The organism is Aminobacter aminovorans (genome assembly GCF_900445235.1).
GTDB lineage: Bacteria > Pseudomonadota > Alphaproteobacteria > Rhizobiales > Rhizobiaceae > Aminobacter > Aminobacter aminovorans.
This window is the reverse complement of the sequence record NZ_UFSM01000003.1, coordinates 115,344-173,014: the sequence shown is the minus strand read 5'-3', so window position 1 is coordinate 173,014 and position 57,671 is coordinate 115,344. Positions and strand designations below refer to the sequence as shown.

Genomic DNA, 57,671 nt, shown 5'->3' with positions numbered 1-57,671 from the left:
ACGCCCTGCGTCGGCTGGGTGAAGGTCACCGCCACCGCCGGGTTGTTGTCGATGTCGACGCCGTCGGCGCCGAACACGTCGTTGGCAAACGCATTGATCGTGAACGCCTGGTTCTCAGCACCCTGCGTGGCAACGTCGTTGTTGGCCGTCGGGCCATCGTCGTTGACGGTGATGGTCAGCGTGTCGGGAGCAGAGACGTCGCCGTCGCTGTCTTCGACGCGAACCTGGAAGTTGTCGCCGGGCTTCTGGTCGGCGGCACCGCGGTCGCTGTCGCCATCGACGCCGCTGAGGGCGTTGTCGTCATGGCTGAGCAGGTTGTTGCTGAGGGTGTAGCTCCAGCTGTAGGCGCCGGCAGTGTTGGTCACCGTCAGCACGCCATTGGCGCCCTGGACGGTGCCGCCGCCGGTGACGTTCTGCCAGATGCCGTCCTTGTCCTGGATCTCGAGCTTGGCCAGGCCGTCGCTGCCGGTGCCGACAGTGAAGGTGCCGGTCGTGGTCTCGGAGTTGTCGGTGTTGGCAGCCGGGTCGGCAACCTCGCCGGAACCGTTGGCAAGACCCTTCTCGTCGACGGTGCCGTCGGTCACGCTGACCGTCGGGGTCGAATCCGCGGCAAGGGTCAGCGACACGGTTGCGGTCGAGACGTCGCCGTCGCCGTCCTTGATGGTGTAGGTGAAGCTGTCGGCGGTCGAGCTGCTGCCGGCGCCGGCATTCGGCGTGTAGGTGAACAGGCCGGTGGCCGCATTATAGGTGACGACGCCCTGCGTCGGCTGGGTGAAGGTCACCGCCACCGCCGGGTTGTTGTCGATGTCGACGCCGTCGGCGCCGAACACGTCGTTGGCAAACGCATTGATCGTGAACGCCTGGTTCTCAGCACCCTGCGTGGCAACGTCGTTGTTGGCCGTCGGGCCATCGTCATTGACGGTGATGGTCAGCGTGTCGGGTGCGGAGACGTCGCCGTCGCTGTCTTCGACGCGAACCTGGAAGTTGTCGCCGGGCTTCTGGTCGGCGGCACCGCGGTCGCTGTCGCCATCGACGCCGCTGAGGGCGTTGTCGTCATGGCTGAGCAGGTTGTTGCTGAGGGTGTAGCTCCAGCTGTAGGCGCCGGCAGTGTTGGTCACCGTCAGCACGCCATTGGCGCCCTGGACGGTGCCGCCGCCGGTGACGTTCTGCCAGATGCCGTCCTTGTCCTGGATCTCGAGCTTGGCCAGGCCGTCGCTGCCGGTGCCGACAGTGAAGGTGCCGGTCGTGGTCTCGGAGTTGTCGGTGTTGGCAGCCGGGTCGGCAACCTCGCCGGAACCGTTGGCAAGACCCTTCTCGTCGACGGTGCCGTCGGTCACGCTGACCGTCGGGGTCGAATCCGCGGCAAGGGTCAGCGACACGGTTGCGGTCGAGACGTCGCCGTCGCCGTCCTTGATGGTGTAGGTGAAGCTGTCGGCGGTCGAGCTGCTGCCGGCGCCGGCATTCGGCGTGTAGGTGAACAGGCCGGTGGCCGCATTATAGGTGACGACGCCCTGCGTCGGCTGGGTGAAGGTCACCGCCACCGCCGGGTTGTTGTCGATGTCGACGCCGTCGGCGCCGAACACGTCGTTGGCAAACGCATTGATCGTGAACGCCTGGTTCTCAGCACCCTGCGTGGCAACGTCGTTGTTGGCCGTCGGGCCATCGTCATTGACGGTGATGGTCAGCGTGTCGGGTGCGGAGACGTCGCCGTCGCTGTCTTCGACGCGAACCTGGAAGTTGTCGCCGGGCTTCTGGTCGGCTGCACCGCGGTCGCTGTCGCCATCGACGCCGGTGAGGGCGTTGTCGTCATGGCTCAGCAGGTTGTTGGCAAGGGTGTAGCTCCAGCTGTAGGTGCCTGCATTGTTGGTCACCGTCAGCACGCCATTGGCGCCCTGGACGGTGCCGCCGCCGGTCACGTTCTGCCAGACGCCGTCCTTGTCCTGGATCTCGAGCTTGGCCAGGCCGTCGCTGCCGGTGCCGACAGTGAAGGTGCCGGTCGTGGTCTCGGAGTTGTCGGTGTTGGCAGCCGGGTCGGCAACCTCGCCGGAACCGTTGGCAAGACCCTTCTCGTCGACGGTGCCGTCGGTCACGCTGACCGTCGGGGTCGAATCCGCGGCAAGGGTCAGCGACACGGTTGCGGTCGAGACGTCGCCGTCGCCGTCCTTGATGGTGTAGGTGAAGCTGTCGGCGGTCGAGCTGCTGCCGGCGCCGGCATTCGGCGTGTAGGTGAACAGGCCGGTGGCCGCATTATAGGTGACGACGCCCTGCGTCGGCTGGGTGAAGGTCACCGCCACCGCCGGGTTGTTGTCGATGTCGACGCCGTCGGCGCCGAACACGTCGTTGGCAAACGCATTGATCGTGAACGCCTGGTTCTCAGCACCCTGCGTGGCAACGTCGTTGTTGGCCGTCGGGCCATCGTCATTGACGGTGATGGTCAGCGTGTCGGGTGCGGAGACGTCGCCGTCGCTGTCTTCGACGCGAACCTGGAAGTTGTCGCCGGGCTTCTGGTCGGCTGCACCGCGGTCGCTGTCGCCATCGACGCCGCTGAGGGCGTTGTCGTCATGGCTGAGCAGGTTGTTGCTGAGGGTGTAGCTCCAGCTGTAGGCGCCGGCAGTGTTGGTCACCGTCAGCACGCCATTGGCGCCCTGGACGGTGCCGCCGCCGGTGACGTTCTGCCAGATGCCGTCCTTGTCCTGGATCTCGAGCTTGGCCAGGCCGTCGCTGCCGGTGCCGACAGTGAAGGTGCCGGTCGTGGTCTCGGAGTTGTCGGTGTTGGCAGCCGGGTCGGCAACCTCGCCGGAACCGTTGGCAAGACCCTTCTCGTCGACGGTGCCGTCGGTCACGCTGACCGTCGGGGTCGAATCCGCGGCAAGGGTCAGCGACACGGTTGCGGTCGAGACGTCGCCGTCGCCGTCCTTGATGGTGTAGGTGAAGCTGTCGGCGGTCGAGCTGCTGCCGGCGCCGGCATTCGGCGTGTAGGTGAACAGGCCGGTGGCCGCATTATAGGTGACGACGCCCTGCGTCGGCTGGGTGAAGGTCACCGCCACCGCCGGGTTGTTGTCGATGTCGACGCCGTCGGCGCCGAACACGTCGTTGGCAAACGCATTGATCGTGAACGCCTGGTTCTCAGCACCCTGCGTGGCAACGTCGTTGTTGGCCGTCGGGCCATCGTCATTGACGGTGATGGTCAGCGTGTCGGGTGCGGAGACGTCGCCGTCGCTGTCTTCGACGCGAACCTGGAAGTTGTCGCCGGGCTTCTGGTCGGCTGCACCGCGGTCGCTGTCGCCATCGACGCCGGTGAGGGCGTTGTCGTCATGGCTCAGCAGGTTGTTGGCAAGGGTGTAGCTCCAGCTGTAGGTGCCTGCATTGTTGGTCACCGTCAGCACGCCATTGGCGCCCTGGACGGTGCCGCCGCCGGTCACGTTCTGCCAGACGCCGTCCTTGTCCTGGATCTCGAGCTTGGCCAGGCCATCGCTGCCGGTGGCAACGGTGAAGGTGCCGGTCGTGGTCTCGGAGTTGTCGGTATTGGGAGCCGGGTTGGCAACCTCGCCGGAACCGTTGGCAAGGCCCTTCTCGTCGACGATGCCGTCGGTCACGGTGACCGTCGGGGTCGAATCTGCTGCCAGGGTCAGCGACACGGTTGCGGTCGAGACGTCGCCGTCGCCATCCTTGATGGTGTAGGTGAAGCTGTCAGCGGTCGAGCTGCTGCCGGCGCCGGCATTCGGCGTGTAGGTGAACAGGCCGGTGGCCGCATTGTAGGTGACGACACCCTGCGCCGGCTGGGTGAAGGTCACCGCCACCGCCGGGTTGTTGTCGATGTCGACGCCGTCGGCGCCGAACACGTCGTTGGCAAACGCATTGATCGTGAACGCCTGGTTCTCAGCACCCTGCGTGGCAACGTCGTTGTTGGCCGTCGGGCCATCGTCATTGACGGTGATGGTCAGCGTGTCGGGTGCGGAGACGTCGCCGTCGCTGTCTTCGACGCGAACCTGGAAGTTGTCGCCGGGCTTCTGGTCGGCTGCACCGCGGTCGCTGTCGCCATCGACGCCGCTGAGGGCGTTGTCGTCATGGCTGAGCAGGTTGTTGCTGAGGGTGTAGCTCCAGCTGTAGGCGCCGGCAGTGTTGGTCACCGTCAGCACGCCATTGGCGCCCTGGACGGTGCCGCCGCCGGTGACGTTCTGCCAGATGCCGTCCTTGTCCTGGATCTCGAGCTTGGCCAGGCCATCGCTGCCGGTGGCAACGGTGAAGGTGCCGGTCGTGGTCTCGGAGTTGTCGGTATTGGGAGCCGGGTTGGCAACCTCGCCGGAACCGTTGGCAAGGCCCTTCTCGTCGACGATGCCGTCGGTCACGGTGACCGTCGGGGTCGAATCTGCTGCCAGGGTCAGCGACACGGTTGCGGTCGAGACGTCGCCGTCGCCATCCTTGATGGTGTAGGTGAAGCTGTCAGCGGTCGAGCTGCTGCCGGCGCCGGCATTCGGCGTGTAGGTGAACAGGCCGGTGGCCGCATTGTAGGTGACGACACCCTGCGCCGGCTGGGTGAAGGTCACCGCCACCGCCGGGTTGTTGTCGATGTCGACGCCGTCGGCGCCGAACACGTCGTTGGCAAACGCATTGATCGTGAACGCCTGGTTCTCAGCACCCTGCGTGGCAACGTCGTTGTTGGCCGTCGGGCCATCGTCATTGACGGTGATGGTCAGCGTGTCGGGTGCGGAGACGTCGCCGTCGCTGTCTTCGACGCGAACCTGGAAGTTGTCGCCGGGCTTCTGGTCGGCGGCACCGCGGTCGCTGTCGCCATCGACGCCGCTGAGGGCGTTGTCGTCATGGCTGAGCAGGTTGTTGCTGAGGGTGTAGCTCCAGCTGTAGGCGCCGGCAGTGTTGGTCACCGTCAGCACGCCATTGGCGCCCTGGACGGTGCCGCCGCCGGTGACGTTCTGCCAGATGCCGTCCTTGTCCTGGATCTCGAGCTTGGCCAGGCCGTCGCTGCCGGTGCCGACAGTGAAGGTGCCGGTCGTGGTCTCGGAGTTGTCGGTGTTGGCAGCCGGGTTGGCAACCTCGCCGGAACCGTTGGCAAGGCCCTTCTCGTCGACGATGCCGTCGGTCACGGTGACCGTCGGGGTCGAATCCGCGGCAAGGGTCAGCGACACGGTTGCGGTCGAGACGTCGCCGTCGCCGTCCTTGATGGTGTAGGTGAAGCTGTCGGCGGTCGAGCTGCTGCCGGCGCCGGCATTCGGCGTGTAGGTGAACAGGCCGGTGGCCGCATTATAGGTGACGACGCCCTGCGTCGGCTGGGTGAAGGTCACCGCCACCGCCGGGTTGTTGTCGATGTCGACGCCGTCGGCGCCGAACACGTCGTTGGCAAACGCATTGATCGTGAACGCCTGGTTCTCAGCACCCTGCGTGGCAACGTCGTTGTTGGCCGTCGGGCCATCGTCGTTGATTGCGATTGACAGGGTTCCAGGCGCAGAGCTGCCGTCGGTGTCGGTAACCGAGATCGCATAATCGGCGAATAGTTGATCGGCGGAGCCACGGTCGCTGTCGCCATCGACGCCGCTGAGGGCGTTGTCGGGATGTGTGGCTAGGTTGTCGGTCAGGGTGAAGCGGTACTGGACCGTACCGCCGGCCTGGGTTCCGGTGAAGCCGTTGATGATCAGCGTGCCGTAGGCGGGGCCGCCGGCGATGGTGATGGGCGTGCTGCCCGAGGCGGCAAGCTGGGCGTAGCTGATCACTGTTCCGGCGATCGTCAGCGACTGCAGCCCGTCAGGCGAAGTGAAGTTGAAATTGCCGGTGGTCGTTTCCGACGTGTCCGAATTGTCGTTCGGGTTGGGCAACGCCTCGCCGGAGCCGGCAGGTTCCCCGGAGCGAGGCGGCAGGCCCTTTTCGTCGACGACGGCGTCGCCGCCTTCAGCGCTCGGGGTCAGCCCACCAATTGTCACGCCGTCGTCAGCACCATTGATGGTGATGATCAGCGTTGCCGGCGAGCTATCGCCGTCGCCATCGGTCAAGGTGTAGTCGAACGACTCCGCAAGCGTCTCGTTGGCGGAAAGCCCCTGCACGGCGGCATAGCCCGCAGGGTTCTGTGCCTGCGTGTAGAGCGTGTAGGTATAGCTGCCGTCGACGCCGACGGTGAGCTGGCCATAGGTGCCGGCGACAACAGTTCCCGCAGCGCCATCCCATGCGATCGAACCAAAGCCGTCCGTGCCGGTGGCGTCTGCTCCCGGTCCATCCGTGACCACGTTGCCGCTGGCCGAAACGGGACCGTCCTCGGTGACCGAGTTCTGGTCGTTCTGGGCAACGGGACCGTCGTCCTGGAAGTCGATGGCAAGTGCCACATCGGAAACCGCCGAAGTCGAATCGCCGTCGAAGTCAGTGATCGTCGCCTTGACGTGAAGCTCCGCTGCGATTGTCGCGATGTCATCGAAGGCGGCCGCGCTCGAGCCGTCAATTGCATGTGCAATCGGCTTGTATTGAGCAATCCAGACGGTGCCATCAACGTCGACATAGACTTTGAAAACGGTTTCGCCGCCGGCAGTGCCGACCAGGACACCATTTCCGTCGGTGGAGAGCATGATCGCCGTGCCGTCGAGGCTCTTCAGCCCGGAATCGACATTGCTGAGCGCGTTGCCGTTGGCGTCGGTAATCGCATAGGCAAAGGTGGCGTCATCGTCCGCACCGACTGAAACATTCTGGAACAGCGTCAGTACGGATGCCGACGACTTGGCATAACCGAAGGCGCCATCGATCAGCGCCGGGTGAGGCACCAGAGCGACGTCGTTGGCCGGATTAGGATCGCTGCCGGTATTGACGCCGGCAGACTCGTCATGACTGACACGGAAGACCTCGGTCACCGTGGTCGTGATAGTGACCTTCGCCTCGATCCCGTAGATTTTGAACGGATTGCCGCCCGTGAGCGTCGTGTCCGTCCCGCCAGCGGTCGAGTCGAAGGTGAAGCCGTTGTAGTTGCCAACCCTAAGCTGGTCGAAGGGCGTGTTGCCGGTGACCTCGATGGTGGCACCGTCGGGCACACTGCCGAAGGCGTAGCCGACCTGGACTCCCCCCTCGAAGACGGGGGTGCCCACGATCGAGACACCGTTGATCTTGACGGTGACAGCCTCGAATGCACCGCCATCCTTGGCGCCGATGAACAGGACGGCGGACTCGATTCCCTTCGCTTCGGCAACATCGATACTGAAGGTGACCGAACTGACGTCGTACGAGCCGCCATCGGTGACAATCGGCGGGTTGGGATTGTTGGGCGTGATGGACAGGTTGTTGACGAAATCCATCGTCAGGATTTCGGGACCAGTTGTCTTCGGATGGGTTTCATAGCCGTCGATGATCTGGCCGTCGCCGACGCCGATCTTGGTGCCCGTGGTGTTGACGGAATTGTCGCCTTCGTTGACGTCGATACCCGTCAGCTTGATGTCATGGTTGCCGGTGCCATCCATGCCGCGAACGTCGGTATTTCCCGCCTGCAGCGTGTAGACAATCGTTTCCGTCGTCGTGGTCGTCGTCGAATCGGCGTCGCGGGCGATGATCGTCGGGATATCGTCGAGCACCTGGACCTGGAACGAGCCTGCGCCCAGACCAATGGTGTCTCCGTCGCCATCCATGGCCACGACAAACGACGACAGGTCGATGCCGCTGTCGGTGAGCAGGTTTTCGGCGTCGTCACCCGGTTGTCCGGTCAGGGCAGGGTGATCGATCTGGTCGATCAAGGTAAAGACATAGGAGCCATCGCCGCCCACCACGAGCGTGAAGACAGCCCGGTCGGTACCCGCGTCAAATCCCGCGCCGCCTCCGACATTGACATAGCCCGTCAAGGTCGTTCCGTCGGAAACGATGACGACATCGCCGCCTTTTGAATTGAAGCCGGAGTCCACCGGAATAGCCTGGGTGAGGAGGCTGAATGCTTTTGTCGGGTGAGGCCCATCCTGGCCGAAATCGACAAGCGACAGCAGCGCACCCGCATTGCCCGTTGCGACGGCCAGGTTGGTCCCGGTCACTTCGCCTGTTTTGCCGGCGTCTGCATTGCCTGTGGATTGGCTATTGCCAAGCCCGTCTTCGTCGACAGTTGCGACGAGCTGGGCCTTGCCGGCGAGCTTCGGACCGTCGTCGTCGAAGACGAAGCCGGAGCCCTGGCTGTCGGCCAGCGGCACGGTCGCCGTCTGGGTGATGCTGTCACCGTCGCCGTCGGTGCGTGTGACCTCATATTGCAGCTCGATCTTGTTGCCCTGGGTCAGCGCCAGGATCTGGCCGGAATCGAACTGGTTGGAATCCTGGCCATGGTCGAGCGCTTCATAAAGCGTCGTCTGCAGCTGCTCGGAGCCGGGCGCGCCAACGATGGCGATCTTGAGCACCATGTTGTTGTCGGTGTCGCGGCCGATGATCTCGCCGCCTTCGAGGAACAGCGTGATCGCGCCGCCGTCGGTTGCCGACAGGTTGGTGGCAAGGCCTGCGTCCGGAATGCCGGTGAAGCTCAGCGTGCTGGTGACCTTACCCGGGCCGTCCGAGCCGAAGTCGCCGCCGATGGTGAAGAGCTGCGTCAGGCCGCCGGTCACATTGCTCGAAACCTGCGCCAGAACGCCCGCGGCATCATCGGTGTTGGTGTTGGTGCCGCTCTCGACCTCGCCAGTGTTGTAGCGGTCGGCGCCGACGGTTTCGTCGAGTTCAACGGCAAGCTGGGCAGCCGCACCCTCATTGGCGGCAACCGTCAGGCTGGGACCGTCGTCGTCGAAGACGAAGCCGGAGCCCTGGCTGTCGGCCAGCGGCACGGTCGCCGTCTGGGTGATGCTGTCACCGTCGCCGTCGGTGCGTGTGACCTCATATTGCAGCTCGATCTTGTTGCCCTGGGTCAGCGCCAGGATCTGGCTGGAATCGAACTGGTTGGAATCCTGGCCATGGTCGAGCGCTTCATAAAGCGTCGTCTGCAGCTGCTCGGAGCCGGGCGCGCCAACGATGGCGATCTTGAGCACCATGTTGTTGTCGGTGTCGCGGCCGATGATCTCGTCGCCTTCGAGGAACAGCGTGATCGCGCCGCCGTCGGTTGCCGACAGGTTGGTGGCAAGGCCTGCGTCCGGAATGCCGGTGAAGCTCAGCGTGCTGGTGACCTTACCCGGGCCGTCCGAGCCGAAGTCGCCGCCGATGGTGAAGAGCTGCGTCAGGCCGCCGGTCACATTGCTCGAAACCTGCGCCAGAACGCCCGCGGCATCATCGGTGTTGGTGTTGGTGCCGCTCTCGACCTCGCCAGTGTTGTAGCGGTCGGCGCCGACGGTTTCGTCGAGTTCAACGGCAAGCTGGGCAGCCGCACCCTCATTGGCGGCAACCGTCAGGCTGGGACCGTCGTCGTCGAAGACGAAGCCGGAGCCCTGGCTGTCGGCCAGCGGCACGGTCGCCGTCTGGGTGATGCTGTCACCGTCGCCGTCGGTGCGTGTGACCTCATATTGCAGCTCGATCTTGTTGCCCTGGGTCAGCGCCAGGATCTGGCCGGAATCGAACTGGTTGGAATCCTGGCCATGGTCGAGCGCTTCATAAAGCGTCGTCTGCAGCTGCTCGGAGCCGGGCGCGCCAACGATGGCGATCTTGAGCACCATGTTGTTGTCGGTGTCGCGGCCGATGATCTCGCCGCCTTCCAGAAACAGCGTGATCGCGCCGCCGTCGGTTGCCGACAGGTTGGTGGCGAGGCCTGCATCCGGAATGCCGGTGAACGAGAACGAACCGATAGTTTGGCCTGCGCCGTCAGCGCCGTAGACACCGCCGACGGAAAACAGCGAAGCAAGGCCGCCGACCAGTGCTGTAGCGTTCTGCGCCAGTGCGGGCGCTGCATCATCTGTGTTGGTGTTGGTGCCGCTCTCGACTTCGCCGGTGTTGTAGCGGTCCGGGCCGACGGATTCGTCCAGCTCGATGACGAGGCCGCCGGACGTTTCCGTGTTTGCCTGAACGCTGAGCGTCGGGCCGTCATCCAGGACATCAATGTTGAGCGTGGCCGAAGCTGGATCGCCGTCAGTATCGGTAACCACCACGTTGAAGCTGTCGAAGATGCCTTCGGCGGTACCGGTCGACGTTTTGTCGAGGTGGTCCAGGGTGTTGTCGTTGAGGACGTAAGTCCAGCTATATCCGCTTTGCGGGTCACCGGTAACGGTCAGTGTGCCGTAGGTGCCTGTGACCTGGCCGCCATTTGTGACGTCGATGCCATTGATAACCAGGCTGCCGATGTCATTGCCGGATGAAATGTTGAACGAGCCGGACGCCTGCTCGACATCGCTGCCGGGATTGGATCCGTCAGAGAGCGCCTCTTCATCGACAAAGAACCCGGTGCCGACATCGATCGTCGGTTCGGTATCCCGTTCTTCAAGGCCGGCATAGAGTTCGCGGTACTCGTATTGCGGGAATTGCAGCGCCGTCGGCGGCAGCAGGGCCGAAAGGTCGAAGCCATTGCCGATACCACCAATAGGGGCCTCAAAATTGCCGCCGGAGCTGTTGGCCGAACCAGGTCCGACCGAAATCGATCCGTCGGGGCCAAATGCGACATCGACGCCGCCAGCTTCAAGCGCTGCGATCAAGGCGACACGCGGGAGCTCGACGTCGCCGAGCATGAAGGTCGGCACGTTGGAGGCGGCATCCTTGACGACGATCTCGGTGCCGTCGGCCTGCTCGAGGATCAGGTTCTTGCCGTCGACCTTGATGTTGTCGACGGAGATATTGGCAGGCAGATGGACGACATTCGAGGCGTCGGCCGCGTATTCAGCTGGATTGGCCTGGGCCGGTGGCGCTGCATTCGGCTGGGCAGCCTGGATGGGCTGGCCGGAGCCGGCATCGACGGGAACAGGATCGGCCTTCGTTGCAGGCTCGGTCGCCTGCGCGAGAAGCTGTGCTTCCGACAATGGCACCGCCCGTTCGAGCAGCGCGTCGCTACCAGTTGCAGATGCCGACAGATTTCCCTGGTCAACGGAGGTTGCCATAGCCCATCCCCAAATTTCTTGCTGGCCGTAGCAGAGCAGCGAGATTTGAGTGATTGCAACGGGGGCGTGCGCAAAGCTGCATATCCCCATATGCAGGCCAACATGAAAACTTGACGGGTGGTTAATTTAGCGAAGTCAGATACGCCGGAAGGACATTGCCGAACAGATTTTCGCGAAGTGTCGAGAGTATCGAACAAGGTCTCCCGTCAATGTCAGGAATCGTGTTCACAACTATCCGTTGACGACGAAGGAGAGCAGCAGATCCGGCGACTTGACCGGCGCGCGGACGATGTTGAGCTGGCCGCGATAGCGCCGCTCGGCTGTAGCGATGACGAAGCCGCTGGCAATCGGCACGCCGTAGTTGGCGTCGAGCCTTGTGAAGATGTCGGCGACATTCAGGTCGAGGGACAACCTGAGGTCGCGGCGTGCTTCTTCACCAAATCCGACCGGCAAATGCCGTTTGACCAGGTTCTGGAAGGCGGGGTTGAAGGTCAGGATCTTTTTTGTCGACGACAATGCGAATGCCGGTGCCGGGCAGGCACCCAGGATCGCATTGATGGTGCGCAACGAGGCCAGCTTGGCCAGCGCTGCGCTTTGATCGGTCATCCAGCGCAGGCAAGCGACACGAATGGCCGAGGTAAGGTTGCCGGTTTCGTTGTTGGAACGTTCGATCTCGTCGACTATTTCGCCAAGCGTCAGGCGCTTGTCTTCAGCGAGTTGTTTCAGCGTTGCCCAAAAAACGCGCTCGAGCTTGATGCCGCGTCGCGTGCCCTGGCGTACGACAACGCGAAAGTCCGATTTCAGATCGTCGGCGGAATAGATGTGGAGTGCGGGTCCACCAGGCGCCGCTCCACTATCGTTCATGGAGCGCCTCGTCGCGCGCCTTGTTGATGGGTTTCAGCAGGTAGCTCAGGATCGTCTTGCGCCCGGTGATGATCTCCACCGTGCTGATCATGCCGGGAATGATGGAGTAGGACTTGCCGTCCCGTTCCAGCACAGAGCGGTCGGTCGAGACCCGGACCTGATAGTAGGGTTCCCCGGTATTCTGGTCGACGAGGCTGTCGGCGGTGATGTTCTGCACCTTGCCGTCGAGACCGCCGAAGATCGAAAAATCATAGGCCGAGACCTTGATCAGTGCCTTTTGGTCCGGGCGGATGAAGGCGACGTCGCGCGGCGAGACGCGTGCCTCGACGAGCAACGTCTCGGACGTCGGCACGATGCCGGCCACGACAGCGCCGGGCTGGACGAAGGCGCCCAGCGTGTTGACGTCTAGCGTGTTGACAATGCCGTCCACAGGCGAGCGGATGTCGGTGCGGGCAACCCTGTCTGTGGCGCCACGAATCGTCTCTTCCACGACCGAGAGTTCGGCCAGCGCCTGGGTCAGTTCATCAAGTGCCTCCTGCTGCAATTGCAGGCCGAACTCGTCGACCTGAAGCTTCGCTTCGACGATTGCAGCACCTGTCCGTTTGATCGTCTCATCGGCGAGATTGAGCTGGCCTCGCATCTCCGTCTGTTCGCGGTCGACACGGATCTGTTCTGTCTTTGCCATCAGGTTGCGCTTGACCATGGAGGTGACGAGCTCGGCCTCCCTGTCACTGACACCAAGACTGTCCGTCAAGCGCTGGACATTGACCTTGGCCTCATTGAGTTCCTTTTCGCGCTGGTCCAGCCGCGACTTCAGCACGTTGAGCTTGGTCTCGAAGTTCTGCCGGCGCGCCACGAGCAATTTCTGTTCGTTTTCGCAGATCTCGGGAGCGACCTCCACGAGGCTCTCAGGGCAAGCAAGAGGCTCGCCGATCCGGCCTTCCTGCTCCTGCTTGAGCCGGGCAATGCGGGCGCTGAGCGTTCGCGCCTTGGCTTGCTGCTCGCCGAGGCTGGAGGTGCTGACAGTGTTGTCGAGCCGGACGATCAGGTCGTTCTTCTTGACCACCTGGCCAATCTTGACAGCGATTTCCTGGACCACGCCGGCCTCGCTTGCCTGCACGATCTGGGTCTTGGATGCAGGAATGACCTTGCCTTCGCCACGCGCGATCTCGTCGATCTCGGCGAATGACGCCCACACCACAAACGCCACAAACAGGGCTGCGATGATCAGCACTGAAGCTGATGCAAACAGTGGCGGCCTGTCTTCCCTGGATATCATTAGAACTCCATTATATTGAACAAGGTCAATATAATCACTCCTCACGCCGACGAAATCTCAACCGCTGGGCTTCTGCAGCGCCTGGATGACTTTTTCTTTGGGCCCGTCCGCAACCACACGCCCTTGTTCGACCACGATCAGGCGGTCGACGATTTCAAGCATACTGTAGCGGTGGGTCGATATGATCAGTGTGGTCTTGTCGTCGAAGGCGACCTTGAGCTGCTTGATGAGCTGGCGCTCGGACGCCAGGTCCATCGAGCCCGACGGCTCGTCAAGGAAGACGATCTTCGGCTTGGTCAGCAGGAGCCGCGCGATCGCCACAGCTTGTCTCTGCCCGCCGGAAAGATTGGTGCCGCGCTCGCCGACATTCATGTCGTAGCCGCGCGGATGGCGCGAAACGAATTCGTCGACACCGGCAGCCTTGGCAGCGAGGATGATTTCCTCGTCTGTCGCCTCCGGGCGCGCCATCAGGAGGTTTTCCTTGATCGTGCCTGAAAACAGGTCGCCGGCCTGGGCGACGATGCCGACGGCGGCGCGAACTTCCGAGGGGTGGTATTGGCGCACATCGATGCCGTCGAGCAGCAACTCGCCGGTCGTTGGCAAATAGAGTCGCCCGACCAGCCGGCCGAATGTCGTCTTGCCGGACCCGATACGGCCGATGATGCCGATGCGCTCGCCCGGATTGATCGACAGGTTGACCCCTGTCAGTACCTCCGCCTCGGTGCCGGGATAGACGAAGCCGACATTGCGAAGCGTCAGCGCGCCGACCCGGATCGGGCGGTTGACGAAGCCTACTGTGTCGGGCCGGTCCTCGGGCTGCTGCATGATGGAATTCAACACCCGCAGCGACAGCATTGCCTGACGGAAGCGGGAGATCGTCATCGCCAATTGGCCGAGCGGCGCAACCGCGCGGCCCGAGAGCATGACCGCAGCGATGATGGCGCCGGTGGAAATCGATCCGCTGTCAAATGCGTAGGCACCTGCCACCACCAGCGCAACAGTCACCAATTGCTGCACGAATTGGGTCATGTTGGCTGCGGCGGCGGAAAGCTGCTTGATCTTTTCTGACGTATTGGCCGCATTCTTGGAATGTTCGCGCCACTTCCGTAGCAGGTAGGCTTCGGCGCGCAGCGACTTGATCGTCTCGACCGTCGATATCGACTCGACCAGCAGCGCCTGACGTTGCGAGGACTCGTTCATGGAAGCGGCAACCCGCTTGCCAATGCGCTGCTGGGCAACAAGCCCGATGACGACCGCAGCTACGAAGGCGATGATCGGAACAATTACCAGCCAGCCCGATATGGCGTAGATCACCAGCAGGAAGATGAAGACGAAGGCGGTATCGATGAAGGTGCTGACGGTGTTGGAGGTGAAGAACTCCCGGACGAACTCGTATTGGGTGACACGATTGGCATATTCACCGGTGGATGCGGGGCGTGCGCTGAGAGAGGTGTTCAGCACCTTCTCGAACAGCATGTAGGAGATGCGCAGGTCGGCCTTGCGCCCGGCATGGTCAATAAGGGCCGCGCGCGCCGTCTTGAGCAACAGATCAAACAGGATTGCGGTCGACACACCGATTGCCAGCACCCAAAGCGATGAGATCGCCTTGTTGGGCAGGATGCGGTCATAGACGTTCATGGTGAAGATGGGGGAAGCGATGGCCAGAAGGTTGATGAAAATCGCCGCCAGCGCCACCCTCGAATAGGACCGCCAGAACATGCCCAGAGTCCCGAACAGCCAATGTGGGCGTTCGATCTTGGCCGCATTGCCGACATTCATGCCTTCGGCGGTATTGGCGTAGGTGATGGAGAAGCCGACGCCGCCTGATATCGGAATGGATGTCAGTTCGGCACGCGATATCGACGTGCGGCCGTCTTCCTGCGGTCCGGTCAGGAATTCTGCGCCGTCGCCTTGTTCGACCAGTATCGCGATCGGCAGGCGATTGGGGCGAAAGATGATGGCCGGCAGGTCGAAGCGGCCGCGCATGAAGTCGCGATGCGCGAACTCGGTCGTCTCGAGGCCGATTCGCTCGGCAAGGTGCCTGATTTCCTGGACCTCGATCCGCGTTTCTGAAATGGGAACGCCGGAGAACAGAACGGTTTCGGCACTCGGCCGCCCTAAATAAGCGGCGACTGCCGAAAAGCATGATTTGAATGCTTCTGCCGGGGTCTGGATGTGCGCCTGCTGGTTCATGACGGACGGGTGCTGCCGTCGGCAGACGCCCTACTTCTTTCTGACCGGGGCCAGGAGATCGAAAGGCATGTCGTTCGCCTGCTGTGATGGTGTCCGCGCATAGGTCTCGGTGTCGGCGGTCGCCGGTACGTTGAACTCGGTTCGGGCATAGGCCTCGGCCTGCTTTGCCGGTGCAAGGTTCATCGTCTTCAACAACTGTCCGGTTGCCGCCAGCAGACGATATTCTGCGAAAAGCGACGCGAATGCAGCAGTGTTGGAGAGCGTGGCGGTGTTGAAGCGCGTGTTCTGAGCGTCGAGCACGTCGAGCAGCGAGCGCTGGCCGACCTTGAACTGCTCACGATAAGAGGTGACCAGCCTGTCGTTGGCGATGGACTGCTGGCGCAGCGTCTTGGCCAGATCTGCCTGGCGGAAGCGGCGGTCCCATGAAATCCGCACAGCCTCCTCGATCTCGCGCTGCACCTGGTGCAGGGCGAGCCGCTGTTCGCTGACGCGCCGGATCTGCTCCTGCTCGTTGGCCTTGTCTATGCCGCCCCGATAGAGGTTCCAGCGCAGCACCAGCCGAGCCTGCAGGTCGTTGGTCTCGTCCTCGGCGCCGTCAATGTCATTGCCGATCCGGGCACGACCTTCGGCAACAACTTCGGGGCCGTATTTGGCGCGGGCCGCATCGACGAGCGAAGCCGCCGCGTCGATATCGCTGCTGGCCATATGGACGCGTGGATTGTTGCGGCGCGCAAGGCCGAGCGCATCGTCGAGCGATCGGGGCAGGGCCTTGGCGACGGAGCCTGGCTTGGACGGGTCGGTCAGCGGTTTGCCGACGGTCTTGAAGAACCGGATCTTTGCCGCTTCAAGCTCTTCCGAGGCTTCCTGCACGCGAGCCTTGGCGGCGTAGAGGCGCTCCTCGGCCTGCTGGCGGTCGGCGTCGGTGAGTGCGCCACCCTGGATGCCTTCGCGAATGTCGCCGAGGATCGACTGGTGGAAACCGAGGTTGCGCTTGGCGTCGCCGACGATCTGAGCCTGCAGCAGGTACTCGAGGTAATCCTGGACGACCGACAGGCCGATGAACTCGGAGCGTTCGAGAACGCGGAAGGAGGCGCCGTCGACGCGGGATGCCTGGCGGGTAAGTTCGGCGCGCCGCGCGCCATTGTCGAAGAGCTTCTGAGTGACGACCACGCCTGCTTCCGACGGGTACAACTCGTCATCTTCAATGCCGCTCAGGCGCCGCGACGGGTTGTCGAGGCGGCGCACGCCAGTCGATGCTTCGAGGTCGACGCTTGGGAGATAGAGGCCTTTTGCCTGCCTGAGCTCGAATTCGATTGCTTCGCGGTTTTCGATGGCCTGGCCGATTTCCGGATTGGATTCGACGGCGACGGCCATTGCTTCCTTGAGCGTCAACGCGTTTGCACCCGTGCCCGACAGCATGGTCGCGGCAAGCATTATGGTGAGCCGCGCCGCAAGTTGCCCAAAACGCTTCGGCATAAAGTATCTCCCACTCCCATCCCGACGCAGAGCGTTCGAGACCCCAATCGTACCCAACTGAATGCAATTATCCAGAAGAGAACTGAAATCGACAGTGTTTTGGTTACTTTGGCATCGATTCAATCGTATTTGAGCCTTTTGCGGCAGCTGTGATGCAAAAATGCTACATTTCCTGCGCCTAAAATACATTTGTCGGGTTAACGCTGCGGTTGTGTTCTCCTCGCGCGGCCAAGCAATATATGCTCGCATTCAGCTGGGATTGCGGTGGCGGCCTGATGCCGAATCGCAGTCAGGCCGTGGAGTCTGTCTTTTTCTGCTTGGACCAGATTATTGCTGTAAAGGGCCCTCACCGGGCGCTATCGCAGCAAAATTGTTGCCGGCGGAGGCGATTTGCCCCGATCCCGGACGCGCACCGTGAATCCATGCACGGTCGGTGCTGAACGAGTAGAGAGGGACATAGCTTTTAAGTGCCTCGTCGCGCAGGACCTGGTTGCTCAGATTGTCGAGGATGAAGGTTCCACTCTGGGTGGCAACCGACAGCACCGCATGGAAGACACCCCGACTCGCGTCCTGGAGAACCACCAGCGACATGCTTTGTGCCGGAACACCGGCCTTGATCAGCGCCGACATCTTGAGAATGGCAAAATCTTCACAGTCGCCGGCACCGCGCGACAGTATTTCGGCCGGCTTCGCCCAGTAATCGAGATTGCCATAGACGCCTTGGTCCTTGCGATAGGCGATCATCGTGTTGACGGCACGGTTCACGACGGCGAGCTTGTCGAGGAATTTTCTGTCGCGGCTGTTCGCTGCCAGTCCGAAAAGTGCTTCGCCATTCTTGCCGCATGAGGTTTCGGTGCAGCCGCCGATGTCACGATAGACCTTGGCCCATCGGCCTGCCACCGGGAAGTTGCGCATCGGAATTGCGACGGAACCGAAAACACCCGGGATGATGGCCGCTGTCTTCATCGGGTCGATGCCTGCCGGCGTGTCCACTTGACCAACTGCGGTCCGCGCAACGAGCCCGTAGCCGTCGAAGTCCGGTCCAAACTGGAAGGGCTTGGCGGCAACGACTGCCGGAGGCTCCGCCATCATCAACCCACCAAGAAGCTGCGGCATGCGCGGCTCAATCGAGGCGGTTGCTTCAGTGGCGCGACCCTGACTTGCCGTGGCGCCTTGCACAGCCACGGCAAGGAATGCCGCGGCTGCAAAGCTCTTGGTCAGGTATATTGCAATATTGGCTGTCGTTGCTTTCATCTCGCCCACCTATTTTGATGAACGATAGCAACTGCGTATCAAATTATCGGAAAGGAACTAGGGTAATTCTCTAATAATATTAAAGCAATATTTTAGATCAAATTTTATGGAAGTTTTTCACTTGCGGCATAGGTGACTGGCGCTCTGCCGCGATCCATGGCCTTCTTGTTCGAACAAGGAGCCAGGCAATTTGGTCGAAACGGCGCTCATCTGGCGCGGGGTAGGATGCGACGCATGAAGGCGGTGCGTCCCGCGATAATAAAGATCGCAGCCGCGGCAGCCATCGGCGCCGTCGCGTCCGTGGTCGCGTCGGTGCCAAGTCTGCCACGGCAGCCTGTTTTCCGCGACGCGGCGCCGGCTGAAGCGGAACTCCATCCGGCTCGGGTCCTCGAAAGTGGATCGGGACAGACGGTTGGCCAGACGGAGCCTGCCACCTCGCGCATGATCGCGCCTGACATTGTTACGCCGCCCGAGGTCCCGGGGCTTGGGCTGGAACGGATCGAGGCGCGGCCGCCGATCGGGGAACTCGGGCTTGCCGCGCCTCCGAAGCAGGTCAAGCCCGACGATTGGGAGGGCACCGTGTTGTACCGTCCGGTCGTGACCTCATCTGCTTCGTTCGAGGCGATGGGTTATACCATCTTCGTCGCCGGCACCGAGCCGGTCCGACCAGATCAGTCCTGCGACTTCGCAGGGGTGGCATGGCGCTGCGGTGAGCGTGCCAGGCTCGCCTTCCGTTACTGGTTGCGAGGCCGCGCGCCGCTGTGCCAGGTATTTCCGCCGGCAGAGAGGCAGCCGATAGCGGCGGCATGCAGGCTTGGCAAACAGGATGTCGGAGCCTGGCTGGTTGCCAATGGTTGGGCCTATGCGCGCCCAGGCGGCGGCTACGAGAAGGCCGAGGCCGTGGCGCGCAAGGCAAAAATGGGCGTGTTCGGGCCACCAGATTGAGCCTGCCAGGCCATTCAAACCAGCGGTCGGGGCTGTTATTATGCCGATACGACACGACTTTCGACCGGTTGCGTCAAACTGTTCGAAATCGCACAAGGAATGTTTCATTCTCCACAGGTAGATCGATTCGACCATGGGAGCGGAGGGATCTGGCGTGGACACTTCTGGTACGGGGAATTCAACTGGCAGTTCTGCGGAGCTGGTACGCTATGCCGGTCTTGGCACGGCCGCTTGCGTCGTCGTTGCAGCGGGAGCGGCGGCAGTCCTGTTCCAGGGCCAGGCCGACGGTTCATTCTGGCGCGGTGTCATCGGTGCCGGTGTCGTTGCGGGTGTGATCGCCGCACCACTACTTACGATCATCGCCAATGAACGGCGCAAGTTCGGTGCGCTGAAATCCGAGGTCAGCCGCCTGTCATCCGTCGATGCTTTGACCTCATGCCTGAACGGCAGCGTGTTCGCCAGCCTGATCGACGCCTTTCGCAACTCGCCCTCCAGTCGGCAAGGCGCCTTGCTGGTTGTCGACATCGACGACTTCAGGGCGATCAATGCCAGGTTCGGCCATGCCTGGGGCGACGAAGTGCTCAAGATCGTTGCCGGCGCAATCAAGTCTTCCGTGCGTGGCGGTGATCTCGTCGGCCGTATCGGGGGCGAGGAATTCGGCGTCTTCCTGCCCGGTGCCAGCAAGGAAAATGCCGAACGCGTTGCCGAGCGCATTCGTGGCTCGATCTCCGATACCGTGCTCGAGCCGGGTGGCCGCAACTGCCCGCTGACGGTCAGCGTTGGAGCAGTCCTGTTCGACGATCAGTTCGAGTTCGATGAGATGTTCCGCAAGGCCGATGGCCGTCTCACCGAAGCAAAGGCGCGTGGCCGCAACCGTGTCGAATTTACCGATATGTCAGAGGACAGCGACGACAAGCCCACTCTCAATGCGTGAAGTAGGTACTACAAGCTAGCGCATCTATTCTCTTATGCAAATCGTCGGCATTTTACCGATTCCGGCAATAAATCCTGAAATGTCAGTATGCCCTAATATACCCGCAACCTTTCTGGCGGGGGTCAGGCATGCGGAATTTCTTCCGGTCGGAACATGGCAATTTCGCGGTCATCACTGCCCTTGCCATGGTGCCGATCATGACCGGCGTAGCCGGCGTGGTCGACTTCGTCAGTATCAACAACAAGGCCGGCAAGCTGCAAAATTCCCTAGACATATCGGCACTGGCAATCGGGACGAAATACTATTCCGGCATGTCTGGTGACGAACTGACAAGCCTTGGACGTGACTTCTTCGATTCAAATCTCGCCCGGGCCCGCGACGAGGCCAGCGAACTTATCTACAACCATCAGCTTACGGAGTTCGATGCGTCTGCGACAACCTCGGGTGATATCAGCCATATCGAGGTTATCTCGACGATCGAGCAGAAGGGCATGATCGGAAATATCGACTGGCGAACCACCAGACGCGCCGTGGTCGAAGTAGCGCCGGGACAGCCAGCGTGTGTACTGGCTCTTGATCCGACTGCATCAGCCGCGGTGAAGCTTCAGGGCTCGACCCAGGTTGTGCTTGATGGCTGCGTCATAGCCTCGAACTTTAGCGCTAACGATTCAGTGTCCAGAGGCGGATCAGCGCAGGTGGCAGCCGAGTGCGTGACCACTGTCGGTGGTACCGAAGGGCTTACCGGCTACAACACCGACCTTGAATGCGGCATTCCGCGAGTGAACCAATACGCTTCGCTTGATCCGCTGATGAGCGTTGTTCCGCCATCGTATACCGCTTGCAAGTCAGTACCTGGGGGCAAAACCAAGACACTTTCCCCCGGCACGTTCTTCAACAAGACAATCTCAGGCGACGTAACCCTCGATCCTGGAGTCTACATCCTGCGCGGCGGCCAGATAAAGCTCGGTGGTAATGGCTCGCTCACTGGCAGCGGGGTAACAATTTTTCTCATGGAGGGCGCGGAGTTCACCTCAAACGCCAACGAGGTTATCAATCTCTCGCCGCCATCCGAAGGGCCCTACGCTGGCATCACGATCTACCAGGAGCGGACCAACACCGATGCCGTGGTGATCAACGGTGGATCTGGTTCGAATGTGACCGGCTTCATCTATGCGCCGAGCGCGCATGTCTTTTATGCCGCCAATTCCGACATGTCAGGTTCAGGTCAGTGTATTCGTGTTGTCGGCAATACCGTCGAGATGACCGGCAATTCGTCGGTCGCGTCGAACTGCGAGGCCGAGCTTGGTGGCAAGAAGATGTATGCCGGCCGCAGTATAACGCTAGTGCGTTGATGGTGTGGGGCCTCGGTCTCAAGACATTTCACGCTGCAACACGAGTTGGCTGGCGCGTATATCACGGGACTCTAATGTGGCGGCGGGCTTGGTTCGAATTCTGTACCGAGAGAGGGAGAAAAACCGATGGTTCATAACAACAAGCTTCTTGTCAGCGCGGTCTCCGCGCTTGCCATTAGCGCAATGCCGATCAAGCTCGACCCAGTCGGCGGTTTTGCCAAGATATCCGCCTTTGCCAAGAGCGAAAATGGCGGTGGCAACGGTGGCGGGGGCAATGGTGGCGGCGGCGATAGGGGCAATGGTGGCGGCGGCGATAGGGGCAATGGTGGTGGTAAGAGCAGCAACTCGTCCAACGGTAAGTCTGCATCGGCCGCCGGCAAGACCAAATCAGGCGGAGGAGTACAGACAGCATCGGTTGGCGGGTTGATGAAGTCGATCTTCGGTGGCGGCCAGACAAAGAAGTCGGCGGTTGCGGGCACCAAGCGCACCGCGCCGAAGAGTGCCAAGGCCAAGCAGAATCCAAGCGCTCTCAAGCTAGAGGTTCTGCCTGCTTCCGTGGAGGTTCCCGGCGCAAAGCCAGCCAAGGAAAAGAACCTTAACGCACGTCTGGCGGGTCTGAACTCGCTCAAGCGCAATTACCACGCCTATCTGAATTCGCAGTCGCCGAAAATGGCCCTGATTAGGGATTATGTTCTGAATTCAGCCAAGGCCGAACTGGCAGTCGAAGCGGCAGCAGCCGCAGCTGAAAAGGCAGCCCAACTGCAAATTGCTTTGGACGCGGCTGCGGCCGCCATTGTGCCTTTCGATGGCAGCACGCCGATCGCAGATCCGACGGCAGATGCACTTCAGGCACGCTTGAATGAACTTAATGCGCTGGAGCCCCCAGTTGACCCGACCGAACTGGCCGCATTCGAGGCAGAAAAGGAAACGCTCTCTGATGCGCTTGCGGCCGCGGATGAATTGGCCAAGGCAGAAGAAGAACTCGCAGATGCACAGATGACGGCCGATATCGCGGCCGAAGGCACTGGCGAGGACGACCTTAAAGCGGCACTGCTCGCGGCTGCCAACCCCAATCGCATCGCTGAGTATGGCGACGACTATCTGAACGACGAGGTCATGGATTGGGCTAAGGATGTTCTTGGCGTTGGCGACGCCTATGGTAAGATTGACGAGGTCAAGACGGCTCTACCGACAGAGACAGCGGAGTAACTTCCGTGCCTGAACAGGAGGTTATGACGGAGCTAGCTCCGACACCTCTTCTGGTGCCGGTAGACTGACCGCAGGCAACGGTTGATTGCTGGCCGGGGTGATTTTCCAACCGCCGCCCCGTCATTGCGGCGGCGGTCTGGTTCTGCCTGCTGTGGATCCTGCGACTTCGGCCCTGAGGTGGCCGGCGAGACGGATCTGATCGTTGCCTTCAATTTGCCCGGCTCAGAAAATCTGGGGAACTGGAGGTACCAAACGCACGGCCTTGCCGAGATCGCTCACGAATGCCCCGACTGTTGCGGAGGCTGATCCCATCGCAACTCCTCGCGCGATGGTCTGCACGATTTCACTGCCGACGACGACACCGTCGGCGATGGCTCCAAACCTTTGCACGTCATCTGGGGACTTGATGCCGAAGCCGACACAGACGGGCAATGCGGAAAAGGCACGGATGCGCCTGACGAGTTGACGTACCTTTTCCGGATCGGGTGTGGCGAGGCCGGTAGTACCATGGGTCGAGACGCAATAGACGAAGCCGCTCGCCTGACCCAGCTGGTGCTTAAGCCGGTCATCGCTCGCATTCGACGATACGAGGCGGATGAAGTTGATGCCGGCCTTGAGTGCGGGGATGCAGAGCTCGGCGTCCATCTCCGGCGGCAGGTCGACGACGATCAGGCCATCGATGCCGGAGGCGACTGCCTCTTCCAGGAAGCGGTCGACGCCATAGATGTAGATCGGGTTGTAATAGCCCATCATGACGATCGGCGTGTCGTTGTCGTCCTTGCGGAATTCGCGCGCCATCTCAAGTGTCCTGGCCAGCGTCTGACCGGCCTTCAGCGCGCGCAGGCCGGCCGCCTGGATCGCCGGGCCGTCGGCCATCGGATCGGAAAACGGCATGCCGAGCTCGATGATGTCGCTGCCGGCCTTGGGCAACGCCTTCATGATCGACAGCGAGGTCTCGTAGTCGGGGTCGCCGCCCATGAAGTAGGTCACCAGTGCCGGGCGTCCCTCGGCCTTCAGCTTCGCCATGCGGCGATCGATGCGGGTGGTCGTCATGATCAGATCTCCATGCCCAGCATCTTGGCCACCGTATGCACGTCCTTGTCGCCGCGGCCCGACAGGTTGACGATCATCACCTTGTCCTTGCCCATCGTTGGCGCAACCTTGACCGCATGCGCAATGGCATGGGCGGATTCGAGTGCCGAGATGATGCCTTCGACCTTGGTGGTCAGCTGGAACGCATCGAGCGCCTCGTCGTCGAGGATCGGCACATAGTCGACCCGGCCGCTGTCGCGCAGCCACGAATGCTCGGGGCCGACGCCGGGATAGTCGAGACCGGCCGAGATCGAGTGACCGTCGAGGATCTGGCCATCGTCGTTCTGCAAGAGGTAGGTGCGGTTGCCATGCAGCACGCCGGGCCTGCCGGCGCTCATCGAGGCGCAATGCTCGATGCCGTCGAGGCCGCGTCCGCCGGCTTCGATGCCGACGATCTTGACGCTGCGGTCGTCGAGGAACGGATGGAACAGGCCGATCGCGTTCGAGCCGCCGCCGACGGCGGCGACGATCATGTCGGGCAGGCGGCCTTCCTGTTCCAGGATCTGGGCGCGGGCCTCGGTGCCGATCACCGACTGGAAGTCACGGACCAACTCCGGATAGGGGTGCGGGCCAGCGGCGGTGCCGATCAGGTAATAGGTGTCGTGCACGTTGGTGACCCAGTCGCGCAGCGCCTCGTTCATCGCATCCTTCAACGTGCCGTGACCGGCACTGACCGGACGCACTTCGGCACCCAAAAGCTTCATGCGGAAGACGTTGGGCTTCTGCCGCTCGACATCGGTGGCGCCCATATAGACGAAGCAGGGGAAGCCGAAGCGGGCGGCAACGGTTGCCGACGCCACGCCATGCTGGCCGGCACCGGTCTCGGCGATGATGCGGGTCTTGCCCATGCGCTTGGCAAGCAGGATCTGGCCGAGGCAGTTGTTGATCTTGTGCGAGCCGGTGTGGTTGAGGTCCTCGCGCTTGAAATAGATCTTGGCGCCGCCGCCGAGGCCCTTCGCTGCGGAAACGTCACGAAGATGGCGGGTCAGGCCTTCGGCGTAATAGAGCTTGGACGGCCGGCCGGCATAATGGGTCGACAGGTCACTCAACTCGGCCTTGAAGGACGGATCGTTCTTGGCCTCGTCCCAGTGGCGCTGCAGTTCGAGGATCAGCGGCATCAGCGTCTCGGCGACGAAGCGGCCGCCGAAAATGCCGAACATCCCCTGCTCGTCGGGACCGGTACGGAAGGAATTGGGCTCTGCCGGCTGGTTCATGGATATTCCCTGGTTTCGTGGCACATTGTCACCTTGCAACAAGGGAACAGGTCAAACCGTATCGGTGTCCTTGCCCGGCGCTGAGAGGTCAATGATTACAGTTGGTTATGGTGAAATGAGCGGATAATGTGCTGCTGTGCCTGTCCCCTCAGTGCAGATGGACAACCAGTGTCGCCATGCCTATCCTCTTCTCCAGGATGGTGCCCGACCTGACTTACGCTTCAAATCGGCTCGCCAGCGTGCCGGGCCTTTGGTTCGGCAGCGCGCCCGAAGCTGTGGCCGCCCTGTCAACGCGCTACCGTCCGCATCGGCTCTTGCTTGCCGACACCAAGGCAGGCCTTGATTTCCGCCATCACGCAATCGTCTGCGAGGGCGCTTCCCTCAACCTTCTCCGCTATGGTCCCGAACTCGTCATCGATGCCGGTACGTTCGACACCTTTTACATGCTGGAGTTTCCGCTCAGCGGCGGCGTCGACATCCAGTATGGCGACCGACGCGTATCCTCACGTCTGGGCAGCGGTCTCGTGCTGTCGCCGGGCAGTCATATCAGGTCGACCTGGCGCGCCGACACCACGCAAGTCATGCTGCGGCTGGAGCGGAACTTCGTCGAGCAGGCCTGGCAGCGTCACACAAATGAGGCCAGGCGGCGCACGCCGATCTTCCAGGCCGAGCTCGACCTTGAGGCTTCGGCCGGCCGGCGTATCGCCAGGCTGATCGGAATGATGGTCGAAGAAAAGATCGAGGCTGGTTGTGCTGCAGCGCTCTCGCCGATGCCGCTGGTGAATGCGGTACTCGAGACCTTGTTCGAACATGTTCCAGTAAAAGCGGTCGCCACCGTCGAATCCGTGGCAGCCGGGCCGGTACCGGCCCATGTCAGGGACTTTCGCAGGTTGCTGGACGCGCCTTCGTACCTGCCGTTGACGGTTGCGGAGCTGGCAGCGGAACTGGACGTCTCGACGCGAACGCTGACCACCGGCATGCGACGCTTCACGGGCTACTCTCCACATGACTATCTGACGATGCGTCGCATGGAACATGCCCGCAAGTTGTTGGATCAGGGCGGCATTTCCATCATGCAGGTCGCAGAGCGGGTTGGTTATGCAAATGCCGGACGGTTTGCCGCATCCTTCCGCGCCTATTGCGGCGTCAATCCATCACGGTTGTCCGAACACGACAGCCGTTGATCCGTACATTTGCGGAAGCACCTGTCCGTTCTGGGAAGCAAAACGGCTCCTGACCTCAGGACCTCGTTGACAAGCCGCCTGTCTGAGCCTGCACCTGACGCAAGGGATGGAGGTGCAGATTGGGCGACAATACGCTTTTGGTGGTGGACGTGGGTTCGTCGGCGTTGAAAGCCGTGCTGTTTGGCGCGCGCGGGCAGATGATCGCATCGACTGCCCGGCCGATCGCGACGCGCTCCACCGCCGAGGGATTGCATGAGCAGGACCCCGACGATTGGTGGTCTGCGCTGCGTGCCGCGGTAGGGGACCTTGCCTGCAGCCATTCGATTTCTGCCATCGCATTTTCCGGCTCGATGCAGAATCTCATCGCCTTGCGCAGCGACGGCAGTCCAACTGGCTCGGCAGTGCTTTATTCCGACCGCCGCCTCGAAGGAAGCGAGATCGATCGGCTCGGCGCGCGTCTGCCTGCGGACTATGCGCAACGAACCGGAAACCGGCTCGACCCGGCCCATACGATCCTCAAGCTGATGGCGCGCCAGCGCTTTGCGCCGCATGCGGCCAACCAGCCGGTGTTGTGGACCTTCGGCGCCAAGGATGCACTGACGTTCCGGTTGACAGGCAATGCCGCCATCGATGCGACGACGGCATCGACCACCGGGCTGATGAACTTCGCTCAGCGCTCCTGGGATGCCGATCTTCTTGCCGTGGCGGGTGTCGACGAAATCGCGCTGCCGCGCATCCAGCCGGCCACTGCCGTCGTCGGCCATGTGACGCCGGCAGCGGCTGGGCAGACAGGGCTGCCGGTCGGCATCCCGGTGTTCAACGGATCGGGCGATGCCGGTGCAGCGACATGGGGCGCCTCGGCCGATACCCGAGGCATGGCATATTGCTACCTCGGCACGACCGGATGGGTCGCAACCACACTCGACCATGCGCAAGCGGCACCGCCGCGCGACACCTATTCGCTGGCGGATGCGATGCGGCCGGACCGCGTGATCATCATATCGCCGTTCCTGACCGCGGGATCCGCCCTCGACTGGCTGGCGAGGACGACAGGCCGGCCGATCGAACAATTGCTCGACGATACTGCGCTCGCCAGCCCCGGCGCTGCCCTGTTTCTGCCCTATCTCGGCGGCGAGCGCGCGCCGTTTGAAGACAGTCAGGTGCGCGGAGCCTTGCTCGGGCTCAGCCACACGAGCAGTGCAGGTGAGCTTGCTCTCGCAGTGATGGAGGGCGTTGCGTTTGCCGTGCGGCACAATCTTGAGGCTGCCGGTTTGCCGCGCACGACCCTGACGGTGATCGGCGGCGCGGCCCGTCACGCCCAACAGCGGCAAATTCTCGCTGATGCCCTTGGTCGCGACATCGCCATACCCGGTGACAGCGAAACCATGACGGCAACGGGTGTCCTGAGGATGGTCGCCGCTTCCGCCGGCATCACGCTTTGCACCGCCGCGCCGGCAACCGTCATAAAACCGAGGTCCGAACGCGCAGCCTGCCACGAGCAACGATACGCCGCCTATCTCGCCGCGTCTTCATTCGCGCGGCAACTGTCGCACTCTCTGGGCTGAACCCGACACATCTTTTAGAGCGCTCAATCGACAAGGAGGAAGTCATGAGAACGCTTACGACACTACTGGCCGCCGGCATCTTTCAGTTCGCAGCATCCGCGCATGCGGAAGACATAGCGGTGCTGACGCCATATCTCAGTTCGGTCGCCACCAACGAAATGATCGAGACCTTCAAGACCGAGTCGGCCGCGAAGGGTTGGACGGTCAATGTCGTCGACACCCGCGGCGACTTCCAGCAATTGGCAAGCCGTGTCGAGGATGTCGCCAATGCCGGGGTAAAGGCCATCGTCCTGGTCAGCGTCGATCCCAACCAGATCGGCGACCAGGTTGCCGCTGCCGCCGACAAAGGCATCCCGGTTATCGTCCTGGACGGCGCGCTGGCAAAGGGCGTCGCAATCAACATCACGACCGACAATTTCGCGCTCGGCAGCCTGCTCTCGGATTATCTGTTCAAGGCTATGGGCGACAAGGGCAACATCGTGAAGTTCTTCCACTCGGCGCATCCCGGTGTGCGCCAGCGTGAGCTGGCGCTCGACAAGGCACTCGGCGAACATCCCGGCATCAAGGTGATCGCCGAACATTATGTGCAGGTTCCCGGCCCGATCGACAACGCTCGTCAGGCCATGGAGACTTTTGTCCGCCAGTATGGCGACGAGATCAACGGCGTGTGGGCGGCCTGGGACGAGCCGGCGATCGGTGCCTTGCTGGTCATCCAGAGCGACAAGCCCGATTCCAAGGCCCTGATCGCCGGCATCGACGGCAACCCGCAGGCAATCGACCTGATCAAGCAATGCAGCAATCTGGTGGCCACGGTGCGGCAGGACTTCCCCGGCATTGCCAAGACGGCAGTGAAGGAGATTGCAGCCGTGATCGAAGGCAAGAAGCCGGAGAAATCCGAAATCTTCGTCAGCGCCAATGTGATCGACCGAGCCAGCCTCGGTGTGAGCTGCAACTAGCAGGCGGCGTCATGCTGGAAGTCGAGGGGGTGATAAAACGGTTCGGCGGGGTGGTGGCGCTCGACGGTGTCTCGCTGCGCGCTGTCGCAGGTCGGGTCCATGCCCTGCTCGGCGAAAATGGCGCTGGAAAGTCGACGCTGCTCAAATGTCTTTCGGGCGTCCATCGGCCGGATGGCGGCCGCATGGCGCTCTCAGGCCAGGGCTTTGCCCCTAAGAACCCGACTGAGTCCGAACAGGCGGGGCTCCGCTTCGTGCACCAGGAGCTGAACCTGGTGCCGGGCTTCACCGCCTATGAGAACGCTTTTGTCGGCCGTCCCTATCCGCGCCGCGGTGGCGTGATTGACTGGGCGACGATGCGGTCCCGCTTCAAGGCGGTGCGGGATCGGCATGGCCTCGACCTCGATATCGACGTTCCGGTGGCGCGTCTGTCCGTCGCCAAGTGCCAGATTGTCGAAATCCTGCGTGCCCTGATGGACGAGGCCCGGGTGCTCGTCCTCGACGAGCCGACCGCATCGCTGAGTGAAAGGGAAGCCGCTACCCTGCACGGCATCATCCGGCAGCTGGCGAGCCACGGCTGTGCGGTGATCCTCGTATCGCACCGCCTCGACGAGGTGTTTGCCATTGCCGACGACTACACCGTCCTGCGCAATGGCTGCACGGTCGGCTCCGGCCAGGTCTGCGACACCGACCGCACTGGTGTCGTTGCATTGATGGCCGGCGGTGAATTCGACCAGGAGCGTGTCACCGCGCCCTTGCTGCATGCGCCCTTGCTGCACCCGCCCTTGATGCAATTGTCCGGCTTCAGCCCGTCGCCTGTGCGCGACGGGCTCGACCTGACCGTCCACGCCGGCGAGATCGTCGGTCTTTACGGCGTGGTCGGCAGCGGCCGTTCCAGCCTGCTGAAATCGATCTGGGGCGCAAATCCGCTTGCCCGAGGCGAGCTGACGCTCGACGGCAAGCTGCTGCCCCCCACCGGCATCTCCAAGCGCATCCGCGAAGGTGTCGCTTATGTGCCGGAAGACCGCCGCGGTCGCGGGCTGATCATGCAGCATTCCATCCTCGACAATGTGCTTCTGCCCCGCCTGCCGCTTTACCGCGCGATGCGTCGCGTGCCCGTCGTTTCCTGGCAATTGGCGCGGCGTGGCGTGCGAAAGCTCCTGGGCGACCGCAGCGTCAAATATGGCCGGCTTGGCGATCGCATCTCGACCCTGTCCGGCGGAAATCAGCAGAAGATCATGATCGGACGTTGGGTCGGTCCCTCCTGCCGCCTCTTTCTGCTCGACGAGCCCACCCGTGGTGTCGACGTGCGATCGAAGGCCGAGATCCATGCGCTATGCCGTCGGCTCGCCGGCGACGGAACGGCAGTGCTGTTCGTCACCAGCGACATCGAGGAACTCGTCATGCTGGCACAGCGGATCCTGGTGATGGCGTATGGACGAATCACGCTCGATGCGGCCAATCGCGATCTGTCCCGCCAGGATATCGTCCATGCCGCTTTCGAAACGACAAAGGAGCTGACATGACCCTGGTTTCGCGCTTCGGCACGCTTCTGGGGCTTGGCGTAATCGTCGCCGTGTTCTCGGTGCTGTCCCCACACGGCTTTGCGCAAGGCTCGAACCTGATCAACATCACCCAGCAGATGTCCTTGCTGGCAATTGTCGCCCTGGGCGCTGCGTTCGTGATGTCGCTGTCGGAATTCGACCTTTCGATCGGAGCGGTCGTATCCATGGCCGGTATTGTTTCCGTCACCCTGTTCGGATCGGGCTGGGGCATCCTTGCCACCGTCATCATAACGCTCGCCGCAGGCTTTGCGGTGGGCTGCATAAGCGGCTTCTTCGTTGCGATCTGGCGCGTTCCGAGCTTCATCATGACGCTCGCCATGGGGACGATCGTCGGGGGCATGACGTTCTGGGTGAGCGGCGGCGCCACGCTGTTCAGCAACATCCCCGTTGGCTTCCGCGACATCGGCCGCGGCTATGTCGGCGGCATTCCGGTGCTGACGCTCTGGGCGGTGGCAGGCACGCTGTTTGTCGCCTTCATCCTCGATTGGACAGAGCTTGGAAGGCGCGTCCTTGCCATTGGCGGCAACCGCGAGGCCGCACGCCTCGCAGGCGTCGGCGTGGTCCCGGCGACGGTCTGGGCTTTTGGTCTTTGCACGCTCATGGCCGCGTTGGCGGGCCTGCTGCTGACGGCCAGGCTTGGCAGCGCCCACCCGACTGGCGGAAACGGCTTTCTGCTTCAGGCCTATGCCGCCGCCTATCTCGGCATGACCGCCTTTCGTGACGGGCAGCCAAACGCCGCGGGCACGCTGTTAGGCGCGGCGATCATCGCGGTTGTCGCCAACGGTCTGACCATTCTCGGCGTCCCCAATTACCTGCAGGACATTTTCACCGGCCTGATCATCATTGCGTCGGTGATGGTCCGCAATTTTGGGAGAGCAGCGGATTGAGCGCCACGCATTTCGCATATGATCGCGTCGCGCAGTCACTCGCAGCCGAGCTGACGAACAGCCTGTGGCGCGCCGGCGACGAGCTGCCTTCGGAGATGGACCTTGCGGCCCATTTCAATGTCACCCGCCGCACTGTCCGCAAGGCTCTGGCCATCGTCGAGAAAGATGGTCTGATCACGAAAGGCAAGGGGCGGCGAACTCGTTTTCGGGGCAAGACCATCGACTGGTCACACGACATGGTGACTGGCCTTCCGGCAGCTGCGCGACGAGCCGGTCTCAGATTGTCGACACGGGTATTGGAGATCGGCGAGGTGCCGGCCGGGCTCAGCGAGGCGCGCGCCCTCGGTCTGCCGCTTGGTACCCCAGTCACCGAACTCTGGCGGCTTAGGCTTCTCGACGGCAAGGCCATGGTCCAGCAGCGGTCGGTGCTCCCAATCGACATCCTGGCGTCGATCGCGCCGGCTGACCTCATCAGGCATTCGCTCTACGATCTGGTTCGTCGCGTCAGCGATGTCGGTCAGCTGTTCGTCACCGAGGAGCATTTTTCGCCGTCGCAGGCGAGTGCAAGAGAAGCCAGCTTCGCGATCGTCGAGGAGAGCCGCCCTGTGATGCGTGTGACGCGCATCGTGGCATGCGCGAAAAGACCGGCCGAATACTCCAATTCAATCCTGCTTGGACCGCTCTTTCGCTTCTGACGCCTGCCAGGCCAAAGGGCATGGCGAGCTTCGAGATGCAGTTCGAAGTTCCTAGTTTCGATCATGCTGCAACCTTCGTTCCAGAGACCGACTGTAGCGCGAAATGAAGAAACAGAACGCGACATAGATCAGGGCGACGAAGATGTAGCCCTCAAGCGCGAAGCTGCGCCATTGTGGGTCGCCCAGCGCCTGCTTGGTGGCAAGCAGCAGGTCGGTGAGACCGACGATGCCGACAAGCGAAGTGTCCTTGAACAGGCCGATGAACAGGTTGGCGATTGCCGGGATGGCATGGCGCAGCGCCTGCGGCACGACGACGAGGAGCGACGTTTGCCAGTAGGTCAGGCCGAGCGCTTCGGCTGCCTGTTCCTGGCCTTCGGGAATGGCCTGAAGGCCGCCGCGAATGGCTTCCGCGAGATAGGCGGCGCTGAACAGCGTGATGGCGGCCAGAGCGCGCAACAGGGCGTCGACCTGGACCTTGCCGGGCAGGAACAGCGGAATCATGAACGAGGCCATGAACAGCACGGTGACGAGCGGGACGCCGCGCACCATCTCGATGAAGGCGACGCAGATCGACTTGACGACACGCAAGCGCGACCGCCGGCCAAGCGCCAGCACGACAGCGAGCGGGAATGCGCCGACCATGCCGCCGAGCGCGAGGAAGACGGTCAGCGGCAGGCCACCCCACAGGTCGGTGGGCACATATTCGAGGCCAAGCGCGCCGCCGCGCATGAGCACGATGATGGCGGTGACGCCGATGGCCCAACCGGCGACGACGGTGTGCCAGCCAAAGCGCAGCGAGCAACTGGCAAGCACCAGCATGATGGCGAGCGCCAAGGCAGCGAGCGGGCGCCACTGCTCGGCATAGGGGTAGCGGCCAAACAGGATCAGCCGGTACTTTTCGTGGACGAACGACCAGCAGGCGCCGCCATTGGCGCGGCAGATTTCCGGGGTGGCGGCGACCCATGTCGCATCGATGAAGGCCCAGCGCAGCAGCGGCGGGACATACATGACGAACGCGGCGACCATCGCCAGCGTCAGCAGCGAGTTGCCGACGGAGCCGAACAGGCGCTGCCGCAGTTTCGGGACGGCTGCGCTCATTTCATTCCCACCAGCGCGACACGCGCATTGTACCAGTTCATGAACGCCGAGATCGACAGGCTCATGGCCAGGTAGACCGCCATCAGGATGGCGATGACCTCGATGGCCTGGCCGGTCTGGTTGATGATCGTATTGCCGATCGACATCAGGTCGGGATAGCCGATGGCGATGGCCAGCGAGGTGTTCTTGGCCAGGTTGAGATACTGGCTGGCGAGCGGCGGCACGGCGACCTTCATCGCCTGCGGCATGATCACCAGGCGCAGCGTGTGGGCGCGGCTGAGGCCAAGCGAGGCGGCTGCCTCCGACTGGCTGCGGCTGACCGACATGATGCCGGCGCGCAGGATCTCGGCGATGAAGGCGGCGTTGTAGAGCGACAGGCCAATCAGCAGCGCGGTCAATTCAGGCGTCACCAGCCCGCCGCCGGAAAAGCCGAAGCGTGTCGGCTCCGGCACGTCGAAAGGCGTTGAGGCGGCGAGGAACAGCAGTGCGGCTATCGCCGGGCCGAGCAGCAGCACGGCGCGCGGCCACAACAAGGCGGGCGCACCGGTCAGGTCCGCGCGGCGGCGCGACCAGGAGACGTAGGCAAGGGCGGCAGCGGCGCCGGCGATCAACGCGCCAAAGAGAAGGCCCGCGCCGGAATGCAGGATCGGAAAATGCAGGCCGCTTTTGGCGAGATACAGTCCCGGCAGAAGCTGCGGCGCAGCGGATGCGGCCGGCAGCATCTGGGTCAGCACCGCATACCAGACATAAAGCTGGAGCAGCAGCGGCACATTGCGGACGAGCTCGACATAGGTGGTGGCCAGCGGCTTGACGAGCGGATTGCGCGACAGCGAGGCTACACCGACGATGGTGCCGACGATGGTCGACAAGACGATGCCGAGGATAGCCACGACCAGCGTGTTGAGCAGGCCGACGAGCAGAGCCTTGGCGAAGGTGGAGCTGGCGCTGTAGGGGATGAAGCTCTGGCCGATTTCAAAACCGGAGGCCTGCCAGAGGAAGCCGAAGCCGGTGCGGATCGAACGCTCTTCGAGGTTGCCGATCAGGTTGACGGCAAGGAATGCGATGATGCCCGCGACGAGCGCGAGCACCATGGCCTGGGTGGCGACAGCGCGAAAGGCCGGATCGCTCCAGCCTCCCGCCAAACGCATTGAATGAGATGCGCCCGTCATCGGCTCATCGCACGGGCAGGGCGTACATCTGGCCGCCCTGCGTCCACAGGGCGTTGGCGTTGCGCTCCATGCGCAGCGGCGTCTTCGGGCCGACATTGCGTTCGAAGATCTCGCCGTAATTGCCGCCACGCTTGATGGCGCGATAGGCCCAGCCGGCGTCGAGACCGAGCTTTTCGCCCATGTCGCCAGAGGTGCCGAGCAGGCGCTGGATGGTCGGGTCCTGGCTGTCCTTCATCTGGTCGACATTGCCCTGGGTGATGCCCTTTTCCTCGGCCTCGATCAGCGCCATCAGCGTCCACTTGGCAACCGTGTACCATTCGAGGTCGTTGCGGCCGACGACGGGACCAAGCGGTTCCTTGGAGATCATTTCGGGCAGGATTACCCATTCGTCGGGGTTGGGCGCGTCGGACGCGCGAACCGACGACAGGTAGGACATGTCGGCGGAGAACGCCTGGCAGCGGCCGGAGAAGAAGGCGGCGCGCGCCTCGTTCTGGGATTCGAAGACGACTGGGGTGAACTTCTTGCCGTTGGCACGGAAGTAGTCGGCGAGGTTGAGCTCGCTGGTGGTGCCAGTGGCGGTGCAGATGGAGGCGCCGTCGAGGTCGCGCGCGCCCTTGAGGTCAAGCGACTTGGGCACCAGGAAGCCCTGGCCGTCATAGAAATAGACCCCGGCATAGAGCAGGCCGAGCGAAGCGTCGCGGGTCAGCGTCCAGGTGGCGACGGTTGTCAGCATGTCGACTTCACCCGACTGCAGGGCGGTGAAGCGCTGCTGGGGGCTGAGCGGCACGAACTTTTCCTTGGCGGCGTCGCCAAGCACCGCCGCCGAGACGGCGCGACAGAAATCGGTGGTCAGGCCGGTCCACTGGCCCGAGCTGTCGGCGATCGAGAAGCCGCCGATGCCGGTGGAAACACCGCACACGACTTCACCGCGCTGGCGGATGGCGTCGATGGTGGCGCCTGCCTGTGCCGGCGCGCTCGCGCCGGCAGCAGCCGCCAGAAGCATGGCAGCAGCCAGCCTGTTGTTGAGCAGGTTGTTCATTGGATATCCCTCCCTTGGTGCTCCGGCTTGCCCTTGGCCACTGTGGCCAAGGGTTGCGGAGAGTTGCCGCCGCCCCCCTTGGACGGCGTGCTCCGGTTCGACCGGTATGAGACGGCGCGCTTCGACCGGGCGCGCCGGACTTTCAGGTGACGGCACGGCGCCTGTTGAAGCGCTCTTCACGCCAGCTGCCAGATGTCATCACGTCGTTGAAGGCATCGGCGGCGCGGTAGACGTCGGCGAAGCTGAGATAGGCCGGCGCAAAGCCGAAACGCATCATGTCGGGCGCGCGGAAATCGCCGACGATGCCGCGCGCCATCAGTGCCTGTACGACCGCGTAGCCATTTTTGAAGGTGATCGAGACCTGGCTGCCGCGGATGGCGTGGTCGCGCGGGGTGACGATGGTGGCGCCGTGGTCGCGACAGGTTTGCTCGACCAGGTCGATGAACAGGTCCGACATCGCTAGGCTCTTGGCGCGAATGTCGACCATGGCGACGTCTTCGATGGCGGCAAGACCGGTATTGAGCGCGCGCAGTGACAGGATCGGCTGGGTGCCGCACAACAGACGCCGCGCGCCACTGTCCGGGCGATAGCCGACCTCGAAGGCAAACGGCGCGGCATGGCCCCACCAGCCCGAAAGCGGCTGGCGCAGCGTCGCCTGGTGGCGTTTGGCGGCATAGATGAAGGCAGGCGCACCAGGACCGCAGTTCAGGTACTTGTAGGTGCAGCCGATGGCCAGATCGACATCGCAGGCGTCAAGCTCAACGGCGATGACGCCGGCGCTGTGGCAAAGATCCCAGACCGCAATGGCGCCGGCGGCGTGGATGCGGCTGGTGAGGGCGGCCATGTCGCGCAGCTCGCCGGACTTGTAGTCGACATGGTTGACCAGGACGACGGCGGTGCGCTCGTCGATCAGCTCCTCGATGTCGTCGGCATCGACGCCCTCAAGCAGGAGCTTGATATCAGGGCGGCCGGCGACGACGCCTTCGGCGACATAGAGATCGGTCGGGAAGCTGCCGGCCTCGGCCACGATGGTGGTGCGGCCCGGGCGCAGCGACAGGCCGGCGTGGAGCGCCTTGTACACGTTGATCGAAACCGAGTCGCAGGCAACGGTCTGTCCGGGGGCGGCACCGACCAGCGCGCCGATGCGGTCGCCCAGCGTGTCGACAAGCGAGAACCAGTCGGCATCGTTCCAGCTCTGGACGAGACCTTGGGCCCATTCCTTGCGCACGGCGGCCTCGATGTCGTCGAATGCGGCCACGGGCGCTGGGCCGAGCGAATTGCCGGCGAGATAGACCTTGCCCTGCGGAAGATGGAAGCGCGCCTGCAAATGGCGCAGCGGATCGGCCGCGTCGCGCTGCTCGATCTCAAGCGGCACACTTGCCACCTTCACGGATACTGCCTGGTTCATCGTGCCTCTGCTGTCGTCGCCATGAGTTTCGTATATGCGAAACCTATCGGCTTCGATCATTCTTCCGATTATCGAAGCTGTCAACAGATATATATAATTCGACTTCCACTGCGGTGTTATATATAACTATCCAGATTATATGAGGGGGACGCATGGACGAGACAGAGGTCGGCACCAAGACGGAATTCGCGTATCGCACCTTGCGCCAGGAGATTCTGGAAACCCGACTGATGCCGGGCACGCCGCTGAAGCTTGGTGCGATGCGAGACGCCTACGGCATTGGCTGGACGCCGCTGCGCGAGGCGCTGTCGCGGCTGGAGGCCGAATATCTCGTCATCTCGAGCGCCAACAAGGGCTACACCGTCGCGCCGGTCTCGCTCGAAGAGCTGACCGATCTGACCAATGCACGCCGGCTGATCGAACTGCCCATGCTGGCGGACTCCATCGCCAATGGCGATGAGGCGTGGGAGACAGCGCTGGTGGCGGCGCATTTCCGCCTGTCGCGGTGCAAGCCCCCGGTCGAGAATCCGCAAGAGCAGGTCATCAGCGACTGGAAGGAGCGTCACGAGGCGTTTCACCTGGCACTGCTTTCGGCAAGCAAGTCGCAATGGCTGATGCGGTTCTACATGCAGATCAAGGATCAACTGCGCCGGCATCATCGCATTCTGGCAATTACGCCCGGCCTTGCTGCGTCGAAAGGGCCGGAATGGCGCGAAAGCACCACCTACCAGGCGCTGCGCGATGCGCTGGCGCTCGAGCCGCATACCGAGCTGATGAACGCGGCGCTTGATCACGATATCGACCGCGCAGTCTCCTTGCTCGGCGCCCATATCGAACTGACCAAGCAGGTCTACGTGGCGGTCGATTTCACCGGCTGATCCCGATGCCGGCAGTTGGCCGAAACCTTGGCGTGCGCGTCTTTTGTCGCGCCCGAAGCCGACACTGTGACGACAACAGGCATACACATTCTTCGAGGACGCCCATGGCCACCGCTTCTTCCAATTGCAGCCCGACGCTTGTGCTGCTCAACGGCAGGGTCGTCGCTGACGACGGCATTCACGCGGCTGTGGCGATTGCCGGTCAGCGCATTGCCGCACTTGGCACATCGGCGGAAATTGCAGCGCTGGCAAAGACTGATACCGAGATCATCGATCTGGCCGGACGAACCGTCGTTGCCGGTTTTGTCGACGGCCACGCCCATATGGATCGCGAAGGCCTCAAGAGCACGCTGCCGTCGCTTTCGGGGTGCCGGTCGATCGAGGACATCGTCGACAAGATCGCTGCACTAGCCGGTAGCAAAAAGCCGGGTGAGTGGATCGTGACCATGCCGATCGGCGAGCCGCCAAGCTATGAGGATGTGCTGTCGGGCATTGCCGAAGGCCGCTTTCCCGATCGCTGGGATCTCGATCGCGCGGCCCCCGACAATCCGGTCTACATCCGCTCGATCTGGGGCTATTGGCGCTCGACCTTGCCACTGGTCTCGATCGCCAACAGCGCCGCGCTCAAGCTGGCCGGCATCGACGCGGCGACAGTTGCGCCGAGCGGTTCGATCGAGATCTGCCGCGACGATGCGACTGGCGAGCCTAACGGCATTTTCATCGAGACCAACAAGATGCCTGTCGTCGAGCTGTCGCTGATGCGGCAGGCGCCGCATTTCAGCCCGTCCGAGCGCGTGACGGCACTCGCTGCCTCGATGCAGGCCTATAACCGCGCCGGCACGACGAGCGTGTTCGAGGGGCACGGTGTCGCCTCGGAGGTGCTCGACGCTTATCGCGATGTTCGGGCGACGGGCCGGCAGACCGTGCGCGCCGCGATGATCTTCAGCCCGGCATGGGGTTCGACCTCGCCGGAAGACTGCCGTGCGCTGCTGAAATCATGGGGCCATTGGCTGGCCGGCCGTGGCCTTGGCGACCAGTGGCTCGCCATGTCCGGCCTGTATGGCGAGATCGACAATTCGGTCGAGCGCGAGCTGCGCAGCGCGGCCTTCCCGCAGACCGGTTGGGCGGGCTTTCACTACAATTCGTCGTTGCCGCGCGAAGCGCTGAAGACGGTCCTCGTCGAGGCGGCCCGCAATGGCATCCGCGCCGTCGGCATCCTGCCGAACATGCTCGACCTGTTCGCCGAGGTCGATGATATCGCACCGATCTCCGATCAGCGTTGGGTGCTCGGCCACATCGTCAGCCTGACACCGGGCCAGGTCAAGCAGGTCGCCGGCCTGGGCCTCGCCGTCACCACCCATCTCAGCGCCTATCTCTACAAGCGCGGCAGCGAACTGGTCGAAAAACTGGGGCACGAGCGCGCCGGGGAGATCGTGCCGCTGCGCGCGCTGCGCGACGCCGGCGTGCCGATCTCGTTTGGCAGCGACAACGTCCCGCTCAGCCTGTTCCATTCCATCGCGCATGCCGTCAACCGACGCGACCGGCTAGGCGCGCTGATCGCGCCCGAGCAGGCTCTGACGCGCGAAGAAGCGCTTGAATGCGCAGCACTTGGCGGTGCGGCACTGACCTTCGAGGAGGCGGAAAAGGGCAGCATCACGGTTGGCAAGCTGGCCGATCTTGCCGTGCTGTCGGCCGATCCGCTGAGCTGTGCTGCCGAGATGCTTTCGCAGATCGGCTCGGAATTGACGGTGGTCGACGGCCGCATCGTCCACCGCCAACTGTGAGCCGGCCAGCCGCCTGATAGAGCCAGCAGTCCCGAAAGCCCGCCATGAACAAGCAGAACGCCGAACATGTCTTCCTCGACTACGATCAGCAACGGCTCGACCTGAACTACAACCAGAGCGCCTGGGCGGCCAACGCCAGCGAGATCATTGCCTGGTATCGCGCGGCGAGCCTGGCCGCGCATCAGCGACTGGGGTGCCGGAGCCTCACTTACGGCTGCGGCGGGTCCGACCGGATCGACCTGTTTCGTGCCAATGAGCCGGGCGCGCCGCTGGTGGTCTATGTCCATGGCGGCGCATGGCGAACGCTCGACCGCCTAGACAGCGCCTTCGCCGCCGAGGCTTTCGTGGCCGCCGGGGTGAATTTCGCGGTGCTCGACTTCACCAGCATTCCCGACGCGCGCCTGCCCGATATGGTGCGGCAGGTTCAGTGCGGTATCGGCTGGCTGTCGGATCACGCGGCCGAGCTTGGCTGTGATGCCAGGAAACTGCTGGCTATCGGTCATTCGTCTGGTGCGCATCTCGTCGCATCTGCCCTGACTGCCGAGACGGAAAGCCAGATTGCGCCCGGCGTGGTGAAAGCCGCGATGTGTGCCAGCGGGACCTATGATCTGGAAGGGGCGATGCTGAGCGCGCGCGGGGCCTATTTGAAGCTGAGCAATGAGGAAGTGCACATGTTCAGCCCGATGCGCCATATCAAGCGCATCAGCTGCCCGATTGCCGTCGCCTATGGCGAGGCCGAAACTGACGAATACCGCCGGCAAGCGAGAGCGCTGCACGCCGGCCTGGTCGAAGCCGGCAAGCCAGGTGATTTGTTTCTCGTCCCGGGCCAGAACCATTTCGAGGTCAGTCAAACATTGGCTGATCCGGACGGCATACTCTTTCGCGGGGCGATGAAGCTGCTGTCCAATCTCTGACGCCCGGGAGCAGCCGCATAATGGCGAACGCCGTTCCAGCTTCGTCACGTCATGCAACCTTGCATGACAGCCCAAACGAGTGGTGATGCCCGAGCGCGACGTGCCCGTGCCATTGACAATGCGTCCTTAAGATTCAAACATACGTTTGAAACAAGCATTTCAAATGGGCGTTCACCTTGGCTTGGCTGGGTGACCCGACTGGAGGCTGTCGTGCATAAAAAACCAGATGGGTCGTTCGTGGCGCTGATCACGCCGATGAACGCCGACGGCTCGGTAGATCTGGCAGGTTTTGGCAGCCTGCTCGATTTTCACCGGCAAAACCACACAAAGGCGATCCTGATCATGGGTTCGACGGGGGAGGTCTCGATGCTGACCCCGGAAGAGCGGCGCATGATTATCACCGAAACGGCAAAGATGCCGCGCGGCGACATGCTCCTCTACTTCGGCTGCACCGGCTCCAACACCCAGGGCACGATCGATTTGGTGCGCTATGCCAAGAACGAAGGCGGTGACGGCGCCATCATTGCAGCACCTTCCTACATCTGCGCCGACAATGAATCGATCGTCGAGTATGTTCTGCAAGTCTGCGATGCGGTCGACTTCCCGATCGGCTTCTACAACAATCCACCGCGCGTCAAGACCGACCTGCACTGGACCGACATCCAGCGCATTTCTGCCCATCCGAACCTAGTCGTGCTCAAGGAATCGACCACGCGCGTCGGCCAGGTAGCCCAGGTCTGCCGTGCCGATCTCGACATCTCGGTCATGTGCTGCTGCTCGCCGAATCTCGGCCTGGTGATCCCGACCATGGCGCTGGGCGGCCATGGCACCGCGAACATGACTGGCAACATCATCCCGCGCGAGATGGCGGTCATCTCCAAGCCATGGGAAGCAGGCGAAGACGCATTCGCCTGCCGCTCGGCCTGGCTGCGGAACTTGCCGATGCTGCATTTCGCCTATGCGGCCGTTAATCCCGTTTCGATGAAGTCGCTGATGGCAGCGGTCGGCCTGCCGGCGGGACCGCTGCGCAAACCGCTCCGGGCCGCTGACCCCAGCTTGCTTGAAGACGGCATCCGTATCGTCCGCGAACTCGAACTCGACAGGGCCTACGGCTACCGGGTGGCGCGCTGATTGGTGGCCACGGCTCCGTATTTTCAGACCGAAACGCGGCACCGGATGGCCGAGGCTCCGCTGGTACATATCCTCAGATTTGACGCCGATGAGAGCAGCACGCGAACCCGCTTTCGGCTATGAGGTGGTATGGACGCTGAAGAAAGAACCGGCCGGCACGACGATCGCGACACGCGTCGTGCATTGCTGCATGCGGCGACCTTCGTGTTCGCCGATCGCGGGTTCGATGCGGCCACGCTGCGGGAAGTCACCCGGGCGGCGGGCGCGAACATTGCGGCGGTCAATTATCACTTCCGCTCCAAAGACGAATTGCTGCGCCTGACACTCGAGCAATGCCTCGGCCCGCTAAACGCGGCGCGCCTGGGGGCAATGAAGGCATGTGAAGACGACCCGCAGCCAACCCTGCGCACCGTGCTCCGCGCGATCGTCGCTCCGCTTGTCGAGCTCAGCCTCGACGAGCGCGGGGGGCGCGCGGCGATCCGACTGATGCTGCAAACCAAGGCTTTGCCTCGAACCCTGACCAATGAAATCTTCGCCGAGCAGTTCGACGAACTCCATCGCTTATCCCGACGAATGCTGCAGCGGGTGGCGCCCGGGCTCGGTGAGGCGCAGATCGCGCTGCGCTATGAATACATTCGCGGCGCCATCTTGCACATCGTTGCTGACCTCGATCCGAATGCCCGTCGCATGCCCGGGCTCGAGGCTATCCAGGATCACGTCAGCAACAGCGCCCTGATAGACGACATCATCAGCTTCTGTGAGACCGGCTTTTCCAGGAGCGACTGATCTGATCAGCCGCATGACAAGAGAACGGGTTACGCGTGCCGCGCTGGTGCTCGCATGCAAAGGGCCTGACTAATCTTCTCGCATACTGAGATGGCGAGGTCTGAAATGCGCGCCCAACAGCTGATTTGCATGCTGCGGAGGATCAGCTTTTGCGCAGGTGAGGTGGATAGGCGACATCCCGCCGAAGGGCACTCGGCGGGGTCGCATTGAACCGTCCCCAGGCGCGACGCAACTGCCGGCTCGAGCTGTAGCCGACGCGCTCTGCCACCCGCTCCATGTCGAGCCTCGTCTCGTTCAGAAGCTGCTGGGCCAGTGCGACGCGCAGCCGGTTGAGATAACTGGGGATACTCATGCCGGTTTGATCATTGAACAGTCGGCTGAGGTGCCTGGGGCTGGTTATGGCAATGTCAGCCAATGCTGTAAGCGACCACTCTCGCGCCGGATCGGCCGTTATTGCATCTTGTACCCGATGGATGGCCGCGTGAATGTGGTTTCTGCCTTCCAGCCATGGCGAAAGCTGTGGGTCAGTTCCGAGGCGGCGGAAATAGACGACGAGCGACTTTGCCACGGCGGCGGAGACGGCCGGGTTGGTGAGCCGGCCGATGATATGCAGCATCAGATCGATACCGGCGGTGATGCCGGCGCTGGTATAGCGTTCGCCATCCTCGACATAGAGCCGGTTCTCCAGCACCTTGGCCAAAGGCGCGATCTGGGCGAGACGTTCGCAGTCGGTGAAATGCGTGGTGCATTTGACCCCGTCAAGCAGCCCCGCTCTCCCGGCCAGGAGAGCACCCGAGCAGATAGACACGAGCAAAATACCGGGTCTTATGCTGCGCCTCAGCCACTGGACCAGTTCGTCGGAGCCTTGATCGAGCGCCTCGAAGGGCTGGCCCGCGTCCATCGGTTCGTCGGTGTCGCCCGCGACCACGATCAAGGCGTCCGGCTCGATGGTCTCGGGCAGCGGCGAGATGCCGGCGACACGCAGCCCGATCGAGGTCGTAACCTCCGGCAAGGCGCCGATATAGTCGACGTCGAACTGCACTTCCTGCTGCAGCCGGTTGGCATAACGCAGGGCCTCCATCGGCCCGGCGACATCGAGCAAAAGCGTCCGCGCCGGCATCACCACATAGGTTGGAATCCGGCGCGGCACGGTCATGCGGCGGCTGCCCTCGCCTCACCGGCCAGCGCCTCGGCAATGGTGCAGACGCGGGCGAAACGTCCATCGAGCACGGCTGCCGTGCGCGCCTTAATCTCTTCGGGCGTCCAGGTTTTTCCGGTCGCATCGGTCAGCGGCATGGTGTGGGTCGCTTCGGTAACGTAGTCGACCTGCCAGCCAAGATCCGACCCATGACGGGTGGTCGTCTCGCAGCACTGTTCGCTGCGAATGCCCGAAATGACGAGGCGGCGGATGCCGTTCTCGATCAGGTAGACTTCAAGCGGCGAGCCAACGAAGGCGGAATGCCTGAACTTCTGGAATTCGAGGTCGGGCTTGTCGAGCTTGATTTCCGCAAGCGGCCTGACGAAACCCGAAGCCGGGGAGAAGATGCCTTCGGGCTCGGCATGGAACACACGCACGATCTTCCAGCCTTTCTTGACCGCCCCGTCGATAAGCGCCTGCTGGTTCCTGAGATAGGTCGGGCTGTCGACCTCGTGCCAGTTGGCGCGCTGACGGAAGCTTTCCTGGGCATCGATTACAAGCAGAGCAGTATCGGTCATTTCTGGACACTCCGTGAGCCATGATGTGCGCGATCCTAGGCTTTGTGTCCAGCCGCGCCAGCCATGCAGCGGACAAGGATCGGACAAAAAAGGACAAGGAGAAGGATGCCAGATAAGACGGATTGTCTGTGACCGGTGCACCTTCGGCACTCCTCTTCGCCGAGCATGGCTTCGTGCTGGTCCGGCTTGCACATAGATTGCCGCCTGATGATATGGCCGCTATCGGAAAGCCGGCATCGCAGGCCGATCCAGCAGGTTAAGGGGTATTGAGGACAGCGTCAGTATTGAGGCTGAAGTCAGGTTGCGCTTGCGGCCGCACGGTGCAATCGGCCGCACGGTGATGCAGACGGGCGACGATGCCAAGCGTTTCGCAACAGTTTGAGTTTCCGCAGTCTGGTTCCGACGCTGTCCGGCTAGGAAATGGACAGGATCTCGAGCTCGCGCTGCCCCAGCAGCACAACGTCGCCGACGGTTTTGCCAATCAGGGCAAGGGCCACCGGTGAGCCATGCGAGATGGAAGCTTGAGACGGGTTGGCCTCATCCTCACCGACGATGCGGAAGGTCTGAGTGCGGCCGTCATCGCGCTCGAAGGCAACTGTGTGACCGAAGGCGACCACTTGGTTTGAGGCAGGCACCGGCATGAGCTGGGCGGTGCGCACGCGTTCGGCATAATAGCGCATGTCCCGAACCGGAACCGCCGACTGCCGTCGCCGTTCGTTGACGTCGTCCAGCATGTTGGCGGCCTTGAGAGCTTGCTGGGCACGGGCCAATTCATCCTGCAGCATCTTGAAGCCCGCCGCTGTGACGAGGTTGATCCGATCGGAGATAGGGCGCGCCGGCAGGATGGTTTCCGATGCCGCCTCGGCACTTTCCTCCTTGGCAAAAGCTACGCTCAATTGGTCCGAACCCCGCATCTGGCTGCTGTCAGCTGGATAACCCACAGCTCGCAAAGCTGCAATAATCCAACTCAACTCGGTCCACGCCAACCAGCTGCGGTGCCGACGAATTGGCGTGCACGAGACCATTGCCGAACCGGCGGGGCCGACGCGATCCATGCGGGTCGATGGCAGGTCTTCTGCAACGACGCACGGAATCGAAACCGCTGTCGTCGTCGCTCGGGCCTTCGTCTGTGCGCTGCTTCATGCGGCGGCCACCAGTGCTGTTCTGCAGTGCCGGAGTGGTCATGGCTGGAAACTTCATACCGAGTCCATGAACCGTGAAAACATGGACATTCGTATTGACACAAATACAGATGTTCATTACCTCTGAGGGCAATCGCAGACCGTGCTCGGGAGGAACCATCGGATGACCATCAACGTCGCACCAGTCGGCTTGGCTCGGGATCTTGCCGAGCGAGGCAAGTCTGGCAAGCCGATCCGCATCGGCCTGATCGGCTCGGGCGAGATGGGCACCGACATCGTGGCGCGGGTGGCGCACATGCCCGGCATCGAGGTCGGCGCGATTTCCGAGCTCAACCTGCCCAATGCGCATCGCGCCGTCGACATCGCCTATCAGGAGAAGGGCCACGCGCGCGAAGTCGCCTCCGGCTCGGCGCTGAACGAGGCGATCGAGGCCGGCAAGGTTGCCGTCACCAACGATGCTGATCTGATCCTCAACAGCGGCCTGATCGACGTCGTCATCGATGCGACCGGTGTTCCCGCTGTCGGCGCCGAGATCGGCCTGCGCGCCATGGAGCATGGCAAGCATCTGGTGATGATGAATGTCGAGGCCGACGTCACCATCGGCGCCTATCTCAAGAGCGAGGCCGACCGGCTCGGCGTCACCTATTCGCTCGGCGCCGGCGACGAGCCGTCGTCCTGCATGGAACTGATCGAGTTCGTCTCGGCGATGGGCCACACCATCGTTGCCGCCGGCAAGGGCAAGAACAATCCGCTCAACATCGATGCAGTGCCGCACGACTATGCCGAGGAAGCGGCCCGCCGCAACATGAACGTGCGCATGCTCGTCGAGTTCGTCGACGGCTCCAAGACCATGGTCGAGATGGCGGCGATCGCCAATGCGACGGGGCTTGTTCCAGACAAGGCCGGCATGCACGGACCGGCGGCGACCTTGCCGGAGCTAAACAAGGTGCTGGTCCCCGAGAAGGACGGCGGCGTTTTGTCGAAGGTCGGCGTCGTCGACTATTCGATCGGCAAGGGTGTGGCGCCGGGCGTCTTCGTCATCGCCGACATGTCGCATCCGCGCATCCGCGAGCGCATGGAAGACCTGAAGATGGGCCATGGCCCGTATTTCACCTTCCACCGGCCCTATCACCTGACCTCGCTCGAGGTGCCGCTGACCTGCGCGCGTGTGGTGCTCTACGGCAAGGCCGACATGGTGCCGCTGGCCAAGCCGGTGGCTGACGTCTGTGCCGTCGCCAAGAAGGACCTTGCGCCCGGCGACGCGCTCGATGCCATCGGCGAATACACCTACCGCGCCTGGATCATGACGGCCGGTGAAGCGCGTGCGGCAAAAGCCATCCCCTGCGGCCTGCTGCAGGGCGGCACGGTGACGGCCCCGATCAGGAAGGGCGAACTCATCACATCAGCCAATGCGGCCGTTGCGCCAGGTTCGAAGATCGCCGAGCTGCGCGCAAGGCAAGACAGGCTGGTCTATGGAGCGGAGGCATGACAGTGGCCCAGGCAAAGACCAAGGACCTGCCGGCAGGCGCGAACCTGCCCTTCATCTATAGGGAATACAGCGCTGACCGGCTCAAGCAGGCGCTGCACAAGATGTATCTCATCCGCCAGTTCGAAGAGGGCGCGGAAGAATCCTACATGCGTGGCCTGATCCACGGCACGATGCACCTGTCCATCGGTCAGGAGGCGAGTGCCATGGGCATCTGCATGCCGCTCACCAATGACGATCAGATCACCTCGACGCACCGCGGCCATGGTCACTGTATTGCCAAGGGTGCTGAAGTATCGAAGATGTTCGCCGAGTTCTTTGGCAAGACGACCGGCTATTGCCGCGGCCGCGGCGGCTCGATGCACATCGCCGACGTGACGACGGGCAATCTCGGTGCCAATGGCATCGTTGGCGGGGGCATTCCGATCGCCGTGGGTGCGGCGCTCACCGCCAAACGCCTGAAATCGGATCGCGTCGTCATTTCCTTCTTCGGCGATGGCGCCAACAATGAGGGCGCTTTCCACGAGGCGCTCAACATGGCCTCGCTTTGGAAGCTGCCAGTCATCTTCGTCTGTGAAAACAACGGCTACGGCATGTCGACCTCGATGGCGCGCTCGACCGCGGTGCCGAATGTCGCCGACCGCGCCGCCGCCTATTCGATGCCGGGCGTGATCGTCGACGGCAACGTGTTGTCGGAGGTTGCCGAGGCCAGCCACGAAGCGGTTCGCCGGGCGAGGGCAGGGGAAGGGCCAACGCTGATCGAGTCCAAGACCTATCGCCATCGCGGTCACTCCAAGAGCGACCGTAACCGCTACCGGACCAAGGAAGAGATCGAGGACTGGATGACCAACCGCGATCCGATCGTCCGCTACGAGAATGAACTGATGGAATTCGGCATCATCGACAAGGCCGGCATCGAGGCCATCCGCGAGGCGGTCGCCAAGGAAATCGCCGACGGCATCGAGTTCGCCAAGGCAAGCCCGTCGCCCGAGATCCGCAATCTCGAACGCTACGTCTACACGGAGACTGTGTAATGGATCAGGCCGTGCGTGAGCTGAGCTATGCCCAGGCGATCCAGGAAGCCATGGCGATTGCCCTGGAAACGGACGAGCGCGTCTTCCTCATGGGCGAGGACATCGGCGTCTATGGCGGTGCCTTCCAGGTGACCGGCGACCTGGTCGAGCGCTTCGGCGCCGATCGCGTCATCGATACGCCGATTTCCGAACTTGGTGGCGCCGGCGTTGCCGTGGGTGCCGCCATGACGGGATTGCGCCCGATCTTCGAGTTCCAGTTCTCCGACTTCGCCACGCTCGCCATGGAGCAGATCGTCAACCAGGCCGCCAAGATGCGCTACATGCTCGGCGGTGCGGTTTCCGTGCCCGTGGTCATGCGCTTCCCGGCTGGCTCCGGGACGGGCGCTGCGGCCCAGCATAGCCAGAGCCTGGAAGCTTGGCTCGGCCATGTGCCTGGCCTGAAGGTCATCCAGCCGGCGACGCCTTATGACGCCAAGGGCATGCTGCTCGCGGCCGTTGCCGATCCGGATCCGGTGATGATCTTCGAGCACAAGCTGCTCTACAAGACCAAGGGCCCGGTTCCCGAAGGCTATTACACCGTGCCGATCGGCAAGGCCGAAATCCGCCGCGAGGGCCGCGACCTCACCATCGTCGCCACCTCGATCATGGTGCACAAGGCGCTGGAAGCTGCCAAGACGCTCGAGGCCGAAGGCATCGACGTCGAGGTCGTCGACCTGCGCACCATCAGGCCGATGGATAAGGAAACCGTCATCGAGAGCGTCAAGAAGACGTCGCGTCTGCTCTGCGTCTATGAAGGCGTGAAGACGCTCGGCGTTGGTGCCGAAGTCAGCGCCATGATCGCCGAGAGCGAGGCCTTCGACTTCCTCGATGCGCCGATCGTACGCCTCGGCGGTGCCGAGACGCCGATCCCTTATAATCCGGAACTGGAAAAGGCGACCGTGCCGCAGGTGCCTGACATCCTGGCCGCCGCGCGCAGCCTCGCCACTGGGAGCCGCTAGGCCATGCCGGTCGAAGTAATCCTGCCCAAGGTCGACATGGACATGGCGACCGGACGCATTTCGCGCTGGTACGTCGACGAAGGCGCTATGGTCAAGAAAGGCGACCTGCTGTTCGAGATCGAAACCGACAAGGCGGCGATGGAAATCGATGCGCCGGCCTCCGGTATCATCCGCGAAATCTCGGGTAAGGAAGGCGTTGACATCCCCGTCGGCGAAGCCGTTGCCTGGATCTATGCCGAAGGTGAAGCCGGCAAGCCGGTAAAGGACGCGCCTGTCGAGGCCAAGGCCGCGCCGGAAGTCGTACCTGCTGTGCCGGTCCCGGCAGCTCCATCCGCTCTGGCTGATGTCTCGCCGGCGAAGCCCGCCTCCAATGCGCTGTCGAATGGCACCCGCGCCACGCCGTTGGCCCGCCGCCTCGCGGCGGAAGCTGGCTTGAAGCTCGATGCCATCGTTGGATCGGGCCCACGGGGCCGCGTCATGCGCAAGGACGTCGAGACAGCAATCGCTTTGCCGAAGCTGGAAGCACCTGCTCCGGCCAAGCCCGCTCCCACTGTTTCCAGGCCGCCGGCATCCTCCCAGCCGCGGTCGGCGCCACAGCGGTCCGCTGGCGCGGCACCGCTCAACTTCGCCTGGCTACGACAAGGTGAAGGGCGACCGATCGTTCTGATCCATGGCTTTGGTGCCGACCTCAACAGCTGGCGGCCTATGCTGGCCGCCGGTCCCGTCGACGCGCCGCTTTTGGCGCTCGATCTTCCCGGACATGGCGCATCGCCGCGCCAGACTCCTGCCGATCTCGACGCTATCGCCTGCGATGTCGAGGCAACGCTGACGGCGCTTGATGTCGGTCCGCTGCTGCTGGTCGGTCATTCCTTCGGTGCGGCCGTGGCGGCGACTGTTGCGGCGCGTGGCCATGCCGACGTCCGTGCACTGGCGCTGATCGCACCTGCAGGCCTCGGCCCCGAGATCAACGGCGCCTTCCTGCAGGGTTTCGTGCGGGCAAGGAGCGAGGCAAGCCTGATGCCATGGCTTCGCCAGCTGGTATCAGACGAGCAGGTTCTGTCGAAGCCTTTCGTCAACGCAACGCTGGCGCAGGCAACCGATATCGAGCTGCGGACATCGCAGGCCGAGATATCGGACCGCTTCTTCGCCGACGGCACCCAGACCTTCGACATCAGAGGGCTTCTGGCGGCCTTGCGCATTCCGGTTCGTGTCATCGTCGGCGCCAACGACCGGATCATCCCGGCAAGCCAGTCGCAGGGGCTCCCTGGCGAGGTTGCGCTGCATGTCTTCCCGGCCACCGGCCACATGCCGCAGGTCGAGCGGCGTGAGCAGGTGCTGAAAATCCTGCTGGAAATGGTGCGCGCCTAGCGCAGTTGCAAAGTCCCCGTGCTGCCGGCGCGGGGATTTTGCGTTCCGGCTCGCCGGATCAGCTTTCAAAGTCGCCAAAAGTATTCTGCAACCGCGTCAGCAGGTCGACGCGTTCGCCGACCTCATCGCCAAGCAGCACGATGATGTTGCTCAGCATCAGGTCCATCACCGCGATGATCGTTGCCGAGCCGTCCCAAAGCGGGCCGTGCGATCCGGGCACGACGAGGCATATATCGGAAACCTCCGGTCCCCACGGGCAGAACTCATCGGTCAACAGCACGACCTTTACCCCCATGCGACGTGCCTCCATCGCAAGCGGGCGAGCCTTGGCGGCAAAGCGCCTGACGTCGTGCAGGAACAGCACACGGCCTTCGACCGAACCGTCGAGAAGTTCGGAATAGGTGCCGTTGAGCCCGTCGACGAACTGCACGCGTGGCCGCGTGTAGGACAGCTGGCTGGCGAAATACTGGGCGATGCCGCGAACATTCTGGTAGGCCGCGACATAGACTTCGCTTGCCGAAACCAGCGCGTCGATCGTCTGCTGCCACTCTGGAGCAGCTGTCAGTTCATAGATCCGTCCGAGATTGTCGATCTGCTGCTGGATGAGGCCGGCGAGCAGCTTGCCCTCGCGAATGTCTTCCCTGAAACGGTCGACCGGCCCCTTGACCTGCCAGGCAGGATTGGAGCTGCCGCGCCGCAGCTCATGCTTCAGCTGGTCGAGACCGTCGAAGCCCATGCGGCGGAGGTAGCGTCCGACGGTCATCGGTGACAGTTCGAGACGGGTAGCGATGGATCGCGCCGTCTCGAACGGAATTTCCGCCAGGTTGCGCTCGATATAGTTGGCGATCAGCTTGTCGGATTTCGACCGTCTCAGCTCCTCGCCTTGCACGAGCTTCAGGATTCGCTGCGCCATGTCCTCTCCGGCCAACCGCCTTGCGGGGCAGCTATTGCGCTGTCTTCACCTTGGTCCAGACCCTGTCAAGCTGACGCAGGCCAGGTCCGAGATCCTCGAAAATCTGCAGCCGCTGCATCGTTTCGGGTGAAGGATTGATCTCCTTGCTATTCTTGATGTTGTCGGGGGTCAATTGCCGCGCCGGGACGTTCGCGGTGCCGTTTGTCTGTTGCGAAACGTTGAGCGCGGCGACCTCCGGGCGGGTGTAGAACTGCATGAATTTAAGCGCGTTTTCCTTGTTGGGCGCGGACTTCAGGATGCAGATGTCCTCCTGGTACATGGTCGCGCCTTCTTCCGGGATCACATAGCCGAGGTCGGCAGTGTTGCCGAAAACGTCCACCATCGCGCCGACGAAGAAATGTCCCGCCGCGACGTCGCCCGATTGCACCATGGGGCGCGTGTCATAGGTGAAGGCAGCGACATCAGGCTTCATCGCGATGATGGTATCGGCGGCCTGCTGAAGCTCGTCGGGATCGGTCGAATTGACCTTGTGGCCGTTGAGGATGAGGCCAACGGCAAGCACCTCGCGCATGTCGTCGAGCAGGGTGAACTTCAGGCCCTTGGCCTCGACAGTGGCGATCAGGTCCTTCCAGCCGGTGATGTCCTTGCCGAGGATCTTACGGTTGTAGAAGATGCCCACCGAGCCGAATGCATAGGGCAGGCAGTACTCGCCCTTCGGGTCGCTCTTGGCGCGCATGAACGCCGGATCGATGTTCTTGAACCCTTCATAAGTGTTGATGTCGGTCTTCTCGAGCAGGTCGAGCTTGGCCATGATGTCTTGCATGTGCACCGATGGAAAGACGATGTCGTAGCCGGTGGCGCCGCCCTGGATCTTTGCCAGCATTTCCTCGTTTGACGAGTAGGTCGACAGGTTGACCTTGATCTGGGTCTCGTCCTCGAACTTCTTCAGCACCGCCGGATTGATGTATTCGCCCCAGTTGTAGATGTTGAGTTCGGCAGCGCTGGCCGGCGCGATTGTAGTGATGACAGCCGCGATCGAGACCGCGGCAACTTGCGCCAACAGGCCCCGCCTGGTCGGCCCGGTGCCCGCGAGGGCATGGTTCGTGATCCTCATCGAATTCTCCTCTGTTGGTTGTCTGCCCATTGCAGGCCGGCCTTCGAGTGCTCCGGCTACGGCTTCTGGTGGCCGTTGACTTGGATGACCAAATGGTATCCAAATCTCTCAATCGCACAAGAGTTATTTGAATAACAATTCGGGGAACGGCAGATGCGAGATTCCATTGTCCGGCTAGAGGGAGCGGCAAAGACCTTCCCCACGCCGGAAGGTCAAAGCGTGACCGCGCTCGACAAGATCGACCTCGATGTCGATCGCAACGAGTTCCTGACGCTTCTCGGTCCCTCGGGCTGTGGCAAGACGACCTTGCTTCAGGCGATCAGTGGCTTCGTCGAACTCGATGCCGGACGCATCCTGATCGACGGCGTGGACATGACGACACGGCCGCCCTATCGCCGGCCCGTCAACACCGTCTTCCAGAGTTATGCGCTGTTTCCGCACATGACAGTCGGCGAGAACACCGGCTACGCGCTTGAGGTTGCGGGCGTCGCCAATTCCGAGCGCCACAAGCAGGTCGCCGCTGCACTCGACATGGTCGGCCTCGCCGGCATGGAAGGCCGGCGGCCACGCCAGCTTTCCGGTGGCCAGCAGCAGCGCGTGGCGCTCGCCCGCGCCATCATCGCCCGGCCAAAACTGCTGCTTCTCGATGAGCCGCTGTCGGCACTGGACAAGAACCTTCGCCAGTCGATGCAGATCGAGCTGAAGACGCTGCAGAGCGAGCTCGGCATCTCGTTCATCTTCGTCACGCACGACCAGCAGGAAGCGCTGACCATGTCGGATCGGGTCGCTGTTCTTTCCGGCGGCCGCATTCAGCAACTCGACACCCCGCGCAACATCTATGATCGCCCGGCAAACAGTTTCGTCGCCACCTTCGTCGGCGCCAGCAATCTCTTCGAAGGCCAGTTGGACAATGGTTGGTTGCTGACCGGCGACGGCCTCGCGATCCGCCACCTGCCGTCGCTTGGGAAAGTGTCAGGCAAGGCCAAGGCGTTGATCCGCCCAGAACAGTTCTTCATTTCGGGGGAGGGCCGGGATTATCCTTTCCTCGACGTCGAGGTCGAGCAGATCGTCTTCGTCGGATCCTCATTCGAGCTGTTCGGCCACACGGTCGAGGGCCGCAAGGTCGTTGCTGAAATTCCCGCCGGCCGGCGCAGTTTCATCGGCGAGGTCGAGCAGCTTCGCAAGGCGCGGCTGTCTTACGATCCTTCCGCGGTTCATCTCATCAGGTGCGACGCCGATGGCATCTGAGATGTCTCTCGCCGGTCGCCGCCGCGTTCAACTGGCACTGTTGCTTGCCCCGGTGACGCTGTTCTTCGCGGTCTTTTTCCTGGGCCCGCTGGCGATCATGATCGTCACCAGCTTCCTCGCCCCCGGCCTCTATGGCGGGGTGGAGTGGACCTTCTATCCGCATAATTATGGCCGCATCCTCGGTTTCGCCGATCCGGCCTTCGAGGTCTTCGACCCGGTCTACCTCTCGATCTTCCTGCGCTCGCTCAAGATCGCGGCCCTTACCGTCGTCGCCACCCTGGTCGTCTGTTATCCCGCAGCCTTCTGCATTGCGCGGCTTTCGGAGCGCTGGAGGAATTTCTGCCTTTTCCTCATCACGCTGCCGTTCTTCACCAGCCTGATCGTGCGGCTGTTCATCTGGGTGTTGATCCTGCGCCAGACCGGAATCGTCAACGAAGCGTTGCTTGCGACGGGCCTCATCACCCGGCCGCTCGAGCTTATCTACACCGACGGTGCGATCGTGCTCGGAATGGTCTACGTCTTCATCCCGTTCATGTTCATGCCCATCTATGCCAGCGTCGAAAAACTCGACTGGACGCTGGTGCGCGCGTCGCTCGATCTCGGCGCGGGGCCGATCCGAACTTTCGTCCGCATCATCTTGCCCCTGACCGCTCCTGGTATTGCCGGTGGCGCCATCATCGTCTTCATCCCGGCGCTTGGGAACTTCGTCGTTCCCGCGGTTCTCGGTGGCGCCAAGGTGATGATGCTGGGAAATCTCATCGAGCAGCAGTTCCTGTCTGCCCGCAACTGGCCCTTCGGGTCGGCCCTGGCGATGATGGTGATGAGCGTGATGCTGGTGCTGCTCTTCATCTATGTCGTCGCGTCCGGTCGCCGCGGCGCTGACGCCACAAATTGAGGGGCTGAAGATGAAGATTACCCGCTTTCTCTTCCGCGGTAGCCTGGTTGCCTACACCGCGCTGTTTTTCGCGTTTATCTACATCCCCCTGGTGCTGATCGCCGTCTATTCGTTCAACTCCAATCCCGTGAACATGATGACGTGGAGCGGCTTCACCACCGAGTGGTACGCTCAGGTCCTGGGCTTCAAGACGACGATCTCGGAGAATGCCCTTTACATCGAATCAACTGACCAACTCGTCCAGGCGGTCTGGAACAGCCTGATCATCGCAACGTCCACCACTTTGATCGCCACCGTGTTCGGGACCGCCATCGCCATTGCGCTCTATCGTTTCGCCTTCTTCGGCAAGCGCTTCTATCGCACTGTGATGTTCATGCCGATGCTGATGCCCGACATCGTGCTCGGCATCGCCTTACTGATCTTCTTCGTCAATTCAGGGATCACGCTCGGACTGAAAACGATCATCATCGGCCAGTGCACCTTCCTGATCTCCTATGTCTTCATCGTCGTGTCGGCGCGTCTTGCCGGCATGGACCGCACGCTCGAAAACGCCTCCGCCGATCTCGGCGCCAACGAGTGGGTTACATTCCGCAAGGTGGTGTTCCCACAATTGCTGCCAGGCATCATCGGCGGCGCGCTGCTCGCCTTCATCATCTCGATGGATGACCTCGTGATCACCTACTTCATCGCGGGCGTCGACGTAACGACGCTGCCGATGTTCATCTTTGCCATGCTGCGACGAGGCATCAAGCCCGAGATCAACGCCATAGCTGTGATGATGCTCACCTTTTCCTTCGTCGTGGCCTCGCTTGGCCTCTACCTGCGCTCTCGGCAGAAATGACCCCCATGACCAGAATGAAATCCCCCACTGCCAAGGCCCGAGCCCGCGACCTTGGCCTGCCGTTTCCAGGCCGGACAGGCCCGCTCAACGCCATCACCGACGTCGACGGCATCGGCGTCGGGTTCAAGACGATACTCGAGGATGCCCCGAGGCCCGGCCGCAAGCGCCCGGTGCGCACTGGCGTGACCGCGATCCTGCCGCACGCGGCTTCGCCGACGCCAATGCCGGTTTATGCCGGTGTCCACCGCTTCAACGGCAACGGCGAGATGACCGGCACCCACTGGATCGAGGATGGCGGCTACTTCCTCGGTCCCGTAGTCATCACCAATACCCATGCCGTCGGCATGGCCCATCACGCGACCGTGAAATGGATGCTGGAGCGCTATGCCTCGACCTATGACACGGACAACTTCCTCTGGATCATGCCTGTCATTGCCGAGACCTACGATGGCGTGCTGAACGACATCAACGGCCTGCCACTAACCGAGGCGGACGTCAGGGTCGCCCTCGACAGCCTGTCATCGGGGTCGGTCCAGGAAGGCAACTGTGGCGGCGGCACCGGCATGGTCACCTACGGCTTCAAGGGTGGGACAGGCACGTCGTCGCGCATCATCGAATTCGGCGGCCGCGAGCACAGGATCGGCACCCTGGTCCAGGCCAATCATGGCCAGCGCGACTGGCTGACGATCAGGGGCGTACCCGTCGGCGAACACATGCGCGACGGCACGCCACAGAGCCAGCTCGCCGAACGCGGGTCGATCATCGTCGTCGTCGCCACCGACCTGCCGATGGCGCCACATCAGTTGCAGCGCCTGGCGCGGCGCGCCGCTATTGGCATCGGCCGTGGCGGCACGCCCGGCGGCAACAACTCCGGCGACATCTTCCTGGCCTTCTCGACCGCCAACCCGCAGCCCATGGCGCATCATGCGCCGGCAAAGCTGAGCCTGGAGATCGTCAATGACGAGAAGCTGGATCCGGTCTATGCGGCCACCGTCGACAGCGTGGAGGAAGCCGTCGTCAATGCCATGCTGGCAGCCGAGGATGCCGGTGGCACGCCCTTCGATCGCTTCCGCATCCAGGCCATGCCGCATGACCAACTGGTCGCTGTGATGCGCGACTACGGTCGCATGAGATAGCGACGGGTGCGGTCGTCGTCAGACGAACCCGCGCTTGCGCAACTCGGCTGAAACCTCGTCCCAGCTGCTGCAGACTGCAGATGCACCCGCGGCCATGAGCTCAGGACCATGGCCGTCATGGGTGTGGCCGCCGCCGACATAGCCGATCGCCGTCATGCCGGCTGCTACCGCGCCCTGAACGCCGTAGCGCGAGTCCTCGATGACGACCGAACGTTCGGCCGAGAAGCCCATCTTCTCTGCGGCATAGAGAAAAATGTCGGGCGCCGGTTTGCCGTTCTTGACCATCGACGAGCTGAAGATCGAGGGACCGAAATAATGCGCGAGGCCGGTGACCTCGAGGCTGTGGTTGATGCGCTCGACCGATGAGGACGAAGCGACGCAGCGGGCGACAGCCAGCCTGGACAGGAACGCTGCGATGTCGAGTGTCGATGCCAGCTGTTCGGTGAACAGAGCCCTGGTCTCACCCCAGATATCGTCGGTGGCGTCGTCGGGCAGCAAATGGCCGGTGAGCTGGTGGATCTTGGCGATGATGTCGGCCTGCTTCATGCCGACGCAATGCGAAATCACCTCTGCCTCGATCTTGAGCCCGTTCTTGGCATAGGCGCGCACATAGGCAAGGGCGGCCAGCGGTTCGCTGTCGACCAGAACCCCGTCGCAATCGAAAATCACCAGGCTGTCGTTGGGCAAGTCGAACTCCAGGAAGATATGCGGCGCTCAGGCCATGGTTTGTCGAAATGAGGCTGCTGCGGCCATGCCGCGCCACAGCCGCGGATGGTTTAAGATCTAGTCCTGGTCGATCGCCTCGCGCCGCAGTGACGCCTGAAGCGCGCGCTGAATGGCGCTGCGCTCTTCGGGCAGGTCGGGGGCGAGCCAGTTGGGCTCGGCGCCAAGGAAGCGGTCGAGATAGGCGACAGCATAGCTCGGCATCTCCGCCGTGTTCTCCTTATAGGACCACCAGGTCCTGAGGTCGTCGGCGCAGGCGTCGAGGGCAGGGGCTTCGCCGAACTCCTGTTCGAACAGCACGGCAATCGAGCAGACGCAGAAGTTCGTGTAGACGAAACCCTCCGGCCAGAACCTTACGATTTCGGGAATGGCATGCGCCGGTGTCGACGCATCCTGAGGCCGCGCATTGTCGACTTGCACTGGAGCTTGCTTGATCAGTTCCTTGAGCGCGAGGCCGGCGGCGTAGACGATGAAGTCGGCGCGGTCGAGTTGTGCATATGATTTTTGGGCGTTTACGATCTCGACCCAGTCGAGGAAGATGCGCGTCAGTCTCTTCTCGTCGATGTCGAAGCGGATGCCATAGCGGGCGGTGATGGCACGCGCACTGTTGCGGAAGGTCGTGCGGAACCAGCGCAGCTGCCTGAGCCTGTGGCGGAGGTCGGGCACTAGCGCCAGCTCGTTCTTGAAGATCAGGTCCATCGTCGCAGTGCTCCTGCCCTGCCCGAAGATACCATCGGCAGGCAAAATGCCAAATGCCGCTGTGGATCGAAACCACCATGCGGAGGTGCCCAAAAGTTATACATATTGACATTCGTAAAGACAAATGTTCTTTGATTGATATGTGAGCGGCTCAGCATATCGCCGCTCCGGAGGACTTCGGGAGGAGGAGCCTTATGGCAATCTGGCAGTGGGGACTGCTGCTTCTGGGCGTCGTCTGGGCGCTACAGTCGCTTGGCGTGTGGATCCAGATGCGGCACTACGCCGATGTCTTCAAGGGCATCACGGCCAAGTACCAGGATGGCTATGTCGGCGCCGGCAATTGTCGCGGCCGCCTCGGCAAGGGGACGATCGCGCTGATCGTGGTCACGCCGGACCTCAAAGTCCAGCGCGTGCTGACCATGACCGGGCGTTCGGTCTTCGCCAAGTTCAAGCGTCATGAAAATCTGGAGGGAATTTCCCTCGATCAGCTCCGGTCCAATCCCGCTGTACTGGGAGAGGGGGAAGCCGGTGT

The 57,671-nt window shown here is 62.6% G+C and carries 44 protein-coding genes (2 of these 44 cut by a window edge); 25 read left to right on the top strand and 19 right to left on the bottom strand.

What is annotated here, in order from left to right; translation table 11 throughout:
* The 6 genes from DY201_RS27285 to DY201_RS27260 all read right to left on the bottom strand — a co-directional run.
* On the bottom strand, window positions 1–10,958 hold the 5' portion of the coding sequence (locus DY201_RS27285) for an Ig-like domain-containing protein (protein ID WP_172582969.1). The gene continues 5,227 nt to the left of window position 1, outside the view; only the first 10,958 of its 16,185 coding nucleotides appear in the window; its start codon is at window positions 10,956–10,958; its stop codon lies beyond the left edge, outside the window.
* Between the two features lie 231 nt (window positions 10,959–11,189).
* Complete coding sequence (locus DY201_RS27280; RefSeq protein ID WP_115734467.1) at window positions 11,190–11,822, bottom strand: ribbon-helix-helix domain-containing protein; 633 nt, start codon at window positions 11,820–11,822, stop codon at window positions 11,190–11,192.
* Complete coding sequence (locus DY201_RS27275; RefSeq protein ID WP_115734466.1) at window positions 11,812–13,101, bottom strand: HlyD family type I secretion periplasmic adaptor subunit; 1,290 nt, start codon at window positions 13,099–13,101, stop codon at window positions 11,812–11,814. Before DY201_RS27275 ends, DY201_RS27280 begins: the two co-directional genes overlap by 11 nt.
* Before the next feature lie 57 nt (window positions 13,102–13,158).
* Complete coding sequence (locus DY201_RS27270) at window positions 13,159–15,294, bottom strand: type I secretion system permease/ATPase (RefSeq protein ID WP_115734465.1); 2,136 nt, start codon at window positions 15,292–15,294, stop codon at window positions 13,159–13,161.
* Between the two features lie 30 nt (window positions 15,295–15,324).
* The gene (locus DY201_RS27265; RefSeq protein ID WP_115734464.1) at window positions 15,325–16,770 is read right to left on the bottom strand and encodes a TolC family outer membrane protein; all 1,446 of its coding nucleotides are present in this window, start codon (window positions 16,768–16,770) and stop codon (window positions 15,325–15,327) included.
* Between the two features lie 327 nt (window positions 16,771–17,097).
* Window positions 17,098–18,024: a transglutaminase-like cysteine peptidase gene (locus DY201_RS27260; RefSeq protein WP_115734463.1), complete on the bottom strand. Its 927-nt coding sequence runs from the start codon at window positions 18,022–18,024 to the stop codon at window positions 17,098–17,100.
* A gap of 234 nt (window positions 18,025–18,258) precedes the next feature.
* Between DY201_RS27260 and DY201_RS27255 the strand changes: the two genes are divergently transcribed.
* The 4 genes from DY201_RS27255 (at window position 18,259) to DY201_RS27235 (ending at window position 22,464) form a co-directional block, all read left to right on the top strand.
* A complete protein-coding gene (locus DY201_RS27255) occupies window positions 18,259–18,969 on the top strand; it encodes a thermonuclease family protein (protein WP_131922474.1) in 711 nt (236 codons plus the stop codon).
* A 154-nt stretch (window positions 18,970–19,123) separates the two neighbouring features.
* A complete protein-coding gene (locus tag DY201_RS27250) occupies window positions 19,124–19,903 on the top strand; it encodes a GGDEF domain-containing protein (RefSeq protein ID WP_165916106.1) in 780 nt (259 codons plus the stop codon).
* 128 nt (window positions 19,904–20,031) lie between these two features.
* Window positions 20,032–21,255: a TadE/TadG family type IV pilus assembly protein gene (locus DY201_RS27245; protein ID WP_115734460.1), complete on the top strand. Its 1,224-nt coding sequence runs from the start codon at window positions 20,032–20,034 to the stop codon at window positions 21,253–21,255.
* Window positions 21,256–21,381: 126 nt separating this feature from the next.
* Window positions 21,382–22,464: a hypothetical protein gene (locus DY201_RS27235; RefSeq protein WP_165916100.1), complete on the top strand. Its 1,083-nt coding sequence runs from the start codon at window positions 21,382–21,384 to the stop codon at window positions 22,462–22,464.
* A 222-nt stretch (window positions 22,465–22,686) separates the two neighbouring features.
* On the opposite strand, the gene trpA is transcribed toward DY201_RS27235, so the two are convergent.
* Window positions 22,687–23,517 carry a tryptophan synthase subunit alpha gene (gene trpA / locus DY201_RS27230; RefSeq protein WP_115734457.1) on the bottom strand — a complete coding sequence of 277 codons (831 nt, stop codon included), beginning with the start codon at window positions 23,515–23,517 and terminating at the stop codon, window positions 22,687–22,689.
* A 2-nt stretch (window positions 23,518–23,519) separates the two neighbouring features.
* Entirely contained in the window at window positions 23,520–24,770 is a 1,251-nt protein-coding gene (trpB, locus tag DY201_RS27225) for a tryptophan synthase subunit beta (RefSeq protein ID WP_115734456.1), read from the bottom strand.
* 176 nt (window positions 24,771–24,946) lie between these two features.
* Between trpB and DY201_RS27220 the strand changes: the two genes are divergently transcribed.
* From DY201_RS27220 to DY201_RS27195, 6 genes are all read left to right on the top strand, one after another.
* Entirely contained in the window at window positions 24,947–25,954 is a 1,008-nt protein-coding gene (locus DY201_RS27220) for a helix-turn-helix transcriptional regulator (RefSeq protein ID WP_245432188.1), read from the top strand.
* A gap of 119 nt (window positions 25,955–26,073) precedes the next feature.
* A complete protein-coding gene (locus DY201_RS27215) occupies window positions 26,074–27,519 on the top strand; it encodes a xylulokinase (RefSeq protein ID WP_115734454.1) in 1,446 nt (481 codons plus the stop codon).
* 44 nt (window positions 27,520–27,563) lie between these two features.
* Window positions 27,564–28,475 carry a sugar ABC transporter substrate-binding protein gene (locus DY201_RS27210; protein ID WP_115734453.1) on the top strand — a complete coding sequence of 304 codons (912 nt, stop codon included), beginning with the start codon at window positions 27,564–27,566 and terminating at the stop codon, window positions 28,473–28,475.
* An 11-nt stretch (window positions 28,476–28,486) separates the two neighbouring features.
* The gene (locus tag DY201_RS27205) at window positions 28,487–29,998 is read left to right on the top strand and encodes a sugar ABC transporter ATP-binding protein (protein WP_115734452.1); all 1,512 of its coding nucleotides are present in this window, start codon (window positions 28,487–28,489) and stop codon (window positions 29,996–29,998) included.
* Window positions 29,995–30,924, top strand: a complete 930-nt coding sequence (locus tag DY201_RS27200; RefSeq protein WP_115734451.1) for an ABC transporter permease — start codon at window positions 29,995–29,997, stop codon at window positions 30,922–30,924. Before DY201_RS27205 ends, DY201_RS27200 begins: the two co-directional genes overlap by 4 nt.
* Window positions 30,921–31,619 carry a GntR family transcriptional regulator gene (locus tag DY201_RS27195; protein WP_115734450.1) on the top strand — a complete coding sequence of 233 codons (699 nt, stop codon included), beginning with the start codon at window positions 30,921–30,923 and terminating at the stop codon, window positions 31,617–31,619. Before DY201_RS27200 ends, DY201_RS27195 begins: the two co-directional genes overlap by 4 nt.
* A gap of 51 nt (window positions 31,620–31,670) precedes the next feature.
* Here the strand turns inward: DY201_RS27195 and DY201_RS27190 are convergent, their stop codons facing one another.
* The 4 genes from DY201_RS27190 to kynU form a co-directional block, all read right to left on the bottom strand.
* A complete protein-coding gene (locus DY201_RS27190) occupies window positions 31,671–32,717 on the bottom strand; it encodes an amino acid ABC transporter permease (protein ID WP_115734449.1) in 1,047 nt (348 codons plus the stop codon).
* A complete protein-coding gene (locus DY201_RS27185; RefSeq protein WP_165916105.1) occupies window positions 32,714–33,865 on the bottom strand; it encodes an amino acid ABC transporter permease in 1,152 nt (383 codons plus the stop codon). The genes DY201_RS27190 and DY201_RS27185 overlap by 4 nt, the downstream gene beginning before the upstream one ends.
* A gap of 25 nt (window positions 33,866–33,890) precedes the next feature.
* The gene (locus DY201_RS27180; RefSeq protein ID WP_115734447.1) at window positions 33,891–34,925 is read right to left on the bottom strand and encodes an amino acid ABC transporter substrate-binding protein; all 1,035 of its coding nucleotides are present in this window, start codon (window positions 34,923–34,925) and stop codon (window positions 33,891–33,893) included.
* 142 nt (window positions 34,926–35,067) lie between these two features.
* Window positions 35,068–36,333 (bottom strand): kynureninase, encoded by a 1,266-nt coding sequence (gene kynU, locus DY201_RS27175; protein ID WP_115734530.1) that lies wholly within the window; start codon window positions 36,331–36,333, stop codon window positions 35,068–35,070.
* Window positions 36,334–36,485: 152 nt separating this feature from the next.
* Between kynU and DY201_RS27170 the strand changes: the two genes are divergently transcribed.
* The 5 genes from DY201_RS27170 to DY201_RS27150 all read left to right on the top strand — a co-directional run bounded on the left by DY201_RS27170 (window position 36,486) and on the right by DY201_RS27150 (window position 41,826).
* Entirely contained in the window at window positions 36,486–37,211 is a 726-nt protein-coding gene (locus DY201_RS27170; RefSeq protein ID WP_115734446.1) for a GntR family transcriptional regulator, read from the top strand.
* A gap of 104 nt (window positions 37,212–37,315) precedes the next feature.
* Window positions 37,316–38,995: an amidohydrolase gene (locus tag DY201_RS27165; RefSeq protein WP_165916104.1), complete on the top strand. Its 1,680-nt coding sequence runs from the start codon at window positions 37,316–37,318 to the stop codon at window positions 38,993–38,995.
* Window positions 38,996–39,039: 44 nt separating this feature from the next.
* Complete coding sequence (locus DY201_RS27160; protein WP_115734444.1) at window positions 39,040–39,909, top strand: alpha/beta hydrolase; 870 nt, start codon at window positions 39,040–39,042, stop codon at window positions 39,907–39,909.
* Between the two features lie 210 nt (window positions 39,910–40,119).
* Window positions 40,120–41,040 carry a dihydrodipicolinate synthase family protein gene (locus tag DY201_RS27155; protein ID WP_115734529.1) on the top strand — a complete coding sequence of 307 codons (921 nt, stop codon included), beginning with the start codon at window positions 40,120–40,122 and terminating at the stop codon, window positions 41,038–41,040.
* A 129-nt stretch (window positions 41,041–41,169) separates the two neighbouring features.
* Window positions 41,170–41,826 (top strand): TetR/AcrR family transcriptional regulator, encoded by a 657-nt coding sequence (locus DY201_RS27150; protein ID WP_115734443.1) that lies wholly within the window; start codon window positions 41,170–41,172, stop codon window positions 41,824–41,826.
* A 142-nt stretch (window positions 41,827–41,968) separates the two neighbouring features.
* On the opposite strand, the gene DY201_RS27145 is transcribed toward DY201_RS27150, so the two are convergent.
* The 3 genes from DY201_RS27145 to greA all read right to left on the bottom strand — a co-directional run bounded on the left by DY201_RS27145 (window position 41,969) and on the right by greA (window position 44,438).
* Window positions 41,969–42,982 carry a GlxA family transcriptional regulator gene (locus tag DY201_RS27145; RefSeq protein WP_115734442.1) on the bottom strand — a complete coding sequence of 338 codons (1,014 nt, stop codon included), beginning with the start codon at window positions 42,980–42,982 and terminating at the stop codon, window positions 41,969–41,971.
* The gene (locus DY201_RS27140) at window positions 42,979–43,542 is read right to left on the bottom strand and encodes a cysteine hydrolase family protein (RefSeq protein WP_115734441.1); all 564 of its coding nucleotides are present in this window, start codon (window positions 43,540–43,542) and stop codon (window positions 42,979–42,981) included. Before DY201_RS27140 ends, DY201_RS27145 begins: the two co-directional genes overlap by 4 nt.
* A gap of 413 nt (window positions 43,543–43,955) precedes the next feature.
* On the bottom strand, window positions 43,956–44,438 hold the full coding sequence (gene greA, locus DY201_RS27135; RefSeq protein WP_115734528.1) for a transcription elongation factor GreA: 483 nt from the start codon (window positions 44,436–44,438) through the stop codon (window positions 43,956–43,958).
* A 115-nt stretch (window positions 44,439–44,553) separates the two neighbouring features.
* Between greA and DY201_RS28850 the strand changes: the two genes are divergently transcribed.
* From DY201_RS28850 to DY201_RS27115, 5 genes are read left to right on the top strand one after another with little or no spacing between them, the layout of a single operon-like run.
* The gene (locus DY201_RS28850; protein ID WP_131922471.1) at window positions 44,554–44,811 is read left to right on the top strand and encodes a hypothetical protein; all 258 of its coding nucleotides are present in this window, start codon (window positions 44,554–44,556) and stop codon (window positions 44,809–44,811) included.
* Between the two features lie 36 nt (window positions 44,812–44,847).
* Window positions 44,848–46,173, top strand: coding sequence for an NAD(P)H-dependent oxidoreductase (locus DY201_RS27130; protein ID WP_115731344.1), 1,326 nt, complete (start codon window positions 44,848–44,850; stop codon window positions 46,171–46,173).
* Window positions 46,170–47,204 (top strand): thiamine pyrophosphate-dependent dehydrogenase E1 component subunit alpha, encoded by a 1,035-nt coding sequence (locus DY201_RS27125; RefSeq protein WP_115734440.1) that lies wholly within the window; start codon window positions 46,170–46,172, stop codon window positions 47,202–47,204. Before DY201_RS27130 ends, DY201_RS27125 begins: the two co-directional genes overlap by 4 nt.
* Complete coding sequence (locus tag DY201_RS27120) at window positions 47,204–48,202, top strand: alpha-ketoacid dehydrogenase subunit beta (RefSeq protein WP_115734439.1); 999 nt, start codon at window positions 47,204–47,206, stop codon at window positions 48,200–48,202. The genes DY201_RS27125 and DY201_RS27120 overlap by 1 nt, the downstream gene beginning before the upstream one ends.
* 3 nt (window positions 48,203–48,205) lie before the next feature.
* A complete protein-coding gene (locus DY201_RS27115; RefSeq protein WP_115734438.1) occupies window positions 48,206–49,570 on the top strand; it encodes an acetoin dehydrogenase dihydrolipoyllysine-residue acetyltransferase subunit in 1,365 nt (454 codons plus the stop codon).
* A 58-nt stretch (window positions 49,571–49,628) separates the two neighbouring features.
* Here DY201_RS27115 and DY201_RS27110 read toward each other — a convergent pair whose 3' ends face one another.
* Both DY201_RS27110 and DY201_RS27105 read right to left on the bottom strand, forming a co-directional pair.
* Window positions 49,629–50,483, bottom strand: a complete 855-nt coding sequence (locus tag DY201_RS27110) for a MurR/RpiR family transcriptional regulator (RefSeq protein WP_115734437.1) — start codon at window positions 50,481–50,483, stop codon at window positions 49,629–49,631.
* 31 nt (window positions 50,484–50,514) lie between these two features.
* Complete coding sequence (locus DY201_RS27105) at window positions 50,515–51,597, bottom strand: polyamine ABC transporter substrate-binding protein (RefSeq protein ID WP_115734436.1); 1,083 nt, start codon at window positions 51,595–51,597, stop codon at window positions 50,515–50,517.
* Between the two features lie 153 nt (window positions 51,598–51,750).
* Between DY201_RS27105 and DY201_RS27100 the strand changes: the two genes are divergently transcribed.
* From DY201_RS27100 to DY201_RS27085, 4 genes are read left to right on the top strand one after another with little or no spacing between them, the layout of a single operon-like run.
* Entirely contained in the window at window positions 51,751–52,845 is a 1,095-nt protein-coding gene (locus tag DY201_RS27100) for an ABC transporter ATP-binding protein (protein WP_115734435.1), read from the top strand.
* Between the two features lies 1 nt (window position 52,846).
* Window positions 52,847–53,740 (top strand): ABC transporter permease, encoded by an 894-nt coding sequence (locus DY201_RS27095; RefSeq protein ID WP_115734434.1) that lies wholly within the window; start codon window positions 52,847–52,849, stop codon window positions 53,738–53,740.
* Window positions 53,741–53,750: 10 nt separating this feature from the next.
* A complete protein-coding gene (locus tag DY201_RS27090; protein ID WP_115734433.1) occupies window positions 53,751–54,581 on the top strand; it encodes an ABC transporter permease in 831 nt (276 codons plus the stop codon).
* Window positions 54,582–54,586: 5 nt separating this feature from the next.
* On the top strand, window positions 54,587–55,717 hold the full coding sequence (locus DY201_RS27085) for a DmpA family aminopeptidase (RefSeq protein ID WP_115734432.1): 1,131 nt from the start codon (window positions 54,587–54,589) through the stop codon (window positions 55,715–55,717).
* An 18-nt stretch (window positions 55,718–55,735) separates the two neighbouring features.
* On the opposite strand, the gene DY201_RS27080 is transcribed toward DY201_RS27085, so the two are convergent.
* Both DY201_RS27080 and DY201_RS27075 read right to left on the bottom strand, forming a co-directional pair.
* Window positions 55,736–56,404 carry an HAD family hydrolase gene (locus tag DY201_RS27080; protein ID WP_115734431.1) on the bottom strand — a complete coding sequence of 223 codons (669 nt, stop codon included), beginning with the start codon at window positions 56,402–56,404 and terminating at the stop codon, window positions 55,736–55,738.
* Between the two features lie 96 nt (window positions 56,405–56,500).
* On the bottom strand, window positions 56,501–57,139 hold the full coding sequence (locus DY201_RS27075) for a hypothetical protein (protein ID WP_115734430.1): 639 nt from the start codon (window positions 57,137–57,139) through the stop codon (window positions 56,501–56,503).
* Between the two features lie 194 nt (window positions 57,140–57,333).
* Between DY201_RS27075 and DY201_RS27070 the strand changes: the two genes are divergently transcribed.
* A protein-coding gene (locus DY201_RS27070) for a transcriptional regulator GutM (protein ID WP_115734429.1) crosses the window boundary here: on the top strand, window positions 57,334–57,671 show its 5' portion. The gene runs 97 nt beyond the window's last position; the window shows 338 of its 435 coding nt (coding positions 1–338); it begins with the start codon at window positions 57,334–57,336; its stop codon lies off the right edge, out of view.

Coding starts and splice junctions, on each gene's coding strand:
- DY201_RS27105 (WP_115734436.1), bottom strand. CDS start 51,597: ATGAGGATCACGAACCATGCCCTCGCGGGCACCGGGCCGACCAGGCGG.
- kynU (WP_115734530.1), bottom strand. CDS start 36,333: ATGAACCAGGCAGTATCCGTGAAGGTGGCAAGTGTGCCGCTTGAGATC.
- DY201_RS27220 (WP_245432188.1), top strand. CDS start 24,947: ATGCCTATCCTCTTCTCCAGGATGGTGCCCGACCTGACTTACGCTTCA.
- DY201_RS27180 (WP_115734447.1), bottom strand. CDS start 34,925: ATGAACAACCTGCTCAACAACAGGCTGGCTGCTGCCATGCTTCTGGCG.
- DY201_RS27235 (WP_165916100.1), top strand. CDS start 21,382: ATGGTTCATAACAACAAGCTTCTTGTCAGCGCGGTCTCCGCGCTTGCC.
- DY201_RS27185 (WP_165916105.1), bottom strand. CDS start 33,865: ATGCGTTTGGCGGGAGGCTGGAGCGATCCGGCCTTTCGCGCTGTCGCC.
- DY201_RS27075 (WP_115734430.1), bottom strand. CDS start 57,139: ATGGACCTGATCTTCAAGAACGAGCTGGCGCTAGTGCCCGACCTCCGC.
- DY201_RS27090 (WP_115734433.1), top strand. CDS start 53,751: ATGAAGATTACCCGCTTTCTCTTCCGCGGTAGCCTGGTTGCCTACACC.
- DY201_RS27255 (WP_131922474.1), top strand. CDS start 18,259: ATGAAGGCGGTGCGTCCCGCGATAATAAAGATCGCAGCCGCGGCAGCC.
- DY201_RS27160 (WP_115734444.1), top strand. CDS start 39,040: ATGAACAAGCAGAACGCCGAACATGTCTTCCTCGACTACGATCAGCAA.
- trpA (WP_115734457.1), bottom strand. CDS start 23,517: ATGACGACCACCCGCATCGATCGCCGCATGGCGAAGCTGAAGGCCGAG.
- DY201_RS27150 (WP_115734443.1), top strand. CDS start 41,170: ATGGACGCTGAAGAAAGAACCGGCCGGCACGACGATCGCGACACGCGT.
- DY201_RS27130 (WP_115731344.1), top strand. CDS start 44,848: ATGACCATCAACGTCGCACCAGTCGGCTTGGCTCGGGATCTTGCCGAG.
- DY201_RS27165 (WP_165916104.1), top strand. CDS start 37,316: ATGGCCACCGCTTCTTCCAATTGCAGCCCGACGCTTGTGCTGCTCAAC.
- trpB (WP_115734456.1), bottom strand. CDS start 24,770: ATGAACCAGCCGGCAGAGCCCAATTCCTTCCGTACCGGTCCCGACGAG.
- DY201_RS27095 (WP_115734434.1), top strand. CDS start 52,847: ATGTCTCTCGCCGGTCGCCGCCGCGTTCAACTGGCACTGTTGCTTGCC.
- DY201_RS27265 (WP_115734464.1), bottom strand. CDS start 16,770: ATGCCGAAGCGTTTTGGGCAACTTGCGGCGCGGCTCACCATAATGCTT.
- DY201_RS27245 (WP_115734460.1), top strand. CDS start 20,032: ATGCGGAATTTCTTCCGGTCGGAACATGGCAATTTCGCGGTCATCACT.
- DY201_RS27275 (WP_115734466.1), bottom strand. CDS start 13,101: ATGATATCCAGGGAAGACAGGCCGCCACTGTTTGCATCAGCTTCAGTG.
- DY201_RS27085 (WP_115734432.1), top strand. CDS start 54,587: ATGACCAGAATGAAATCCCCCACTGCCAAGGCCCGAGCCCGCGACCTT.
- DY201_RS27170 (WP_115734446.1), top strand. CDS start 36,486: ATGGACGAGACAGAGGTCGGCACCAAGACGGAATTCGCGTATCGCACC.
- DY201_RS27125 (WP_115734440.1), top strand. CDS start 46,170: ATGACAGTGGCCCAGGCAAAGACCAAGGACCTGCCGGCAGGCGCGAAC.
- DY201_RS27200 (WP_115734451.1), top strand. CDS start 29,995: ATGACCCTGGTTTCGCGCTTCGGCACGCTTCTGGGGCTTGGCGTAATC.
- DY201_RS27115 (WP_115734438.1), top strand. CDS start 48,206: ATGCCGGTCGAAGTAATCCTGCCCAAGGTCGACATGGACATGGCGACC.
- DY201_RS27205 (WP_115734452.1), top strand. CDS start 28,487: ATGCTGGAAGTCGAGGGGGTGATAAAACGGTTCGGCGGGGTGGTGGCG.
- DY201_RS27100 (WP_115734435.1), top strand. CDS start 51,751: ATGCGAGATTCCATTGTCCGGCTAGAGGGAGCGGCAAAGACCTTCCCC.
- DY201_RS27260 (WP_115734463.1), bottom strand. CDS start 18,024: ATGAAAGCAACGACAGCCAATATTGCAATATACCTGACCAAGAGCTTT.
- DY201_RS27110 (WP_115734437.1), bottom strand. CDS start 50,483: ATGGCGCAGCGAATCCTGAAGCTCGTGCAAGGCGAGGAGCTGAGACGG.
- DY201_RS27120 (WP_115734439.1), top strand. CDS start 47,204: ATGGATCAGGCCGTGCGTGAGCTGAGCTATGCCCAGGCGATCCAGGAA.
- DY201_RS27140 (WP_115734441.1), bottom strand. CDS start 43,542: ATGACCGATACTGCTCTGCTTGTAATCGATGCCCAGGAAAGCTTCCGT.
- DY201_RS27270 (WP_115734465.1), bottom strand. CDS start 15,294: ATGAACCAGCAGGCGCACATCCAGACCCCGGCAGAAGCATTCAAATCA.
- DY201_RS27190 (WP_115734449.1), bottom strand. CDS start 32,717: ATGAGCGCAGCCGTCCCGAAACTGCGGCAGCGCCTGTTCGGCTCCGTC.
- DY201_RS27145 (WP_115734442.1), bottom strand. CDS start 42,982: ATGACCGTGCCGCGCCGGATTCCAACCTATGTGGTGATGCCGGCGCGG.
- DY201_RS27210 (WP_115734453.1), top strand. CDS start 27,564: ATGAGAACGCTTACGACACTACTGGCCGCCGGCATCTTTCAGTTCGCA.
- DY201_RS27280 (WP_115734467.1), bottom strand. CDS start 11,822: ATGAACGATAGTGGAGCGGCGCCTGGTGGACCCGCACTCCACATCTAT.